This is a genomic window from Pollutimonas rozaliensis (assembly GCF_048751585.1).
Lineage (GTDB): Bacteria > Pseudomonadota > Gammaproteobacteria > Burkholderiales > Burkholderiaceae_B.
On record NZ_JAZHOB010000010.1, the window covers coordinates 112468 to 168736 of the forward strand.

The 56269-nt window shown below is 59.9% G+C and carries 56 protein-coding genes (2 of these 56 running past the window's edge); 45 read left to right on the forward strand and 11 right to left on the reverse strand.

All coding sequences use genetic code 11. The annotated features are described in order from the left end of the window. Positions 1–706: the end of an EAL domain-containing protein gene (locus V0R37_RS18745; protein WP_420375989.1), read on the forward strand. It extends 878 nt beyond the left edge of the window; the window shows 706 of its 1584 coding nt (coding positions 879–1584); the start codon falls outside the window, past its left edge; the stop codon is at positions 704–706. Between the two features lie 65 nt (positions 707–771). On the opposite strand, the gene V0R37_RS18750 is transcribed toward V0R37_RS18745, so the two are convergent. The 4 genes from V0R37_RS18750 to ompA form a co-directional block, all read right to left on the reverse strand. Beyond that, positions 772–1302: a hypothetical protein gene (locus V0R37_RS18750; RefSeq protein ID WP_420375990.1), complete on the reverse strand. Its 531-nt coding sequence runs from the start codon at positions 1300–1302 to the stop codon at positions 772–774. Between the two features lie 139 nt (positions 1303–1441). Then, positions 1442–2107, reverse strand: coding sequence for a phosphoglycolate phosphatase (gene gph / locus V0R37_RS18755; RefSeq protein WP_420375991.1), 666 nt, complete (start codon positions 2105–2107; stop codon positions 1442–1444). A gap of 5 nt (positions 2108–2112) precedes the next feature. Next, the gene (ubiG, locus tag V0R37_RS18760; RefSeq protein WP_420375992.1) at positions 2113–2847 is read right to left on the reverse strand and encodes a bifunctional 2-polyprenyl-6-hydroxyphenol methylase/3-demethylubiquinol 3-O-methyltransferase UbiG; all 735 of its coding nucleotides are present in this window, start codon (positions 2845–2847) and stop codon (positions 2113–2115) included. Positions 2848–2928: 81 nt separating this feature from the next. Beyond that, positions 2929–3513 (reverse strand): outer membrane protein OmpA, encoded by a 585-nt coding sequence (ompA, locus tag V0R37_RS18765; RefSeq protein WP_420375993.1) that lies wholly within the window; start codon positions 3511–3513, stop codon positions 2929–2931. 414 nt (positions 3514–3927) lie between these two features. On the opposite strand from ompA, the gene gyrA reads away from it, so the two are divergent. The 15 genes from gyrA (at position 3928) to cysM (ending at position 20408) form a co-directional block, all read left to right on the forward strand. Then, positions 3928–6633 (forward strand): DNA gyrase subunit A, encoded by a 2706-nt coding sequence (gyrA, locus tag V0R37_RS18770; RefSeq protein ID WP_420375994.1) that lies wholly within the window; start codon positions 3928–3930, stop codon positions 6631–6633. After that, on the forward strand, positions 6627–7760 hold the full coding sequence (gene serC / locus V0R37_RS18775; RefSeq protein ID WP_420376125.1) for a 3-phosphoserine/phosphohydroxythreonine transaminase: 1134 nt from the start codon (positions 6627–6629) through the stop codon (positions 7758–7760). The genes gyrA and serC overlap by 7 nt, the downstream gene beginning before the upstream one ends. After that, positions 7753–8838, forward strand: a complete 1086-nt coding sequence (pheA, locus tag V0R37_RS18780) for a prephenate dehydratase (protein WP_420375995.1) — start codon at positions 7753–7755, stop codon at positions 8836–8838. Before serC ends, pheA begins: the two co-directional genes overlap by 8 nt. A 12-nt stretch (positions 8839–8850) precedes the next feature. Further along, positions 8851–9984, forward strand: coding sequence for a histidinol-phosphate transaminase (gene hisC, locus V0R37_RS18785; protein ID WP_420375996.1), 1134 nt, complete (start codon positions 8851–8853; stop codon positions 9982–9984). Beyond that, positions 9981–10889, forward strand: coding sequence for a prephenate dehydrogenase (locus tag V0R37_RS18790; protein ID WP_420375997.1), 909 nt, complete (start codon positions 9981–9983; stop codon positions 10887–10889). The genes hisC and V0R37_RS18790 overlap by 4 nt, the downstream gene beginning before the upstream one ends. Then, positions 10886–12208 (forward strand): 3-phosphoshikimate 1-carboxyvinyltransferase, encoded by a 1323-nt coding sequence (gene aroA / locus V0R37_RS18795; protein ID WP_420375998.1) that lies wholly within the window; start codon positions 10886–10888, stop codon positions 12206–12208. The genes V0R37_RS18790 and aroA overlap by 4 nt, the downstream gene beginning before the upstream one ends. Next, the gene (gene cmk, locus V0R37_RS18800; RefSeq protein ID WP_420375999.1) at positions 12205–12903 is read left to right on the forward strand and encodes a (d)CMP kinase; all 699 of its coding nucleotides are present in this window, start codon (positions 12205–12207) and stop codon (positions 12901–12903) included. The genes aroA and cmk overlap by 4 nt, the downstream gene beginning before the upstream one ends. A 101-nt stretch (positions 12904–13004) precedes the next feature. Further along, on the forward strand, positions 13005–14720 hold the full coding sequence (gene rpsA / locus V0R37_RS18805) for a 30S ribosomal protein S1 (protein WP_420376000.1): 1716 nt from the start codon (positions 13005–13007) through the stop codon (positions 14718–14720). Positions 14721–14725: 5 nt separating this feature from the next. Next, positions 14726–15091: an integration host factor subunit beta gene (locus tag V0R37_RS18810; RefSeq protein WP_420376001.1), complete on the forward strand. Its 366-nt coding sequence runs from the start codon at positions 14726–14728 to the stop codon at positions 15089–15091. A 146-nt stretch (positions 15092–15237) separates the two neighbouring features. Next, positions 15238–15561 carry a lipopolysaccharide assembly protein LapA domain-containing protein gene (locus V0R37_RS18815; protein ID WP_420376002.1) on the forward strand — a complete coding sequence of 108 codons (324 nt, stop codon included), beginning with the start codon at positions 15238–15240 and terminating at the stop codon, positions 15559–15561. Positions 15562–15582: 21 nt separating this feature from the next. Continuing rightward, positions 15583–16857 carry a lipopolysaccharide assembly protein LapB gene (gene lapB / locus V0R37_RS18820; RefSeq protein ID WP_420376003.1) on the forward strand — a complete coding sequence of 425 codons (1275 nt, stop codon included), beginning with the start codon at positions 15583–15585 and terminating at the stop codon, positions 16855–16857. Beyond that, positions 16854–17783 (forward strand): D-glycero-beta-D-manno-heptose-7-phosphate kinase, encoded by a 930-nt coding sequence (gene rfaE1, locus V0R37_RS18825; protein WP_420376004.1) that lies wholly within the window; start codon positions 16854–16856, stop codon positions 17781–17783. Before lapB ends, rfaE1 begins: the two co-directional genes overlap by 4 nt. Further along, positions 17780–18775 (forward strand): ADP-glyceromanno-heptose 6-epimerase, encoded by a 996-nt coding sequence (gene rfaD, locus V0R37_RS18830; RefSeq protein ID WP_420376005.1) that lies wholly within the window; start codon positions 17780–17782, stop codon positions 18773–18775. The genes rfaE1 and rfaD overlap by 4 nt, the downstream gene beginning before the upstream one ends. Positions 18776–18945: 170 nt before the next feature. Next, entirely contained in the window at positions 18946–19449 is a 504-nt protein-coding gene (locus V0R37_RS18835) for a ComEA family DNA-binding protein (RefSeq protein WP_420376006.1), read from the forward strand. Between the two features lie 53 nt (positions 19450–19502). After that, the gene (gene cysM, locus V0R37_RS18840; RefSeq protein ID WP_420376007.1) at positions 19503–20408 is read left to right on the forward strand and encodes a cysteine synthase CysM; all 906 of its coding nucleotides are present in this window, start codon (positions 19503–19505) and stop codon (positions 20406–20408) included. 38 nt (positions 20409–20446) lie between these two features. Here the strand turns inward: cysM and mltB are convergent, their stop codons facing one another. Beyond that, positions 20447–21685 carry a lytic murein transglycosylase B gene (mltB, locus tag V0R37_RS18845; protein WP_420376008.1) on the reverse strand — a complete coding sequence of 413 codons (1239 nt, stop codon included), beginning with the start codon at positions 21683–21685 and terminating at the stop codon, positions 20447–20449. A gap of 10 nt (positions 21686–21695) precedes the next feature. On the opposite strand from mltB, the gene V0R37_RS18850 reads away from it, so the two are divergent. Genes V0R37_RS18850 through V0R37_RS18860 form a run of 3 tightly spaced genes read left to right on the forward strand, consistent with a single transcriptional unit; the run spans position 21696 to position 24349 of the window. Further along, a complete protein-coding gene (locus tag V0R37_RS18850) occupies positions 21696–22619 on the forward strand; it encodes a histone deacetylase family protein (protein WP_420376009.1) in 924 nt (307 codons plus the stop codon). Positions 22620–22669: 50 nt separating this feature from the next. Beyond that, positions 22670–23419, forward strand: coding sequence for an electron transfer flavoprotein subunit beta/FixA family protein (locus V0R37_RS18855; protein WP_420376010.1), 750 nt, complete (start codon positions 22670–22672; stop codon positions 23417–23419). Next, complete coding sequence (locus V0R37_RS18860; RefSeq protein ID WP_420376011.1) at positions 23420–24349, forward strand: electron transfer flavoprotein subunit alpha/FixB family protein; 930 nt, start codon at positions 23420–23422, stop codon at positions 24347–24349. It abuts the gene before it with no gap. 79 nt (positions 24350–24428) lie between these two features. On the opposite strand, the gene V0R37_RS18865 is transcribed toward V0R37_RS18860, so the two are convergent. Then, complete coding sequence (locus tag V0R37_RS18865; protein ID WP_420376012.1) at positions 24429–25352, reverse strand: LysR substrate-binding domain-containing protein; 924 nt, start codon at positions 25350–25352, stop codon at positions 24429–24431. A 131-nt stretch (positions 25353–25483) separates the two neighbouring features. On the opposite strand from V0R37_RS18865, the gene V0R37_RS18870 reads away from it, so the two are divergent. The 12 genes from V0R37_RS18870 (at position 25484) to V0R37_RS18925 (ending at position 37872) form a co-directional block, all read left to right on the forward strand. After that, complete coding sequence (locus V0R37_RS18870) at positions 25484–26683, forward strand: CaiB/BaiF CoA transferase family protein (RefSeq protein WP_420376013.1); 1200 nt, start codon at positions 25484–25486, stop codon at positions 26681–26683. 44 nt (positions 26684–26727) lie between these two features. Then, complete coding sequence (locus tag V0R37_RS18875; protein ID WP_420376014.1) at positions 26728–27513, forward strand: enoyl-CoA hydratase/isomerase family protein; 786 nt, start codon at positions 26728–26730, stop codon at positions 27511–27513. Between the two features lie 49 nt (positions 27514–27562). Next, complete coding sequence (locus V0R37_RS18880) at positions 27563–28531, forward strand: tripartite tricarboxylate transporter substrate-binding protein (RefSeq protein ID WP_420376015.1); 969 nt, start codon at positions 27563–27565, stop codon at positions 28529–28531. Between the two features lie 99 nt (positions 28532–28630). Further along, positions 28631–30127, forward strand: coding sequence for an aldehyde dehydrogenase family protein (locus V0R37_RS18885; RefSeq protein WP_420376016.1), 1497 nt, complete (start codon positions 28631–28633; stop codon positions 30125–30127). A gap of 22 nt (positions 30128–30149) precedes the next feature. Further along, a complete protein-coding gene (locus V0R37_RS18890) occupies positions 30150–31355 on the forward strand; it encodes an ABC transporter substrate-binding protein (protein WP_420376017.1) in 1206 nt (401 codons plus the stop codon). A gap of 83 nt (positions 31356–31438) precedes the next feature. Then, positions 31439–32347 carry a 3-hydroxyisobutyrate dehydrogenase gene (gene mmsB / locus V0R37_RS18895; RefSeq protein ID WP_420376018.1) on the forward strand — a complete coding sequence of 303 codons (909 nt, stop codon included), beginning with the start codon at positions 31439–31441 and terminating at the stop codon, positions 32345–32347. 1 nt (position 32348) lies between these two features. Continuing rightward, positions 32349–33329 carry a quinone oxidoreductase family protein gene (locus V0R37_RS18900; protein WP_420376019.1) on the forward strand — a complete coding sequence of 327 codons (981 nt, stop codon included), beginning with the start codon at positions 32349–32351 and terminating at the stop codon, positions 33327–33329. A 122-nt stretch (positions 33330–33451) separates the two neighbouring features. After that, positions 33452–35275: an acyl-CoA dehydrogenase gene (locus V0R37_RS18905; protein ID WP_420376020.1), complete on the forward strand. Its 1824-nt coding sequence runs from the start codon at positions 33452–33454 to the stop codon at positions 35273–35275. 93 nt (positions 35276–35368) lie between these two features. Then, on the forward strand, positions 35369–36010 hold the full coding sequence (locus V0R37_RS18910) for a peroxiredoxin (RefSeq protein WP_420376021.1): 642 nt from the start codon (positions 35369–35371) through the stop codon (positions 36008–36010). 316 nt (positions 36011–36326) lie between these two features. Then, the gene (locus V0R37_RS18915; RefSeq protein WP_420376022.1) at positions 36327–36503 is read left to right on the forward strand and encodes a hypothetical protein; all 177 of its coding nucleotides are present in this window, start codon (positions 36327–36329) and stop codon (positions 36501–36503) included. A 178-nt stretch (positions 36504–36681) separates the two neighbouring features. Then, positions 36682–37071, forward strand: coding sequence for a 50S ribosomal protein L19 (rplS, locus tag V0R37_RS18920; RefSeq protein WP_420376023.1), 390 nt, complete (start codon positions 36682–36684; stop codon positions 37069–37071). A 63-nt stretch (positions 37072–37134) separates the two neighbouring features. Continuing rightward, positions 37135–37872 (forward strand): CoA pyrophosphatase, encoded by a 738-nt coding sequence (locus V0R37_RS18925; RefSeq protein WP_420376024.1) that lies wholly within the window; start codon positions 37135–37137, stop codon positions 37870–37872. A gap of 273 nt (positions 37873–38145) precedes the next feature. Here the strand turns inward: V0R37_RS18925 and V0R37_RS18930 are convergent, their stop codons facing one another. From V0R37_RS18930 to V0R37_RS18945, 4 genes are all read right to left on the reverse strand, one after another. Further along, complete coding sequence (locus tag V0R37_RS18930; RefSeq protein WP_420376025.1) at positions 38146–39318, reverse strand: type I restriction endonuclease; 1173 nt, start codon at positions 39316–39318, stop codon at positions 38146–38148. A 596-nt stretch (positions 39319–39914) separates the two neighbouring features. Beyond that, complete coding sequence (locus V0R37_RS18935; protein WP_420376026.1) at positions 39915–40145, reverse strand: hypothetical protein; 231 nt, start codon at positions 40143–40145, stop codon at positions 39915–39917. Between the two features lie 375 nt (positions 40146–40520). Further along, positions 40521–41426 (reverse strand): ribosome small subunit-dependent GTPase A, encoded by a 906-nt coding sequence (gene rsgA / locus V0R37_RS18940; protein WP_420376027.1) that lies wholly within the window; start codon positions 41424–41426, stop codon positions 40521–40523. Further along, positions 41419–42663 (reverse strand): M48 family metallopeptidase, encoded by a 1245-nt coding sequence (locus tag V0R37_RS18945; RefSeq protein WP_420376028.1) that lies wholly within the window; start codon positions 42661–42663, stop codon positions 41419–41421. Before V0R37_RS18945 ends, rsgA begins: the two co-directional genes overlap by 8 nt. Before the next feature lie 46 nt (positions 42664–42709). Between V0R37_RS18945 and orn the strand changes: the two genes are divergently transcribed. Continuing rightward, the gene (orn, locus tag V0R37_RS18950) at positions 42710–43255 is read left to right on the forward strand and encodes an oligoribonuclease (protein ID WP_420376029.1); all 546 of its coding nucleotides are present in this window, start codon (positions 42710–42712) and stop codon (positions 43253–43255) included. A gap of 51 nt (positions 43256–43306) precedes the next feature. Here orn and paaX read toward each other — a convergent pair whose 3' ends face one another. Then, on the reverse strand, positions 43307–44260 hold the full coding sequence (gene paaX / locus V0R37_RS18955) for a phenylacetic acid degradation operon negative regulatory protein PaaX (RefSeq protein WP_420376030.1): 954 nt from the start codon (positions 44258–44260) through the stop codon (positions 43307–43309). 146 nt (positions 44261–44406) lie between these two features. Between paaX and paaA the strand changes: the two genes are divergently transcribed. From paaA to pgsA, 13 genes are all read left to right on the forward strand, one after another. Then, positions 44407–45399 carry a 1,2-phenylacetyl-CoA epoxidase subunit PaaA gene (paaA, locus tag V0R37_RS18960; RefSeq protein ID WP_420376031.1) on the forward strand — a complete coding sequence of 331 codons (993 nt, stop codon included), beginning with the start codon at positions 44407–44409 and terminating at the stop codon, positions 45397–45399. Positions 45400–45482: 83 nt separating this feature from the next. Then, positions 45483–45770: a 1,2-phenylacetyl-CoA epoxidase subunit PaaB gene (gene paaB, locus V0R37_RS18965; protein WP_420376032.1), complete on the forward strand. Its 288-nt coding sequence runs from the start codon at positions 45483–45485 to the stop codon at positions 45768–45770. An 8-nt stretch (positions 45771–45778) separates the two neighbouring features. Continuing rightward, on the forward strand, positions 45779–46543 hold the full coding sequence (paaC, locus tag V0R37_RS18970) for a 1,2-phenylacetyl-CoA epoxidase subunit PaaC (protein WP_420376033.1): 765 nt from the start codon (positions 45779–45781) through the stop codon (positions 46541–46543). After that, positions 46540–47049, forward strand: a complete 510-nt coding sequence (paaD, locus tag V0R37_RS18975; RefSeq protein ID WP_420376034.1) for a 1,2-phenylacetyl-CoA epoxidase subunit PaaD — start codon at positions 46540–46542, stop codon at positions 47047–47049. Before paaC ends, paaD begins: the two co-directional genes overlap by 4 nt. A 7-nt stretch (positions 47050–47056) precedes the next feature. Continuing rightward, the gene (gene paaE / locus V0R37_RS18980; protein ID WP_420376035.1) at positions 47057–48139 is read left to right on the forward strand and encodes a 1,2-phenylacetyl-CoA epoxidase subunit PaaE; all 1083 of its coding nucleotides are present in this window, start codon (positions 47057–47059) and stop codon (positions 48137–48139) included. Positions 48140–48239: 100 nt separating this feature from the next. Continuing rightward, positions 48240–49904 (forward strand): phenylacetic acid degradation protein PaaN, encoded by a 1665-nt coding sequence (gene paaN / locus V0R37_RS18985; protein ID WP_420376036.1) that lies wholly within the window; start codon positions 48240–48242, stop codon positions 49902–49904. A 15-nt stretch (positions 49905–49919) separates the two neighbouring features. Beyond that, complete coding sequence (paaG, locus tag V0R37_RS18990) at positions 49920–50708, forward strand: 2-(1,2-epoxy-1,2-dihydrophenyl)acetyl-CoA isomerase PaaG (protein WP_420376037.1); 789 nt, start codon at positions 49920–49922, stop codon at positions 50706–50708. After that, positions 50708–51181: a hydroxyphenylacetyl-CoA thioesterase PaaI gene (gene paaI / locus V0R37_RS18995; protein ID WP_420376038.1), complete on the forward strand. Its 474-nt coding sequence runs from the start codon at positions 50708–50710 to the stop codon at positions 51179–51181. The genes paaG and paaI overlap by 1 nt, the downstream gene beginning before the upstream one ends. 85 nt (positions 51182–51266) lie before the next feature. Next, the gene (gene paaK, locus V0R37_RS19000; RefSeq protein WP_420376039.1) at positions 51267–52583 is read left to right on the forward strand and encodes a phenylacetate--CoA ligase PaaK; all 1317 of its coding nucleotides are present in this window, start codon (positions 51267–51269) and stop codon (positions 52581–52583) included. Between the two features lie 97 nt (positions 52584–52680). Next, positions 52681–53115, forward strand: a complete 435-nt coding sequence (gene acpS / locus V0R37_RS19005) for a holo-ACP synthase (protein WP_420376040.1) — start codon at positions 52681–52683, stop codon at positions 53113–53115. Positions 53116–53129: 14 nt separating this feature from the next. After that, the gene (gene nagZ, locus V0R37_RS19010; RefSeq protein WP_420376041.1) at positions 53130–54188 is read left to right on the forward strand and encodes a beta-N-acetylhexosaminidase; all 1059 of its coding nucleotides are present in this window, start codon (positions 53130–53132) and stop codon (positions 54186–54188) included. Further along, complete coding sequence (gene uvrC / locus V0R37_RS19015) at positions 54151–55974, forward strand: excinuclease ABC subunit UvrC (RefSeq protein WP_420376126.1); 1824 nt, start codon at positions 54151–54153, stop codon at positions 55972–55974. Before nagZ ends, uvrC begins: the two co-directional genes overlap by 38 nt. 15 nt (positions 55975–55989) lie before the next feature. Then, on the forward strand, positions 55990–56269 hold the start of the coding sequence (gene pgsA / locus V0R37_RS19020; RefSeq protein ID WP_420376042.1) for a CDP-diacylglycerol--glycerol-3-phosphate 3-phosphatidyltransferase. 302 nt of this gene lie beyond the right edge of the window; only the first 280 of its 582 coding nucleotides appear in the window; its start codon is at positions 55990–55992; its stop codon lies off the right edge, out of view.

Consider the following 56269-nt stretch of genomic DNA (forward strand, 5'->3'; position numbering starts at 1 on the left):
CCTGCTGGTGTATCAACCCATCTTCGATCTGACCACGATGAAGCCTGTCGGCTGCGAAGTGTTGATGCGCATGAAGGAAAAGGGCAAGGTGTGGATGCCCGATCAGGTGATACCCGCCATCCTGGATTCGGGCCTGGCGCGCCGGTTCGATCATATAGTGACCCAAAAGGCGATACGCGAGCTGGCTGGCCGGCTTCCCGCTCAGCGCGATACCTTCAGGCTTGCGTTGAATTATTTTCCCGACAGTATCGACCAAGCCACACTGATTCCTGTGTTGCAACAGGCGCTTCAGGCTGCCGGAAGAAGCGATCTTGAAGTCTGTATCGAAATCACGGAACATAGTCTGTCCAGCAATCTGATCGCGGAAGTCGGGGCGCTTAAGGCGCAAGGCTTCCGGATCGCCATTGACGATTTTGGCACAGGTTATTCCAACCTCAAGTCGGTCACCAAGCTATCGCCCGATGTGCTGAAAATCGACAGATCCTTTGTTTTCGAACTTGAGGATGCCACGGTGCGCTCGAATCTTATTTCCGAGATCGTCAATATTGCACGCGCGGTCGACGCCCGAGCTGTTGCGGAGGGAATAGAAAATATGGAGCAGGCGCAACTGCTGGCGGCGCTGGGTGTGCAGTACGGACAGGGTTATGCGCTGGCACGCCCCATGGAACTGGAGCCCTTTCTGGCATTCATGGCTAAACACGGTTAGTCGGCGGCCATGCATTCCGACGCGCCCATGGCCACCCAGCCGCTTCTGGTTGCGGTTGGCCGGCGTCAGACGCTGCGCACTATTTCAGAGCCAAGTCCCTTAAGGGCGGCCATGACCGCATCGCACTGGCGCGGACTGCGCGGGTGCACCACCAGCGACCATCGGCCTGCCTGGGTGGCTTCCCCAACCCGCTGGATCACGATCTGGTGATCGGGTCTAGCCGTTACCAGTCCTCCCAGCAACATGCCGCCTATGATCGCGAGAAACAGGATGGCGCCCGCGCTGGCCCGGGGCGAAGAAACAATGGCGGGTAATTCGATGATGTACAGCAAAGCCCAGATCGCCGCGCCCGCGACAGCGCCGGCCGCTCCCAGGATCAGGTGCGCGCGCACGGCTGTCCGGGCGATCCCGCGCGATTCGGGTTCCAGCTTTCTTGAATACTCTTTTTCATAAGGTTTGACCAGCCGCAATTGCGCGGTATGCAGGCCCGCCGAAGAGTGCAGCGTGGCGGCTGCGGATGCCGCCTCTTTTTCGGTTTCGAATATGGCGGCGATCTTGGTCGTTGCCTGTTCGCCGAATAATGCTTGCCAAGTCATATAGCCACCCCCGTCGATGACATGCGCCCCGACACATGTCAGCAATAGCCGTGCCTGATGGCTAAGGATTGCCGCATTGACGCGTATTTTTTACGAATACGCGCACCGGCGGAATGGAGGAGCCAAGTAATGGTAGCGGTCAGCGGCCGGCCCAGGCCTGGACGGCGGGCCAGATGTCTTCAGGCGATTGAGCTATGGCGTCGGCCTGCCACGCGTGCACGGCGGTTTCCAGGCCGCAATATCCATAGGCGGCCACCAAGGTGGCCATGCCGGCGGCCTTGCCGGCGATGATGTCGCGCTGGTCGTCCCCGACGTAGATGCATTGCGCAGGGTCGAACCCCGTTTGCTTGGCCGCATGCAGCAGCGGTGCCGGATGCGGTTTGGCGTGGCTGGTGGTGTCGCCGCCCACTGTGACGGCGCAGTCGGTGTACAGGCCCAGATGCACGACCAGCGGGACGGCCAGATATTCCATTTTGTTGGTGACGATGCCCCAGGCATAGTCATGGTCCTTGAGTGTGGACAATAATTGCTTGATGCCCGGAAACAAGGTGGTGTGGGTCGTCATGTCCTGTTCATAGTCTTCCAGGAACTGCTGGCGACAGGACTCGTATTCGGGATGGCCGGGGTCCATATCGAGGCCGGCTTTCAGCAAGCCGCGCGCGCCATGCGATGCATAAGGCCGCAGGGCTTCGTAGGGCAGGGGAGGCAGGCCCTTGCGGGTCCTTTGCTTGTTGGCGGCGGCGGCCAGATCGGGAGCGGTATCGGCAAGCGTGCCGTCGAAGTCGAATAAAACCAGTTTGCGCATGGGGATCAATTCTCGCGGCGGCTTGCCATCAGGTAGTTGACCGACGTGTTGCCGCTGAGTTTATACAGGTCGGTAATGGGGTTGTATTCCATGCCGGCCATTTGCACAATCGAAAGATCAGCCTGGCGCGCCGCTGCCGCGAGTTCGCTGGGTTTGATGAAGTTTTCGTAGCTGTGTGTGCCTTTGGGCAGCATGCGCAAGAGGTATTCGGCGCCGACAATGGCAAAGAGGAATGATTTCGGGTTTCGGTTGAGGGTGGAAAAAAATACCCAACCGCCTGGCTTGACCAGGGTGGCGCATGCCCGGACGATGGATGCGGGGTCTGGCACATGTTCCAGCATTTCCATGCAGGTGACTACATCGTAATGAGCAGGCTGCCGGTCGGCCAGTTGTTCAGCGCTGATCGTTTGATAGTCCACCGGCACGCCCGATTCCAGTCCATGCAGTTTGGCGACTTTCAGGGATTTTTCGGCAAGGTCGATGCCGGTAACCTGGGCTCCGGCCTGAGCCATGCTTTCGGCCAGTATGCCGCCGCCGCAGCCGACATCCAGCACCGTCTTGCCCGAAAGCGGGCCTGCCTGATCCTGGATCCAGCCCAGGCGCAGGGGGTTGATGGCATGCAAAGGCTTGAATTCGCTTTCGGGGTCCCACCAGCGCGAGGCCAGGGCACTGAATTTGTCCAGCTCAGCTTGATCGACGTTGTGCTTGCTGCTGGATGAAGAAGAGGCTGTCGTATTCATGAGCTGTCCGGAAATGATAAGGGCCCCGCAATGCGGAGCCCTTATTGTAGCGTTTAACGCTGCAGGTATTACAGTGCTGTATTACTTGCGGACGCCAACGATTTCGATCTCTACGCGGCGGTTTTGAGCACGGCCTTCGCGAGTCTTGTTCGAAGCGACGGGGCTGGATTCGCCCTTGCCTTCGACGTAGATGCGATCGGCGGGAATGCCCTTGTTGACCAGGTAGGTCTTGACCGAATTGGCGCGGCGCTGCGACAGGCCCTGGTTGTACTGTTCGGTACCGATGGAGTCGGTATGGCCAGTTGCAATCAGGGTTTCCAGGTTGATGGTGTTGGCTTGCGCTGCAACTTGATCCAGGACTTGGCGGCCTTCCGGTTTAATGGTGGCTTTGTCGAAGTCGAAGAAGGTGTCAGCATTCAGGACAACTTTGGTTGCTGTAGGAGCGACCACGGGAGCTTGAGCCTGGGCAACTGGAACGCCGTCGCAGCCGGGGATGCCGGTAGCGGGGGTCCAGAAGTTGTCACGCCAGCACAGTTCGTTGGTGCCGTTTTTCCAAACGTCGCCAAACGGATTGCGCCAATTATCGACAGTTTGCGCAGATACAGCGCCAGACGCCGTTGCGGCGGCAATGGCGAGTGCTAGTGCGATTTTGGAGGGTTTATTCATGTTTCTCCTCGTTGAGCTTAATGCTGGTAAGTGACCGCAGCGAATCCCCGCCGCATATCAGAAAACGGAGCCAGTATAGCAACACCATGAGTGATCAAAGAGTTGCACTGGATTCATGCGTGTTAGGGCGAATCTTACGGCATTTCTGGGCGGTTCGTTAAGCTTGAACGATACATATCGGCCAGATATCCGGATTTCTACCTTAACTCCTCGATAAACGTTGGTTTTTAACAACGGACGCATGCCCTTAAAGTGGTTTATCAAGTGAAGGGGGGAAAGGTCTTGTTTAAGCCGGCCTCCCACATGCATGCCTGCCTTGCCGCATGCCTGGGAGTGCTTATGTAGGGAAGTGCTAGAATTTCCCATTCGCCCGACATCGGCCCGACTTCACGTTTTTTACGCTTAAGACACTCTATGGATTCCTTTGCCAAGGAGACCCTTCCAATTTCGTTGGAAGAGGAAATGCGCCGCAGTTATCTCGATTACGCCATGAGCGTGATCGTGGGGCGCGCCTTACCGGACGTTCGAGACGGTCTGAAACCCGTGCATCGGCGCGTGCTCTTTGCCATGCACGAGCTTAATAATGACTGGAACCGCGCTTACAAGAAGTCGGCGCGTATTGTGGGCGATGTGATCGGTAAATATCACCCGCATGGCGACTCGGCGGTCTATGACACCATCGTGCGCATGGCCCAGGACTTCTCGCTGCGTTACATGCTGGTGGACGGGCAGGGCAACTTCGGCTCGGTCGATGGCGACAGTGCGGCGGCCATGCGTTATACCGAAATCCGCCTGGCGAAGATCGCGCACGAGATGCTGGCCGATATCGACCAGGAAACCGTGGATTTCGGGCCCAACTACGATGGCAGCGAAAGCGAGCCCCTGTTGCTGCCCTCGCGCCTGCCCAATTTGCTGGTCAACGGCAGCTCGGGCATTGCGGTGGGCATGGCGACCAATATCCCGCCTCACAACCTGTCCGAGGTCATCGAGGGCTGCCTGTACTGCCTGCGCAACCCGGACTGCACCATCGACGAACTGATCGAACTGATTCCGGCGCCCGACTTCCCGACGGGTGGCATCATCTATGGCCTGTCCGGCGTGCGCGAGGGCTATCGCACGGGCAGGGGGCGCGTCATCATGCGCGCCAAAACCCACTTCGAGGACATGGAAAAGGGCAATCGGCAGGCCATCATCATTGATGCCATTCCCTATCAGGTTAACAAGAAGACCTTGCAGGAGAAGATCGCCGAGCTGGTCAACGAAAAGAAAATAGAAGGCATTTCCGACATCCGCGACGAGTCCGATAAAGACGGCATGCGCCTGGTCATCGAACTGAAGCGCGGCGAAGTCCCGGAAGTCGTCCTGAACAATCTATACAAGAATACGCAGCTTCAAGATACCTTCGGCATGAATATGGTGTCCCTGGTCGATGGCCAGCCCCGTTTGCTGAATCTGAAGCAGATGGTGGAGTACTTCCTGCTGCATCGCCGCGAGGTGGTGACGCGTCGCACGGTGTTCCAGTTGCGCAAGGCGCGCGAACGCGGCCATGTGCTGGAAGGCCTGGCCGTGGCTTTGGCCAATATCGATGATTTCATCGCCATCATCAAGGCGGCGCCGACGCCGCCGGTGGCGCGCCAGGAACTGATGGCGCGCTCCTGGGATTCGTCGCTGGTGCGCGAAATGCTGGCGCGCGCCGACGAGGGCGACACTCCGGGAGGGCGCGCCGCCTATCGTCCGGAGACCCTGCCCGAAGGTTTCGGCCTGCAGGGCGACGGGCTTTACCGTCTTAGCGATACCCAGGCCCAGGAAATCCTGAACATGCGCCTGCAGCGCCTGACCGGCCTGGAGCAGGACAAGATCGTCGGCGAATACAAAGACATCATGGCGACCATCGCCGACTTGCTGGACATCCTGGCGCGGCCCGAGCGCGTCACGACGATCATCAGCGACGAGCTCATTGCCATCAAGACGGAATTCTCCACCAATACCAAGGACACGCGCCGCTCGGACATCGAGCGCAACGCCACCGAACTCGATACCGAAGACTTGATCACCCCCATGGACATGGTGGTGACCTTGTCGCAGACGGGTTATATAAAGAGCCAGCCGCTGTCCGAGTACCGTTCCCAGAAGCGCGGCGGCCGGGGCAAGCAGGCCACGGCCATGAAGGAAAACGACTGGATAGACCAGTTGTTCATTGCCAATACGCACGATTACCTGCTGTGCTTCTCCGACCGGGGCCGGGTGTACTGGCTGAAGGTCTGGGAAGTGCCGCAGGGCTCACGCAATTCGCGCGGCCGCCCCATTGTGAATATGTTCCCTCTGCTCGATGGCGAGAAAATCACCGTGGTGCTGGCTGTCAAGGAATTCAGCGACGATCACTATGTATTCATGGCCACATCGCGCGGCACGGTCAAGAAAACCCCCTTGTCCGACTTCTCGAATCCGCGCAAGGCCGGGATCATTGCCGTCGCCCTTGACGAGGGCGACTACCTGATTGGCGCCGATCTGACCGACGGCAAGCACGATGTCATGCTGTTTTCCGATGCAGGCAAGGCGGTGCGTTTCGACGAGAACGACGTGCGTCCGATGGGCCGGACGGCTCGCGGCGTGCGCGGCATGATGCTGGAAGACGGCCAGGCCGTCATCGCCATGCTGGTGGCGGGCGACGAGTCGCAAAGCGTGCTGACGGCCACCGAAAACGGCTTCGGCAAGCGCACGTCTATCGTCGAGTACACCCGTCACGGACGCGGCACCAAGGGGATGATCGCCATTCAGACCTCTGCGCGCAACGGCAAGGTCGTGGGCGCGGTGCTGGTCATGCCTTCGGACGAAATCATGCTGATCACCACCGGCGGTGTGCTGGTGCGCACCCGGGTATCGGAAATCCGTGAAATGGGCCGCGCTACGCAAGGCGTCACCCTTATCAGCGTGGACGACGACAGCATGCTGTCGGGCGTTCGCCGAGTGGTCGAAAGCGACGCGGATGACGACGTCATCGTTGAGATCGACGAGGACGGCGATACGGTTCAGGACGTCGATGCCGACGCGGCGCCGGATGGCGGCTCGGGCAATGACGACGCCGCCAACCCCGATTCCGATGGCGAGGACCAATCGTGATGCGTCCATGGAATTTTTCGGCAGGCCCATCGGCCCTGCCGCTGGAAGTGCTGGAGCAGGCCGCGGCGGAAATGACGGACTGGCACGGCTGCGGCATGTCGGTCATGGAAATGAGCCATCGCGGCAAGCAGTTCACGCAGATACGCGACGAAGCCGTAGCCGACCTGCGCGAATTGCTGAGCGTCCCCGACGATTTTGACATCCTGTTCATGCAGGGCGGGGCGACGGCGGAAAATGCCATCGTGCCCTTGAACCTGATCGGCCGCAATGGATCGGGCAAGGCCGACTACATCCTTACCGGCATCTGGTCCAACAAGTCCCACAAGGAAGCCCAGCGCTACGGCGACATCGCCGTAGCGGCAAGCAGCGGCACCGAAGTCACGCTGGACGGCGTGCGGCAGGATCCCTGGACCTGGTTCCCCAAGGTGCAGGACTGGAAGCTGCGGCGCGATGCCGCGTACCTGCATCTGTGCAGCAACGAGACCATAGGCGGCGTCGAGTTCGCCGACTGGCCGGACATGGCCTCGCTGGGCGCTCCCGACGTGCCGCTGGTGGTCGATGCCTCGTCGCATTTCCTTTCGCGTCCCGTCGATTTTTCCAAGGCCTCCATGGTGTACGCGGGAGCCCAGAAAAACGCCGGGCCCGCGGGCCTGACCGTGGTCATCATCCGCAAGGACCTGGTGGGCCATGCCTTGCCGGTGTGTCCGTCGGCCTTCGATTACGCGAACGTGGCTGCCGCCGGCTCCATGTTCAACACGCCGCCGACCTATGCCATATATATTGCGGGCCTGGTATTCAAGTGGCTCAAGCGCCAGGGCGGCGTGGCTGCCATCGAAGCCGCCAACATCGCCAAGGCGCGGACCTTGTATTCCTACCTGGATAGCTCCGGATTCTACGTGAGTCGCGTTCATGCGGCGTCCAGGTCGCGCATGAATGTGCCGTTTTTCCTGTGTGACGAATCCTTGAATGCCGTCTTCCTGTCCGAAGCAGAGGCGGCCGGACTGATGCAGCTGAAAGGGCACAAGAGCGTGGGCGGCATGCGCGCTTCCATTTACAACGCCGTGCCGCTGGAAGCGGTGCAAACATTGATTTCTTACTTGCAGGACTTCGAGCGCCGACATGGATAATTCATTGCAAGCCCGCCTGCTGCCTTTGCGCCAGCGCATCGATGCGCTGGACGAACAGATCCTGGATTTGCTGAACCAGCGTGCCAGCACCGCCCAGGAAGTCGGCAAGGTCAAGCAGGAGTTCGACTTGGACGGCCCGGTGCTCAAGCCCGAGCGCGAAGCCATGGTCATCCGGCGCCTGCAGGGTCTGAATAAAGGGCCCTTTACGGAGCAGGCCATCGATGCGGTCTGGACGCAGATCATCTCCACCTGCCGAGGCCTTGAAAGTGTGCTGACGGTGGCTTACCTGGGGCCTCAGGGCTCGTTTTCCGAGCAAGCCGCGCTGGAACATTTCGGCCATTCGGTCACGCGCTTGCGTTGCGACTCGTTTGACGAGGTGTTTCGCGCGGTCGAAGCGGGGCAGGCGAACGTAGGCATGGTTCCCGTCGAGAATTCCACTGAAGGCGCGGTCAACCGCACGCTGGATCTATTGCTGAATTCGCCCCTGAAGGTTCTGGGCGAACGCTCGATAAAAATCCATCACAACCTGATGACCAAGTCGGGCACGCTGGATGGTGTCACGCGCGTCATGGCGCATCCGCAGGCATTGGCGCAATGCCAGGCCTGGCTGACCCAGCACTACCCCCGTCTTGCCCGCGACGCGGCATCGAGCAATGGCGAAGCGGCGCGCATCGCGTCCCAGGATCCGACGGTGGCCGCCATTGCCGGGGCAACGGCGGCGCAAGCCTGGGACCTGCAAATCGTGGCCTCGGGCATCCAGGACGATCCCCAGAACCGGACGCGCTTCCTGGCGGTCGGGGCCATCGAGACCCTGCCGACCGACAGCGACAAGACCAGCATCATTCTGGCCGTGCCCAATCGCGCCGGCGCCGTCTACGACATGCTGGCGCCGCTGGCGGCCAACGGAGTGTCCATGACACGCCTGGAGTCCCGTCCGGCGCGCACGGGCCAGTGGGAATATTATTTCTATGTCGACCTGCTGGGTCATCGCAATGAGCCGGCGGTCGCGCAGGCCTTGGCGGATCTGAAGAAGCAGGTCGCTTTTTTCAAGGTATTGGGGTCCTATCCCAGGCAGTAGGAACAGGCTAGCATGAACCGAGATGACTCAAAGAACGCCGCCGCGGCGGCCCCCGATTATGTGCTGGCCATCGCTCCCTACCAGGCGGGCAAGCCTATCGACGAGCTGGCGCGCGAATTCAAGCTGGATCCGGCCGGTATCGTCAAGCTGGCCTCCAATGAAAACCCATTGGGACTGCCCGAATCGGCGCGGCGCGCCATTACGGACATCGTAAACGGCCTTGGCCGCTATCCCGATCCCAATGGTTTCGATCTGAAGGCCGCCTTGTCGGCGCGCTATGGCGTGCCGGCCGATTGGATCACCTTGGGCAATGGCTCGAACGACTTGCTGGAGCTGGCCTCGCTGGCCCTGCTGGCGCCGGGTGCGGCGGCGGTTTACGCCCAGCATGCGTTTGCCGTATACCGCCTGGCCACGCAGGCGCGGGGCGCAAGGCATATTGTGGTGCCCGCGCGCGATTACGGCCACGACCTGGATCGCATGTACGACGCGATCGACGCGGACACCCGGCTGGTTTTCATTGCCAACCCCAACAACCCGACGGGAACTTTCCTGCCTGCCGGTCAGATCGAGGCGTTTTTGGCGCGGGTGCATGACGGCTGGGGCGGCAGAGTTACGGTGTTGCTGGACGAGGCGTACAACGAATATCTGGATCCGGAACTGCGCTTCGACAGCGCGCGCTGGGTCGAGCAGTATTCCAACCTTATCGTCTCGCGCACATTTTCCAAGGCCTACGGGCTGGCCGGCTTGCGGGTCGGCTTTGCGATGGCGCAGCCCAGGTTGACCGATGTGCTCAATCGCGTGCGGCAGCCATTCAACGTCAACAGCCTCGCGCAAGTGGCGGCTATCGCGGCTTTGGGCGACGCGGCGTTCCTGCAGCAGTCCTACGAGCTGAACAAGGCGGGCAAGCAAACCCTGGTCGACGGATTCACACGCCTGGGCCTGGAGTTTGTTCCAAGCTATGGCAATTTCGTGCTGGTGCGCGTGGGCGACGCAGCGCGCGTCAACCTGGAATTGCTCAAGAAGGGCGTGATCGTCCGTCCCGTGGCGGGCGATGGCTTGCCCGAATGGTTGCGTGTTTCCATAGGCCTGGCCGAAGAAAACGCCCGCTTCCTGGATGCGTTGACGGCCACCCTCGGGTCGCCATGAGCGGCCCCCGCGCCGCCTCGGAGCCAGGGCAGCCGTGGATACCGGTGCTGGCCGTCGTGGGTGTCGGGCTGATAGGCGGTTCGTTTGCCAGCGCCTTGCGCCGGGCTGGCGCCGTCGGCCGGGTATTGGGTGTTGGACGCCAGGCCGCCTCGTTAGCGCAAGCATGCAAACTGGGTCTGATCGACGAAGCCGCCACGCTGGAGCAGGCGGCGGCCCAGGCCGACCTGATTTTCCTGGCGATGCCGGTGGGCGCCACGGGATCGATATTGGCCGAGCTGCGGCCTTTGCTGCGTCCTGAAGCCCTGGTCACCGATGCGGGCAGCACCAAGGCCGATGTGGTCGCCGCCGCGCGTTCGGCTCTGGGCGATCGCATCGGGCAATTCGTGCCGGGCCATCCCATAGCCGGCGCCGAAACAACCGGCCCCGAAGCGGCCGATCCCTTGCTGTACAGGGGGCGCACCGTCGTCCTTACCCCACTGGCCGAAAATGCCTTGGCCGCCAAGGCGTATGTCACCCGGGCGTGGGAGCGTTGCGGCGCCAGGGTGCTGAGCATGGAGCCGGACGTGCACGATACCGCGCTGGCTTCGGTCAGCCATGTTCCGCATTTCCTGTCCTCGGTGTTCATGTGGCAGGTGGCGACGGCGCAGGACTCGGATTTGCGCCTGGCCTTGGCCGGTACCGGGTTTCGCGACTTCACGCGCATTGCGGCGGGATCGGCCGAAGTATGGCGGGATATCTTCCTGAGCAACCGGCCCGCTGTACTGGCCGAGCTGCGCGAAGTAAAGGCCGCCTTGCTGCAAGCCGAACAGGCGCTGGAAGAGGCCGACGGCGACAAGCTTCAGGATTTTCTAGAACGCGCGGCGCTGGCGCGCCGTTTTTGGGGTAGCAGGAGCGGTTTGTCATGACAACGAGTCCCAGTTTATGTTTGCAGCCGGTACGTGCCGCATCGGGCCAACTGAAATTGCCAGGATCCAAAAGCATTTCCAACCGGGTGCTGTTGTTGGCGGCGCTGGCCGATGGCCTGACGCAGCTTGATGGGTTGCTGGACTCCGACGATACCCGCGTCATGCTGGCCGCCTTGGGCCAGCTTGGCGTGCGGGTTGAACAGGAAGGGACGGATAGGGCGCGGATCCGGGGCAATTGCCCTTTCACCGCACAGAGCGCGGAACTGTTCCTGGGTAATGCGGGAACCGCCTTCCGTCCCTTGACCGCGGCCTTGGCGATGATGGGCGGCGATTACCGGTTGTCGGGCGTGCCCCGCATGCACGAGCGGCCCATAGGCGATCTGGTTGACGCCCTGGTTGCCCTGGGCGCCGATGTCAGCTATCTGGGCAATCCCGGATACCCTCCGCTGGCCATAGGCCAGGGGGATATCCGAACGGATAAGCCTGTTCGGGTCAAAGGGTCGGTATCCAGCCAGTTTTTGACGGCTTTATTGATGGCCGCGCCCATCCATGCCTCGCGGGCAGCGGCCGACGTGACGATCGAGGTCGACGGCGAACTGATTTCCAAGCCCTATATATCGATCACCCTGAATCTGATGGCCAAGTTCGGCGTACAGGTCCAGCGCGAAGATTGGCGACGCTTTGTCATTCCCGCCGGCTCGCGTTACACATCGCCCGGCAATATTGCCATCGAGGGCGACGCTTCGACTGCATCGTATTTCATGGCGCTGGGCGCAATCGGCGGCGGCCCGGTCCATATACTGGGCGCCGGGTCGGACAGCATGCAGGGCGATATGGCTTTTGCCGATGTGGTCCAGGAGATGGGGGCCACGGTTGTGCGCCATCCCGACTCCATCGAGGTCAGCGGCCCCCGAGTGGCCCAGGGTGAAAAGCTCAAGGCTTTCGACCGGGACTTCAACCTGATTCCCGACGCCGCCATGACCGCCGCCGCCATGGCGATGTATGCGGATGGCCCTTGCACGCTGCGCAACATCGGCAGTTGGCGGGTCAAGGAAACCGATCGCATCCATGCCATGCACACCGAATTGCAGAAGCTGGGCGCGCAGGTCGAGTCCGGCCCCGACTGGCTAAGGGTCACCCCCATCGCTTCATCGGGCTGGAAGTCGGCATCGATAGAAACCTATGACGATCATCGCATGGCCATGTGTTTTTCGCTGGCGGCCTTCGGCCCGGTGCCGGTAACCATATTGGACCCCGACTGCGTCAGCAAGACGTTCCCCGATTATTTTTCCGTATTTCGTGAACTGGTGCGAGCATGACTTCAGCGTCGTCAAGGATTCCCGTGATCACCATCGATGGACCCACGGCCTCCGGCAAGGGAACCATCGCCCACCGGGTCGCCCAGGCCCTGGGCTGGGCGGTCCTTGATAGCGGCGCGCTGTATCGCCTGACGGCGCTGGCTGCCCAGCAGCAGGGGGTGGACGTCGGCAATGAAGCCGCGGTCGCCCAGGTCGCCCTGGACTTGGACGTCTCATTCCAGGGCGAGCAGGTGCTGCTGGACGGCCAGGATGTGGGGGTCCTGATCCGCCAGGAAAACATCGGCAACCTGGCATCGAAGGTCGCCGCTTACGGGCCGGTCCGGCAGGCCTTGCTGGAGCGCCAGAGGGCGTTTCGCATGGCGCCAGGCCTAGTTGCCGACGGCCGCGACATGGGGACGGTGGTGTTCCCGGATGCCCCCCTGAAGATATTTTTGGTGGCCGATGTCCGGGCGAGGGCGGAAAGGCGCTGTAAGCAGTTGAAGGAAAAGGGGATTTCTGCTAATCTATCGGGCCTGTTGGAAGATATGCGTGCGCGCGATGAGCGCGACCGCAGCAGGGCGAACGCACCGCTAGTCGCGGCGCCGGGCGCAAAAACGGTCGATTCATCAAGTTTAAGCATCGATGAAACGGTCGGGATAGTACTCGACTACTGGTCGAGCCTGGGGTTCCAGGCGGCTGCAAGGCAGGCTGATTGAAGCACTGCCGCAAGTGCCTGGGATTATTTTTTACTCCACTGGGGCTGCTTACAGTCTTGGTGTGTTTTTAACAGCCATTTCCGGCTTTTGGATTTAACTTAATGTCCACCATTTCCACATCTGTCGCCACCGGCGGCGAAAGCTTTGCCGACCTGTTTGCCGAAAGTATCAAGAACCAGGACATGAAGTCCGGTGAGGTAATTTCCGCCGAAGTCGTGCGCATCGATCACAATTTCGTCGTGGTCAATGCCGGTCTCAAGTCCGAGGCCTTGATTCCCCTTGAAGAATTCCTGAACGATCAGGGCGAGCTCGAAGTCGAAGCGGGTGATTTCGTATCGGTCGCCATCGATTCGCTCGAAAACGGCTATGGCGACACCATCCTGTCGCGCGACCGCGCCAAGCGCCTGTCGGCCTGGCTGCAGCTGGAACAAGCCCTGGAGTCGGGCGAAATGGTTACCGGCACGATCACCGGCAAGGTCAAGGGCGGTCTTACCGTCATGACCAATGGCATCCGCGCCTTCCTGCCCGGCTCGCTGGTCGACCTGCGTCCGGTCAAGGACACCACGCCCTACGAGGGCAAGACCATGGAATTCAAGGTCATCAAGCTTGATCGCAAGCGCAACAACGTTGTGCTGTCGCGTCGCTCGGTGCTTGAAGCCAGCATGGGCGAAGAACGCCAGAAGCTGCTTGAAACCCTCAGCGAAGGCGCCGTGGTCAAGGGCGTCGTCAAGAACATCACCGATTACGGCGCGTTCGTCGACCTGGGCGGTATCGACGGCCTGCTGCACATCACCGACATGGCATGGCGCCGTGTCCGTCATCCTTCGGAAGTCCTGCAAGTCGGCCAGGAAGTCGAAGCCAAGGTCCTCAAGTTCGACCAGGAAAAGAGCCGCGTCTCGCTGGGCGTCAAGCAGTTGGGCGAAGACCCATGGGTCGGCCTTGCCCGCCGCTACCCGCAAGGTACACGCCTGTTCGGCAAGGTCACCAACCTGACCGACTACGGCGCGTTCGTTGAAGTCGAAGCCGGCATCGAAGGCCTGGTGCATGTGTCCGAAATGGATTGGACCAACAAGAACGTCGATCCTCGCAAGGTAGTCACCCTGGGCGAAGAAGTCGAAGTCATGGTTCTGGAAATCGACGAAGACCGCCGCCGCATTTCGCTGGGCATGAAACAGTGCCGCGCGAATCCGTGGGAAGAGTTCTCCATCAACTTCAAGCGTGGCGACAAGGTCCGCGGTGCGATCAAGTCCATCACTGACTTCGGCGTGTTCGTCGGTCTGCCTGGCGGCATCGACGGCCTGGTTCACCTGTCCGACCTTTCCTGGACCGAAACCGGCGAAGAAGCCGTGCGCAACTTCAAGAAGGGCGACGAAATCGACGCCGTGGTCTTGGGCATCGACACCGACAAGGAACGCATCTCGCTGGGCATCAAGCAGCTGGAAGGCGATCCTTTCAACAACTTCGTGGCCACCTACGACAAGGGTGCCGTCGTTCCCGGCGTCATCAAGTCGGTCGAAGCCAAGGGTGCGGTCGTGACCCTGTCGGTCGATGTCGAAGGCTACCTGCGCGCATCCGAAATCTCGGCCGGCCGTGTCGAAGACGCCACGACTGCCCTGAATGTCGGCGACAACGTCGAAACCATGATCGTCAATATCGACCGCAAGACGCGTTCGATCCAATTGTCGATCAAGGCGCGCGACAATGCCGAAACCGCCGACACCATCCAGCGCATGTCCGACGCCAGTGCGTCGTCCGGCACCACTAACCTGGGCGCCTTGCTCAAGGCCAAGCTCGACCAGCAGCGCGACGACGGTTAATTGGCGTGACGAAGTCGGAACTGATAGCGATTCTTGCTAGCCGCTACCCGCAGCTGGCAGCGCGCGATACGGATTACGCCGTTAAAACGGTACTCGATGCCATGACCCAGGCCCTGGCCGGTGGTCAGCGCATCGAGATCCGCGGATTCGGAAGTTTTTCCTTGTCCGAGCGTTCGCCGCGCATAGGGCGTAATCCCAAATCGGGCGAGAAAGTCATGGTGCCCGGCAAGCAGGTGCCGCATTTCAAGCCCGGTAAGGAATTGCGCGAGCGGGTCGATTCGGCCTGCGACGCACAGACCCAGGCCGACGATGACGGCGGTGAACCCATCTTCACATTGGGGCAGCTCGATACGCGCATCATGCATGGTTAAGCCTGATTCGCCTCGTTATTGCCATCGGCGCAATCGCTGAAACAGGGCCCTCCAACGCGAGGGCCCTTTTCTATTTGGCGCATAAGGGGGATTCAGGCCCGATTCCCCTTACAATTATCGGATTCCCGATTTATTGGAGTATTCCCATGCGTTACCTGGTTTGGATATTAAGGCTGGTGGTGTTCGTTGTTGTCCTGATGTTCGCCCTTAAGAACACCGGCCCGGTGGACGTAAGCTTTTTTGCCGATCACGTAGTAACAGGCGTGCCCCTGATCGTGGTCATGCTGGCCGTGTTTGTTTTGGGCGTCATCTTCGGCTTGCTGATTGCCGCGCCGTCCATCATGCGCAGGCGCCGCGAAGCGGCCAGGCTAAGGCGCGAGCTGGTTCGGCTGGAAGAAAAGAGCCGGCAGCCCGCCGTGCCCGCCGCAGCGGTCGCTCCGGAAACCATCGCGCCTTTGGCTCCCCTGTAATTCGCAACAAGGTTGAACTCAGTGGATTTTGAACCCTGGTGGTTGATATTCCTGCCTTTACTATTCGCACTCGGATGGATCGCCGCGCGAGTGGATTTCAGGCAGATGCTTTCCGAAACCCGGTCTTTGCCGAACTCCTATTTCAAGGGGCTGAATTTCCTGCTCAATGAAGAGCCCGACAGGGCCATCGATGCGTTCATCGAGGTTGCCAAACTGGACCCCGAAACGTCCGAGCTGCATTTTGCGCTGGGCAGTCTGTTCCGCCGCCGGGGCGAAATGGAACGTGCCATCAGGGTGCATCAAAGCCTGCTTTCACGCGCCGATCTTCCGCAGGCCGATCGCGAAAGCGCCCAACATGAACTGGCCCAGGATTTCCTGAAGGCCGGCATGCTGGATCGCGCCGAGCAGGCCTTTGAGCAAGTCCTCGATACACGTTTCGCTGTGCCCGCGGTACGCGCCCTGATACGCATATACGAATCCGAACACGACTGGCCGCGCGCCATTGAGGCGGTCAAGCGCTTGCGCGCCCTGATCGACGAGCCGGTGCCCCAGTTGGTGCATTACCAATGCGAGCGCGCCGTATCGGCCATGGCGGGCAAATCGCCCGACCTGACGGCGGCCAGCCAGGCACTGGATGCGGCCGACCATGCCGCGACGGCATTGCGGGGCCAGGCCCACGGCCAGGCGTCCGAAGCGCGCATCGCCATGCTGCGGGCGCAATTGTCACGCCTGGACAACAAGCCGGAGCGCGAGCGCGCCTATCTGGCATCGGTGCTGACCATTGCTCCCGAATATGCCAGCCTTATCGCCGGCGACCTGCTGGAATGCTACCGCCGGGTGGGGCAGCAGGCCGAAGGGTTGGAGGTGCTTCGGGCGCATTATCTGCGTTATCCTTCGCTGGACATGTTCAATGTGGTTTTCCGCGAACTTCGCGCCCAGCAGGGATACAAGCCCGCCTGGGCGTTCGCCCGCGAGGCGCTGCGGGCGCATCCTTCGCTGTTGGGCCTGGACAGGCTGCTGGAGGCCGAGCTGGCCACCCACGAAGACCAAAGCCCTCCAAGCGGCGCGGTGGTCGACGGCAAGGGCCAGGCAGTGCAGGTCTCCACGGTAGCCGCCGATATCGCCTCGGGCGCCGACCTGAGCCTGTTGCGCTCCCTGATCCACAAGCATACCCAGAGGCTGGACCGCTATGCATGCCGCGTGTGCGGCTTCGAGGCACGCCACTTCTACTGGCAGTGCCCCGGCTGCAATTCCTGGGAAACCTATGAACCCCGCCGTCTGGAGGAGATGAAATGATGCCGTTTCCGGCAGAGGCGGTAAGCCGCGTAAAAGTGTTGGTGGCGGGCGACATCATGCTCGATCGCTACTGGTTCGGGGAAGTCGATCGCATTTCCCCCGAGGCGCCGGTTCCCGTGGTGCGCGTTGCGCGCCGCGAAGACCGGCTGGGCGGCGCAGCCAACGTCGCGCGCAATATAGTGGCTTTGGGCGCGCAAGCGAGCCTGTTGGGCATAGTCGGCAGCGATGAGGCCGGCGGCAGGGTGGCGGCGCTGGCGCGCGAGGCGGGCATCAATTCCTGCCTGGTCACCGACGACACCTCGCCCACCACCCTGAAAATGCGTGTGCTGGGTCGCCAGCAGCAGTTGCTGCGCGTGGATTTTGAAGAAGGACCGGGCACCCAATGCCTGGACAGGCTGGATGCCTTGGCCAGGCAATTGATTGCGCAGCACGATATGCTGGTGCTCTCCGATTACGCAAAAGGCGCCCTGGACAGGGTCGAGGTCCTGATCGCCGCGGCGCGCGAGGCCGGTGTCCCGGTGCTGGTCGACCCGAAGGGGCATCTGTATCAGCGCTATCGCGGCGCCACCGTCATTACGCCCAACCGTTCTGAAATGCAGGATGCCGTGGGGCGCTGGAAGGACGAAGACGACCTGGAGCGGCGCGCACAGAAATTGCGGACCGATCTGGATCTGGAGGCATTGCTGGTCACACGGTCGGAGCAAGGCATGACCTTGTTCTCCGAAGAGGGCCGTGAGCACACGGATGCGCACGCCCATGAAGTATTCGATGTGTCGGGCGCGGGCGATACCGTGCTGGCCGCGCTGGCCGTTACACGCGCGGCGGGATTGTCCTGGTTCGATGCGGTGTTGTGGGCCAATCGTGCTGGCGGCGTCGTTGTGGGAAAGCTTGGAACATCGGTCGTAAACGCGGGAGAATTATCATGATAGTTGTAACCGGAGGCGCCGGTTTCATCGGCAGCAATATCGTGCGCGGGCTGAACCTGCGCGGCCATACCGATATTCTCGTGGTCGACGACTTGACCGAAGGGGATAAGTTCCTGAATCTGGTCGACGGGAAAATTGCCGACTACCTGCACAAGGATGATTTCAGGCAGCGCATTGCCAAGGGGCAAATCCAGAATATCGAAGCCATATTCCATCAGGGCGCATGTTCCGATACCACCGAGCGTAACGGGCACTATATGCTGGACAACAATTACCGCGTCACGCTGGAGCTGTTCCAGCATTGCCAGGCAAGCAAGATTCCCCTGATCTATGCCTCCTCGGCGGCCGTCTACGGCGCGGGGCCGGTGTATGTCGAAGATCCCTTGTATGAATCGCCGTTGAACGTGTACGGCTATTCCAAATACTTGTTCGATCAGGTATTGCGCCGCCATTTGGACGCGCTTTCCGCGCCCGTCGTGGGCTTGCGCTACTTCAATGTCTATGGGCCCAACGAGCAGCACAAGGGGCGCATGGCATCGGTCGCCTTCCACAACATGAACCAGTTCCAGGCCGAGGGCCATGTAAGACTGTTCGGCGGATGGGACGGCTATGTCGATGGCGGGCAATTGCGCGACTTCGTCTATGTCGACGACGTCGTGGACGTCAACCTGTTCTTCCTCGATCATCCGCAAATATCGGGCATATTCAATTGCGGAACGGGGCGGGCGCAGCCTTTCAACGATGTGGCGCGCACCGTCGTCAATACCTTGCGCGCCAGCCACGATCAGCCCGAACTGTCCTTGCAGGATCTGGTGGGCAAGAAAGCGATCCAGTACATCGCTTTCCCGGACGACCTCAAGGGGCGCTACCAAAGCCATACGCAGGCGGACTTGACCCAATTGCGCGCCGCCGGCTACGACAAACCGTTCCGCGATGTCCAGACGGGAGTGGCGCAATACGCAAGGACGTTGCTGGAGCAGGGCCGGATCTAGCGTGCAGGGGCGGGGCAATGGCGTGGCAGGGTAGGTTTACGCATGGATCATTGACTGTGCAGCCGCTATCCGTCCAAGAGTGATATTGGGATCATTGCAGTCAGGAAGCGGGCCGGTTCCGTCCAGGCGGACTTGCAAGCTTCCTTTCACTTCACTATCGGAGGCTGCTCATGAATCCTTTCACTGAATCCACCGTGGCCCGTCCGTGGGCCGAAAAGGCCTGCGCAAAGTTCGGGCCGGTACTGGTCGCGCGGACTGCAAGACGCCGCCCTTCGCTGGCCGGCCTGGCGCTTGGCGTCCTCGCCGGCACCGTCTCCATGCATGGATTGGCATTCGCGATCGACGTCAATGCCGCCACGCAGGAACAATTGCGCGAATTGCGCGGCATCGGGCCCAAGACAGCACAAGTCATCATTGAAGAACGCGCACGAGGAGGCCGCTACGAATCGCTGGACGACCTTTCCGATCGGGTCAAGGGCATAGGGCCGAAAAAAGCGGCCGCGCTGCAAGCGTCGGGGCTTACCGTAGGTTCGGGTTCGGCTTCCGGCCCGGGTTCGACCATGTCCTCATCGCCTTCCGGCCGAACCATGGCCGCTACGCCAGGCAAGGCCGGCGATCGGGCGGCAAGCCCGGCTTCGACCGCTCCACCCAGCCAGCGGGCGCGTACCAAATAGCCGTTGCGACGTTGTCATGCCGCGGTCAGGCGCTTGGGTGTATTATTTCCAGCATGAAAAAATACCTCACTATCGAAGATACCATCGGCGCAACGCCTCTTGTACGGCTGCAGCGCATTCCGGGCGAGTTCGGCGAGCGGCGCGGCAACGTGATCCTGGCCAAGCTTGAAGGCAACAACCCTGCGGGCTCGGTCAAGGATCGCGCGGCCAGCTCGATGATCCGCCGCGCCGAACAGCGCGGCGACATCAAGCCGGGCGATACCCTCATCGAGGCCACCAGCGGCAATACCGGCATTGCCTTGGCCATGACGGCCGCGGTGCGCGGCTACAAGATGATACTTATCATGCCCGATAACTTGTCGGTGGAGCGGCGCGCGTCCATGACGGCCTATGGCGCCGAACTCATTCTTACACCGGCCAAGGACGGCGGCATGGAGTACGCGCGCGACCTGGCGACACGCATGCAGGCCGAGGGCAAAGGCAAGGTGCTGGATCAATTCGCCAATGCCGACAATCCCCTGGCGCACGTCGAAACCACCGGCCCCGAACTTTGGCAGCAGACCGACGGCCAGATCACGCATTTCGTCAGCGCCATGGGGACCACCGGCACCATCATGGGCGTAGGCAGCTACCTGCGGTCCAAAAACAAGGACATACAGATTGTCGGGGCCCAGCCGGCGGAAGGCTCGCAGATTCCAGGCATACGAAAATGGCCCGAAGCCTATCAGCCCGCCATTTATCATCCGGAACAGGTGGATCAGTTTGAACTGATTTCTCAGACCGAAGCCGAAGACATGGCGCGCCGTTTGGCCGCCGACGAAGGCATCTTCGGCGGCATATCGTCGGCCGGAGCCCTGGTCGCCGCCATGCGGGTGGCCGCCCGCGTCGAAAACGCCACCATCGTATTCATCGTATGCGATCGCGGCGACCGTTACTTGTCGACGGGCGTTTTCAACTAAAAGGGGGCCGCGGGGCTTTCCCTTGGGTGGACGGGACCTCAGTCCGGTCCGCCGTATCCCATGCGGTCGGACAGGGCTTTGGCCAGGTCCGCGACCGAGGTGGCGTAGAAATAGCTTCGGTTGTAGTGCGTGATGGCAAAGAAGTTGGGCGTGCCGATACGGTATTCGGCAAGTTGGCGCGGCTCGTCCAGCAAATCCACAATGCCCATCTTTTGCCCACGCCAGTCGGCCGCCATGGCTACTTGATGATTCTTGGTGCGTGCGGATGGGTTCTGCGCCTGCGTACCTGGCGAAGGGCGCAGCGCCGCTCCCTGGGCCTGCAATTGAGTCCAATCGTAGGTGGGATACAGGCCTCCGACGACCATGGCCTGCGGATTGCGCGGCAAGGTTGCAGGGGCGAATACAGGCAAGCCCGGAACCCATCCGTGCAGTCGCAGAAAGCGCGCCACCGAGACAATGGCGTCGTCGACGCTGTAAAGCAGATCGATGCGGCCGTCGCGATTGCCGTCGGCCGCATAGCGCATCAGGCTTCCGGGCATGAATTGCGGCAGGCCCATGGCTCCGGCGAACGAACCCATGGCCTCTTTGGCGTCAAGCTTCTTTTCGTAGTCCAGCTGGATGAGGTCGGCCAGTTGATCGCGGAATAGCTGGCTGCGCTCGGGCCGGCTGTCGTCGGGATAGCTGAAGCCAAGGGTGGCCAGGGCATCCAGCACCCGGAAGTTGCCGGTGTGCCGGCCGTAAATGGTTTCAACGCCTATGATGGCCACGATGATGGACGGCGGCACGCCATACTCGCGTGCCGTCCGGTCCAGGGTGGATCTGTTCTGTTCCCAGAATTTCTGGCCGGCATTGATGCGCACGGGCTCCACGAAACGATTCCGGTACGTGACCCAGCTGCGGCGTATGCGCGTCTTGGCCGGCGCCATCAGCCTGGCCGCCGTGGCGTTGTACTGGGCGTCCTTGAGCAAGGCCTCCACGTGCGCAAGCGGTATGTGGCGAACGCGAGTGATCTCGCTGGCATAGGCTTGCATGGAGGGTATGAGCTGGCCGTCAGCTTGGCGATAGACCGTCCGGCCGACAACAGAGGAGCCTGCCTTGATGGAATCCGTGCTGCCAGAAGCCGGAATCGCTTGCGTCGCGGTTGGGGCGGAAATGTGTGTGGGAGCCGCCGGCGAGCCCTGTGGCGCTTGCGCCAGGGCGGCGGTTTTATTGGCGGCGCAACCCGCCAGGAATACGGCGATGGATCCGACTTGCAATATACGGACTGGTTTGAACATAATCATCCTTATGGCGACTCTCTATATTACTCATCCCGCATGCCGCTTGCATGAAATGGGAAACTGGCATCCTGAAAGCCCCGACAGGCTGGATGCCATCAACGACCAACTGCTGGCGAGCGGGATGATGGACTATGTCCACGAGATTCAGGCCACACCGGCCACCGAAGCCGATGTCCTGCGCGTGCACACGCCTGAATATCTGGCCTACCTGCGCCAGCATGCGCCCGCCAGCGGCTATTTCCCCATAGACCCCGACACGGTAATGAATCCGCATACGCTGGAGGCCGCATGGGCGGCCGCGGGCGCCGGCATTGCGGCTGTCGATGCGGTCATGGGCGGCGGGGATCGCACCGCCTTCTGCGCCGTCCGGCCACCCGGGCACCATGCCCGGCCCGGCCAGGCTATGGGGTTCTGCTTGTTCAACAATATCGCGGTCGCCGCGGCCTATGCCCTGGAAAAATACGCCCTGAATCGGGTGGCCATCGTCGACTTCGATGTCCATCACGGCAATGGCACCGAGGAAATGTTCGCCGGAGACCCACGGATCCTGATGTGCAGCTTTTACCAGCACCCCTTGTTTCCGGGGACGCGCCAGGATCCGCCCGCCGATAACATGATGAACATTCCGGTCGATGCCTATACGAAAGGAGACGCCCTGCGCATGCTGGTGGACGACGCCTGGATGCCGCGTTTGCAGGCGTTTCGGCCCGAGCTTATTTTCATATCCGCCGGTTTTGACGGCCATCGCGAAGACGACATGGGCCAGCTTGGACTGGTCGAATCGGACTATGCGTGGATCACCGGCCGTATCGTGGAACTTGCCAATGAGACCGCCCAGGGCAGGGTGATCAGCCTGCTGGAGGGCGGGTACAGCCTGTCGGCGCTTGGGCGCAGCGTGGTGGCGCATATCCGGGCCTTGGCAACGTTGTAGAATAAGCCGTTTATATATCTGTTTTTTTTAGAACCTCTGGAGAGAGCTCGATGAAGGTGCTGGTACCCGTCAAGCGTGTCGTTGATTACAACGTCAAAGTGCGCGTAAAGTCCGATCAAAGCGGCGTGGATATCGCCAATGTGAAAATGTCCATGAATCCCTTCGATGAGATCGCGGTCGAAGAAGCCACGCGCTTGAAGGAAAAGGGCGTGGCAACGGAGATCATCGCGGTTTCCTGCGGTGTTGCGCAATGCCAGGAAACCTTGCGTACCGCCATGGCCATCGGCGCCGACCGCGCCGCCTTGGTGCAGACCGACGCCGAGCTGCAGCCCCTGGCCGTGGCCAAGCTGCTCAAGGCCCTGGTCGACAAGGAACAGCCCCAATTGGTCATCCTGGGCAAGCAGGCCATTGACGACGATGCCAACCAGACCGGCCAGATGCTGGCCGCCTTGCTGGACTGGCCGCAAGCCACCTTTGCCAGCAAGGTCGACGTAGAGGGCGACAAGGTCACGGTCACGCGCGAAGTCGATGGCGGGCTGGAAACGCTTTCGCTGAAGCTGCCGGCCATCGTCACGACCGATTTGCGCCTGAACGAGCCGCGTTATGTGACGCTGCCCAACATCATGAAGGCCAAGAAGAAAACGCTGGATGTCATCACGCCGGAAGACCTGGGCGTGGATGTTGCCCCGCGCCTGAAGACGCTGAAGGTTTCCGAGCCGCCGGCGCGTTCCGCGGGCATTACCGTGCCCGATGTGGCAACGCTGGTCGACAAACTGAAGAATGAAGCGAAGGTGGTTTAAATGACGATACTGGTAATTGCTGAACACGATAACGCGCAACTGAAGGGCGCTACGCTGAACGCAGTCGCCGCGGCCTCCAAGTTGGGCGGTGACATTCATGTGCTGGTGGCGGGAAACGGCGCCAAGGACGTGGCCGACCAGGCCGCGCAGGTGGCCGGTGTGGCCAAGGTGCTGCTGGCCGACGGACCGGCGCTGGCCGAGGGCCTGGCCGAGAACGTCGCCGCGCAAGTATTGGCGGTGGCAGGCGGCTATAGCCATATTCTTTTCCCTGCGACGGCGGCGGGCAAGAACGTGGCCCCCCGTGTTGCGGCCAAGCTGGATGTCGCGCAGATTTCCGACATTCTTTCGGTCGAGTCCGCCGACACCTTCACGCGCCCCATTTATGCGGGCAATGCGATTGCCACGGTGCAATCGTCCGATGCAGTCAAAGTCATCACCGTGCGCACCACGGCGTTCGACGGCGTGTCCGCCCAGGGCGGCAGCGCGGCGGTGGAGTCCTTGAGCGCCGCGGCCGATTCGGGGCTGTCCTCCTTTGTGGGCCGCGAGGTCGCGAAAAGCGACCGTCCGGAACTGGCTGGCGCATCGGTGGTGGTATCGGGCGGGCGCGGCCTGGGCAGCGCCGAGAATTTCAAGATTCTGGATGCGCTGGCCGACAAGCTGGGTGCGGCGCTTGGCGCTTCGCGCGCCGCGGTGGATGCGGGGTACGCGCCCAACGATTGGCAGGTCGGCCAGACCGGCAAGATCGTGGCGCCCCAGTTGTATGTGGCGGTGGGTATTTCAGGCGCCATCCAGCATCTGGCGGGCATGAAAGACTCCAAGGTCATCGTCGCCATCAATAAGGATGCCGAAGCGCCTATTTTCGGCGTGGCCGATTACGGCCTGGTGGCCGATCTGTTCCAGGCTGTTCCGGAACTGGTTCAGGCTTTGTAACCTGGTGCGATAGCCGATAATCGGCGCGTTGAACCCAAAGGGCCTGCGGCTTGTTAGCCGCAGGCCCTTTTTGTATGTATCAGTACAGTACCCTGCAGCCAGGCCAATATTTGTCGCGAATGAGTTGCTTGATCAGTGCCTTGGTCAGCGAGATTACTTTCTGGACGGCTGGATTCTCCGGCGCCCCAACGCTGGAGCACAAGGAAATTTCGCGCGACAGATCGAAATCCAAGGAATGAGGACGGATGATGCCGCTGACGGTTTCCGGCTGTGCTGCGGAGTAGGGGAGTATGGTGGCGGCCAGCCCTTCACGAACGGCCGGGATCAGAATGGCGGACGTACTGGCTTCGGCGAACAGGTTGTAGGTCAGGCGCGCCGACAGAAAGGCGTGGTCCACCCGCGCCCTTAGCTGGTTGGGCAGGCTGGGCAGTATCAGAGGAATGGCCACGATCCGGTCGATGGGGACGTTTTTCTGGGGGAGCTTCACGCTTGAGTGGGTCAGCAGATATAGGTCTTCGATCAGAAGAGGTGTGATCTCTATGCCTTTAATGGATTGCTGATCGGGAGACAGGGAAAAATCCACTCGGCCCTGGAGCACAAGCTTGGTCAGATCGGCACTGGGGATATCGACGATTTCAAGCACTATCCCAGGAAATTCCTGCTTGACCAGCTTCATGAGCGGCAGGGCGATCATGCGGGCGGTGCTTGAAGCCAATCCGATCGAAACGGTACCTGCGATGCGGGTGTCATTCTTGGCCAGCAGGCTGCGCGTCGTATCGATCTGCCTGAGTATGGTCTGCGCGTGGCGATAGAGCAGGGCGCCTTCGGATGTCGGCTGCACTCCCCTGGCGCCTCGATTCAGCAAGCGCACCCCGAGCTCGTCCTCCAGCAAGGCGATTTGCTGGCTTAGCGCCGGTTGAGCGACATGCAGGCTTTCCGCGGCTCTGGTCATGTTCTGCATCTCGAACACTCGTACGAAGTACTGCAATTGCTTCAGGTTCATGGTTTCTGGAGTGCTTGTGAGAAGGGTGGCTGTAAGGAATAAGATTAACTTATTGGTTCATCGTAAAAAAGTATTTTCCTTGTTGTTTTTCCATGCCTAGAATGAAATGAAATAGGAAGGAGATAACCAGCATGAGCCTACCCTTAGCCGGGCTGAAGATTTTGGATCTGACCCGCGCCCTGTCGGGGCCTTTCAGCACAATGATACTGGCCGATCTCGGGGCCGAAGTAATCAAGGTCGAGCCGACGCCCGACGGCGATATGGTGCGCCAATGGGGACCTTTCGATAGCGATATAAGTGTTTATTATCTTAGCGCCAACCGAAATAAAAAAGGGATAGCGATCGATTTTCGCAGCTCCGAAGGTCTGGGGCTGATAAAGAAAATGGCCCTCAAGTCCGATATCGTCGTGGAGAATTTCAAGGTCGGCACCATGGAGAGCATGGGCTTGGGCTACGAAGAACTGGCCAGCGAAAAACCCGGCATCATCATGGCGTCGATCTCAGGCTTCGGCCGCAAGGGTCCCGCCAAGTCATGGGCGGGCTTCGATCAGATCGCTCAAGGTTATTCGGGCTTCATGAGCCTGACTGGCACGACGGAATCGGGTCCGACCAGGGTGGGCACGGCGATAGGGGATCTAACCGCCGGGATGTGGGTGGTCATCGGAATTCTGGCGGCTGTGGTGGAGCGCAAGGAAACGGGCCGAGGACAGCATGTGGAAACCTCTTTGCTTGCCAGCTTGATGGGGCTGCTCAGCGTGCAGGGACAGCGTTATCTCAGCGTGGGCGAGGTGCCCGCGCCCTGCGGGAATGTGCATCCGGTTATCGCTCCTTATGGCACTTTCGATACGGCCGATGGCCCCCTGAATCTGGCCCCGGCGACTCAAGCAATGTGGACCAAGCTTTGCTCCATTCTGGAGCTTGATGAGCTGACGGTTGACCCTCGTTTCATTACGAACGCACAGCGTATGCAGAACAGGCATGCCCTTAAGGAATTGCTCGAGTCCAGCCTGAAACGCAAGACGAGAATGGAATGGACGCCATTGATGATCGAGCATGGTATTCCAGCGGGACCCATCAACAATCTTGAGGACGTGTTCAACGATCCGCAAGTGTTGGCCTGCGGCATAGTCCAGAGTGCGGATCACTCCACGGTAGGCGAACTGAAGCAAGTCGGGCTGCCCGTCAATCTTTCGAATATGGACGAGGGCTCGGTTCGCACCGCGCCACCGCTGCTGGGACAGCATACGGCTAGCGTTTTCTCCGATTACGGTTTTGATGCCGGCGAGGTCCGCCGCCTACTTGAAAAGAAAGTGATTCATCAAGCTGATTGATGTTTACCGCATTCGATCACTGAGCACGGGCAGAAATGGACAACATGACTTCTTACAAGCAATGGGTAAATGATCCCGCCGTACCGGCGTTGGTCATGGACGGAGCGGTGGCAACCATCCGGTTCCGCAAGCCGGCTCTGGCCAATCGCTTGAGCCCGATGGATTTGCAGGTGCTTCGCGGCCACATCGATGTCGTGAATCAGAGCGAAGGCATCCTGGTCCTGCGCTTCGTTGGGGAAGGCAAGTATTTTTGCAGCGGCTACGACATTTCCTCTCTAGCCGCCGCCGATGCGCCCAGCTCTCTATTTTTTGGTGAAACCATAGACATCATCGAAAACGCCCGTCCTGTCACCATCGCAGCGATACAGGGCGGGGCATACGGAGGCGGCACGGATTTGTCTTTGGCGTGCGACTTCAGGGTTGGTTCGCGCGCCGCGAATATGTTCATGCCCGCAGCCAAACTGGGATTGCATTTCTATCCAGGAGGCATGTCCCGCTATATATCCCGGCTGGGGCTCAATCAGGCGAAACGGCTTTTCCTGACAGCCGAAAAGATAGAGGCGGAGGAAATGCTGCGTATTGGATTCCTGACTGACCTGGTCGACGAGGAGGTCTTGACGGAGCGTGTGGATGAGCTTACCGGCGTGCTGGCGGCGATGGCGCCTATAGCCTTGCTGGGAATCAAAAAGCATTTGAATCGGATTGCCCGTGCGCAGGCCGATATCGACGAGATCGAGGAAGAAGTGCGTCGATCGGAGGCGTCACGCGATATTGCGGAAGGGGCCTTGGCATGGAAGGAAAAGCGGCCGCCCGTATTTACCGGGTCCTGAGCGTCCTACCGCTCAGGAGACAGAAAAATAACTAATGCAGGAGATAAGCATGAAAAAATTTTCGCGAATAATGATTATGGGCCTGGCAATGTGTGCCGCGACGGCAGCGTCCGCGGCGACGGCATATCCGACCAAGCCCATTACGCTGGTTCTGGGATTCCCGCCCGGCGGAGGGGCGGATAGTGTCGGCAGGGTATATGCCAATGCATTGAGCAAGATACTGCAGCAGCCTGTCGTCGTCGAGAACAGGCCGGGTGCCGGCTCGACGATCGCCGCCGGCATGGTGGCCAAGGCCAGGCCGGACGGATACACCTTGTACCTGGGCAATGCCAGCGTGATGGGAAGCGACACCGCACTTTACGATGTGAACTACACCGCTGCTGATTTCATGCCTGTGGCCAGGCTCACCACTTCTCCCATGATACTGATTGCCAGCAAGAAATCGGGCATAAGCAGCGTGGAGGATCTGCTGGCAAGGGCCAGGAAGGCACCCGGCACCATCAATGTGGCATCGTCCGGAAACGGCGTAATCACTCACCTTGGAGCAGTGGAGTTCATGCAGCTGGGTAAGATCAAGCTGATGCATATTCCGTACAAGGGTGGCGCGGCGGCCACGCAATCGGTGGCTGCCGGAGACACCGACATTTCGTTCGCCACGGCGCCCTCCGCGCGTACCGCCATCGATACGGGCAAGGCGATAGGCCTGGGCATTACGTCGGCGAAACCGTCGGCGCTCATTTCCCAATACCAGCCAGTTTCAGAGCTTGGCCTGCCCGGCTACAGCATTACAAACTGGTGGGGAATCTTTACGCCCAAGGGCACGCCCGCGGAGATTGTAAATACCTTGTTCAAGGCAAGCAATCAAGTGCTCGAGAGTCCCGATGTGAAGCAAAGCTTTGCGACGGTGTACGAAGAGGTGGCTCCATCCGAATCGGTCGAGGAATTCACCCGTTTCGCCAGGCAAGAGGGAGAGCAGGGATTGCGGTTGGCCAAATTGAGCCGAGAAACGGCAAACTGAGCTTTTTTGTAATCTTGCTTCGAGCGCTTGCTCCGTGGAATCGGACATTTGGCGTCGCAATATTGGACCAGTACAACAAACTTAGGGTAGGAGACAATTTTGGCTGATACATTGCATACAGGCAAGGCCGCGGCGGGTTTGGCGCGTCGCTTGTCGGGTAATCATTTTATTGGCGGCCGGCTTGTTGCCGCCGCGTCGGGCGAAACATTCCCGGTCGTGAACCCGGCGACCGGCCTGGAGATCGGGCGGGCGGCCAACGGCACCGGCGCTGATGTGAACGCGGCGGTTGACGCGGCGGTGAAGGCCCAGAAAGAGTGGGCCAGGATGCCTGCTCGCGCACGAGGCAAACTGCTGAATGAGTGCGCCGCTCGTTTGCAGGAGCAGGCCGAGGAAATCGCTCAGTTGCTGGCCCTGGAAACCGGCAAGGCAATCCGGACGGAAAGCCGGCCCGAGGCCATGGTGGTCGCGGATTGCTTTACGTTTTACGGCGGGTTGGCCGGAGAGCTCAAGGGGGAAACGATTCCGTTTTCGCCCACGATGATGACCTTGACCCAGCGCGAACCCATTGGTGTCGTAGGCGCCATTCTTCCCTGGAACGCGCCGTTGATGCTGATGGCGTTCAAGATTGCGCCGGCCCTTGCGGCTGGCAACGCCGTGGTCGTCAAATCTGCGGAAGAGGCGCCATTAGCGGCTTTGCGCATCATCGAGATAATGAACCAGGTATTGCCGCCGGGCGTCGCCAATATTCTGTCGGGCTTTGGCCCCGAGTGCGGAGCCCCATTGGTCGAACATCCAAAGGTGGGCAAGATCACCTTTACCGGTTCTGTCGAGACCGGAAGGCATATTGCGCGCGCGGCGGCGGAAAAGCTCATCCCGGTTACGCTGGAGCTAGGCGGAAAAAGCCCGATGATCGTCATGGATGATGCCGATCTGGATAAAGCCGTGGCGGGCGCTGTGGCCGGAATGCGCTTTACGCGCCAGGGACAGAGTTGCACCGCCGCGTCGCGCATGTTCGTGCATGAGTCCATTGTGGACGCGTTCGTGGATAAAGTGGCCGAAAAGGTCAACGCCATGAAAATGGGCGATCCGCTCGATGAGGCAACGGATATCGGCACCATTATTTCCCCGGGGCAGTTCGAGCGGGTGCATTCATACATAAAGATGGGCGAACAGGCGCCCGGCGTACGGATCCACCGCCTGTCGTCGGTGCCCGACGATCCGCAATTCAAGAAGGGTCTTTTTGTTCAGCCTGTGATTTTTACGGGTATCGCAAATGACCATCGTGTAGCCCGCGAGGAAATCTTCGGCCCCGTGACCTGCGTAATTCCATTCACGGACTATGAGGATGTCATCGAGCAAGCCAACGATTCCGATTTTGGGCTTGCCGCAACGATCTGGACCAGAAGCCTGAAGGTCGCCATGGATGCCACACAGCGTCTACAGGCGGGCTTGGTTCAAGTGAATCAGAACATCGTGGCCCAGCCCGGGCTGTCATACGGTGGCATAAAGCAGTCTGGCCTTGGCAAGGAAGCATCTCTGGAGGCGATGCTGGAGCATTTCACTCACAAGAAAACCATCATAATCAATTTGGATTAGTACCAAATAAGGAGACATGAAAATGAAAAAAACAATGATATCCCTGGGCGTGGCCGCATGCTTGGCGGCATCCAGCGCTTTAGCTGCTGATGATGTAATGCGCATTGGCGTCTTGAATGACCAATCGGGCTTGTATTCCGACTTTGGCGGTGTGACATCGGTGATTGCCGCTCAAATGGCGGTCGATGATTTTGGCGGAAAACTGCTGGGCAAGAAAATCGAGGTGATCTCCGCCGACCACCAGAATAAAACCGATATCGCTACATCCACCGCCCGCAAATGGTTCGATGTCGACAAGGTTGAGGTCATAGCCGACTTGACCAATTCAGCCGTTGCGCTGGCGGTGCAGGGGCTTGCCAAGGAGCGCGGGAAAATTACGTTGGCGTCAGGGCCATTTTCCACCAGGCTGACGAACGAAAGCTGCTCGCCCACAGGCTTCCATTGGGCTTTCGATACGTATGCCTCGTCGGTCGGTACCGCGCGCGGCGTTCTGCAGGATGGCGGAAAGAACTGGTACATCCTTGCGGCGGACTATGCCTTTGGCGCGCAGATGGCCGCGGACTTGACCAAAACCGTTACCAGCAACGGCGGAACTGTGCAGGGTCAGGTCAATCACCCGGTCAATACACCGGATTTCGCTTCCTTCCTGTTGCAGGCACAGTCCTCAAAGGCCCAGATTGTCGGTTTGGCCAATGGCGGAACCGACACGGTGAATTCCATCAAGCAAGCGGCCGATTTCGGCTTGGTGGAGCAGGGGCAGCGCCTGGTGGCTTTGGCGCTTGTGATCAGCGACGTACATGCATTGGGGCTGGATAAAGCGAAAGGCCTGGTTGCGACAACGGCCTACTATTGGGATCGCGACGATGAAAGCCGGGAGTTCGCCAGGAAGTTCGAAGAGCGGGCCAAGCGCAAGCCGGGCATGGTTCAAGCGGGCGTTTATTCATCGGTTCTTCATTATCTGAAAGCGGCTCAGGCCGCCGGCACGCTCGATGGGAAAGTGGTTGCCGGAAAAATGCGGGAACTGCCGGTCAATGACTTCTTTGCAAAGAACGGCAAGGTACGCGCGGACGGCCGTATGGAACACGATATGTATCTGATCCAGGTCAAGACGCCCTCGGAGTCCAAGGGACCTTGGGATTACTACAAGGTTCTTCGCACGCTTTCCGCTGATCAGGTCACGATCCCGCTTGCTGAAAGCAAGTGCGAATTAGTCAAGCAGAAAAGCTGAAATCGAAACTGAAACCAGAATGGCCGGGGGCGGCACTGCCTGCTCCCGAGCCCTGTTTACGCCTTACGCCACAGGAGAACGCCATGTCGGCAATTGCATTTATTGGTCTGGGCAACATGGGATTGCCCATGTGCAAAAATTTATTGAAAGCGGGTCACGAGGTAACGGGATTCGATTTGTTGGAAGCATATCGCGACCGGTTGGCTGCTGCTGGCGGGAAAGCGGCAGCTTCCATCGCCGAGGCTGTAAGGCAAGCCGAGATTGTCATTTCGATGGTGCCGACGGGGCAGCATGTGCGCACCGTCTACGAAGGGACCGGTGGGGTTCTGGAGAACGCTCGTCCCGGCACCCTTCTGATCGATAGTTCAACCATCGACGTCGAGAGCTCGCGGGCCGTCAACCAAGCCGCATCCGCCGCGGGTTTCGTCATGGTCGACGCTCCGGTTTCGGGGGCGGTCCCTGCCGCCGAGGCCGGTACGCTCGTCTTCATGGTCGGCGGCACGGAGGCCGCTTTCCAACAGGCGGTTCCAATACTGAAGTGCATGGGAACATCTCAGGTTCACGTGGGCGAGGCGGGCTGCGGCCAAGCCATGAAAATCTGCAACAACATGATGGCTGGCATGAGCATGGTCGCGCTAAGCGAAACCTTGACTCTGGCTGAGCGTCTTGGCCTTCAGTACCAGACAGCGTATGACGTGATGACGAAAGCCTCGGGTAATTGTTGGGCCTTGCAGGTTTATTGCCCTGTTCCCGGTCCTGCGCCGGCTTCGCCGGCCAATCGGGAATACGCGCCCGGCTTTGCCATGGCCATGATGCTGAAAGATATGCGCTTATCGCAAAGCACCGCTCAGGATGTGTCGACGGTTACGCCGATCGCGGCTCAGGCGGCTGCCCTGTACCAGGCTGCGGTCGATGAGGGTTATGGCGGCAAGGACTTCAGCTTTATCTTTAATGTGGTCTCCGGCCGCGCTGATTTGCGCAAGGGCGACTGACATGGTCAAAGTTGTCCAGACCACCGGGCCAGGAGGCATCGAGGTTCTTACCGTTGCGTCGGTGAAGTTGGATCCGCCGGCCGCTGGCGAGGTGTTGCTGCGGCAAACGGCCGTAGGCGTCAATCTTATCGATCTGTACCATCGGACGGCGACCGAAGGGCAGTACGCGATTGCGCATCCCGCGATACTGGGTGTAGAGGCGGCCGGGGTAATCGAGCAGGTCGGGCCGGGCGTCGTCGATTTCAGCGTGGGAGACCGTGTGGCGTACTGCATGGTTAGGGGCGCATACGCCCAGAAGCGCCTCATACCTGCGTCACGGCTGGTCAAGCTGCCTGATTTTATTTCCGATGAACAGGCCGCCGCCTGCATGGTGAAAGGCATTACAGCGTACTATTTGCTTCACAGAATCCATGCTGTCAGGCATGGAGACACCCTGCTTGTACATGCCGCCGCGGGTGGAGTTGGGCAAATGTTGTGCCGGTGGGCCAAGCATTTGGGCGCGACCGTCATTGGAACGGTCGGATCAACCGATAAATTGCCCATTGCGCAAGCGGCGGGTTGCGATCATGTGGTCCTGCATAATCAGGGCGATTTCGCGGCCCGGGTAAAAGAGCTTACGGCCGGGCGGGGCGTCGATGCCGCATATGATTCGATAGGCAAGGATACTTTTTTCAGGTCACTGGATTGCCTGCGTCCGCTGGGGCTTATGGTCAGTTACGGACAGGCCAGCGGTGCCGTCCCTCCCTTTGACATAGGCGTGCTGGCTCAGAAGGGTTCTGTTTTTCTTGCCAAGCCGACATTGGCCACATTTGTTCAGGATGCCGCCGAATTAAGGCTGCTGGCCGACGGAGTCTTCGAAGCGATAAGAAAGGGCGCCATACGCGTCGATATACAGCGTCGCGCGAATTTGGACGATGTGGCCGCGGTGCATGCCGATCTTGAATCGCGCAAGCCTTTGGGCCCCATAGTGATTGTTCCTTGATGCCTGAAGTGGGCAAGGCGATGCGTCCGCAAGTTATGGCAAAATGGCTTGGATACGACACTGCCATCAATCAAGAATTCCAAATCGGACGGCCTGTTAATTAGTTGACTCACGGAGACAATATGACTTATCGCGCCCCTACCCAGGATATACGCTTCATTATCAAAGAACTGGCCGATCTGGATGGCGTTCTTGCCTTGCCTGGGTTTGAAGAGGTTTCCGAGGATCTGGTCGACGCGGTGCTAGAGGAAAATGCCCGTTTCGTAGAGCAGGCCATCGCGCCGCTCAACCGCCAGGGCGATACCTCTCCGGCGAAATGGTCGGACGGCAGCGTGGCGACGTCGCCCGGCTTCAAGCAGGCTTTCAGCGAGTTTGCCCAAGGCGGCTGGCAGGGTCTGCAACATGAGCAGGAGTGGGGCGGGCAGGGGCTGCCTAAACTTGTCGGCGCTCCGGCCAGCGAAAACATCAACGCGGCCAATCTGGCGTTTTCCTTGTGCCCTTTGCTGAGCGACGGCGTTATCGAGGCCTTGACGACGGTGGGCAGCAAACAGCAGCAGTCTGTTTTCATACCGCCCATGCTCGAAGGCCGCTGGACAGGCACCATGAACCTGACCGAGCCGCAGGCGGGCTCGGACCTTGCCCTGATCACAACCCGGGCGGTCCCGCAGGACGATGGCAGCTACCGGCTTTCCGGCCAGAAAATATTCATCACCTACGGCGAACACGATATGGCGGAAAATATCGTGCATCTGGTGCTGGCGCGTACCCCGGATGCGCCCAAGGGCGTGAAGGGAATCTCGCTATTCATTGTCCCGAAATACCTGGTCGGCGATGATGGCTCGCTGGGTAAGCGCAATGACGTCTGGTGTGCCTCGCTGGAGCACAAGCTGGGCATACATGGCAGCCCGACCGCCGTGCTCCTGTATGGATCGGGCAAGGGCGAAGTGGGCGAGGGCGCTGTCGGCTATCTGGTCGGCGAGGAGAACCGCGGGCTGGAATATATGTTCATCATGATGAATGCGGCGCGTTACGCGGTGGGCATTCAGGGGGTGGCCTTGTCCGAGCGGGCGCTGCAGCACGCCACGGCCTATGCGCAAGACCGCCTGCAAGGGCAGGCCCTGGAAGGGTCGGACGGGCCGGTGGCCATTGCCAATCATCCCGATGTGCAACGCATGCTGCTGACCATGAAGGCCTTGACCGAAGGGTCGCGCGCCCTGGCCTATGTGGCGGCGTCTGCTTGCGACAAGTCGCGCCGGCATGCCGATCCGGCCGAGCGTGCCAGGAACAAGGCGCTGTACGAATATTATGTCCCGGTGGTCAAGGGCTTTTCCACCGAGACCTCGGTGGAGGTCGCATCTTTGGGTGTGCAGGTGCACGGGGGCATGGGTTTCATCGAGGAAACGGGTGCCGCGCAGTATTATCGCGATGCCCGCATCTTGCCGATTTACGAAGGTACCACGGCGATACAGGCCAACGATTTTATAGGGCGGAAGCTGCTGCGCGACGGCGGGGCCGTGGCCAAGGCATTGGCGCAAGAAATGCGCGCGACGGTGCAACTGCTTGAGCAGGCGGCCGCCAAGGGCGGCGCCGATGCCGACGGCCTGGCCATGATGGCCCAACGATTGAGCCGGGCGGTTGACGCCTATGAGCAGGCCGGCGGCTTCATGCTGACCAATGCGCGCGACGCGCTGCGGGCGGTATTCCTGGGCAGTGTTCCTTATCTGATGCTGGCGGGCGTGGTGCATGCGGGCTGGCAAATGGCCAGGGCCGCGCTGGCCTGCCTGGAGCACGAGGCTGCGGGGAGCGCAACGGACTTCCATAGGCGGAAGTTTGCGACGGCGGTGTTCTATGCGGCTTCCATCCTGCCGCGGGCTGAATCCCTGTCGGCCACCATCCTGGAGGGAAGTGTTGTAAACCGGTATGCTTCTACGGCAATCGGAACATAAGGTTATACGAATATCTTATTTCCTTAAGCTTGCTTATGCTGCCAAAATATAAGGCATACCTTTTCTGTGTGTTGTTTTACTAAGAGAGCTGCCATGACGACTTTGCGCCTGGGCGATACCGCCCCTGATTTCGAGCAGGATTCTTCCATAGGAAAAATCCGTTTCTACGACTACCTGGGCGATAGCTGGGGGGTGCTTTTTTCGCACCCGGCCGACTTCACGCCCGTCTGCACCACCGAGCTGGGATATACCGCGATTGTGTCCGGGGAGTTCGCCAAGCGTAATGCCAAGGTCATCGCTGTTTCGGTCGACGATGCGGAATCGCACCGCAAGTGGATAGAAGACATCAACGATACCCAGAAGACCAAGGTGGAATATCCCATACTGGCTGACGAGGATCGCAAGGTTTCCAACCTGTACGACATGATCCATCCGAATGCCAGCACGACGGCCACCGTGCGTTCGGTCTTCATCATTGATCCGGCCCGGAAAATCCGCCTGACTCTTACCTACCCGGCCAGCACGGGCCGTAATTTCAATGAGATCCTGCGTGTGCTCGATTCCCTGCAGCTTACCGACAGCCACAGCGTGGCGACGCCGGTCAACTGGGAAGACGGCGACGATGTGATCATCGTTCCTTCGATCAAGGACGAAGCCGTCCTGAAGGAAAAATTCCCCAAGGGCTACACCGCCGTGCGTCCTTACCTGCGCATTACGCCTCAGCCCAACAAGTAACAAAGCAATATCCTTTCGTCCCGGCCTGGACGCCGGGGTGTCTGGATTTCAGACCCGCCCAAGCAAGCTGTTTCCTATGGAAAGGCTCGCTTCGGCGGGTTTTTTGCTGCTTTTCAAGACCGCAGCGCATTTAAGAAACGTGGTATTTCCACCTAGGAGTGAAATAAACGCTTGCAAAAAGAACTGTTGTTTTATACAGTGTGTTTTATGGATTAGCTGTGTTTTTAACCAGTATTGGTGTGCAGGCCTTTCGGCGGGCAGTCTGCGGCAGGTAATCATACAAACGCCAACCGCCGCTTTCTATGCGAGAAAAACAATGCAAGCTCAGCACTCTAAGAAACTTCCGTCCAAATGGCCTTTTCCCGCCCGTCGCGGCCAGGACAAATCCGGCGGCTTGACCCGCGGCGCCATGGTTGCCGATATTTGCATGGTGGCAGCCTGGGGCGCCACCATTCCCGGCCTTATGTGGCTGGGGGTGGCGGGGGGCTTTTAAAAGTCCAGGTTTCCCCGTATAATGGCAGGCTTTGCTAACTCATCCTCTGACGGGTAGGCGCAGTAGTGCTTATAAGTACCCATTAGCTTTAAGGTGTTTTGATAAAACTTTAAGCGGTACTTAAAAGCGATGCTTAATTAAAAACGCCCGCATCAAGATGAAACCTGGAGTGTTCACTGTGAACCTGATCGAAGCTATTGAACAAGAAGAAATCGCGCGCCTTACCGGCGGCGAAGCCAAACCCGTATTTGGCCCTGGCGATACCGTTATCGTCAATGTAAACGTTGTCGAAGGTACGCGTAAGCGCGTGCAGGCCTACGAAGGCGTTGTCATCGGCAAGCGCAATCGCGGCCTGAATTCGTCCTTTATCGTTCGCAAGATTTCGTCGGGCGAAGCGGTCGAGCGTACGTTCCAGCTGTATTCCCCGCAAATTGCCAGCATCGAAGTAAAGCGCCGTGGCGATGTACGCCGTGCTAAACTTTATTATCTGCGCAGCCGTTCGGGTAAAGCCGCTCGCATCAAAGAGAAACTGGTTCGCAAGTCGGCCAAGAAGGGCACTGCCGAATAAGCAGGGCTATCCCGATGCAAACCAACAAAGGCACCCGGCGGGTGCCTTTGTTTTATGAATTTTATGTCCGAAAGCTTATTACCTCCGCAAGCCAGGCGTATCGTCGTTCCCAGCTTTGATCCGCAGACGCAGCCTGTCGTGCCGAGCGAGGTTTTGCCGCCTTTGGCTGACGCCAGTATTTCGCTGGACTTCATTTGCAAGGCATTTTCAAGCCAGATCAACTGGCAGGTTGAGCCCGTCTTTTCCACATCCTTTCATACCGACGACGAACTGGTTCAAAAGGATATCGTCCAGGCGGCTGTGTTTTTCCCTTTGGTGCAGCGTCCTTCCGGCCTGCATGTATTGTTCACCCGGCGCGCTTCGCACTTATACGATCACGCGGGGCAGATCAGTTTTCCAGGCGGACGCATCGAGCCGCGCGACCTTAGCGCCGCGGCCGCCGCCTTGCGCGAGACCCAGGAAGAAATCGGCGTGGCGCCGGAATTCATCGAGATCATCGGAACCCAGCCCAGTTTTCTTACTTCCACGCGCTTTACCATGAAGCCGGTAATCGGCGTCATCCGCCCCGGTTTCACGATCACGCCCGACGAGACCGAAGTGGCCGAGGTTTTCGAAGTTCCCCTATCGGTATTGATGGATGCGCGCCAGCACCGCCTGCATCGGGCCAACCTGCCTGACGGCGGGCATCGGTTTTATTTTTCGATGACCTGGCAGTCCTATTTCATCTGGGGCGCGACGGCGGCTTTGATACGCAATTTTTACCACTACTTGGCTGCGGCCCAGGCTGAATTGTTGCCGTAGCCATTAGGTATTGACGGAATACATAATGGTTTCTGAAAGCGTTTATCATGCGGGTTTTCAGGCCTTCTTGCCTAAGAACCTGGTGTCTGTCTAATACTGTTTGTCCAGAACTGAATGCCTATCCAGCTTTCTTGTGCGGGCCGATAACGATCTTCGGGGTTTATCGCACAGATAGATTTCGGTGGTCGGGCGGTCGGTGTGGCCGAGTAGAGCGGTGGGATTTTTGCCCTGGCGATCGGTCTCTGTACCGGACATTGCGCGCAAATCAGTCCATCAGGTGCTTGTGGATTCGACGGCAGCCGCTTCGCGCCCCTTGCGTCTAAAGTTGTCATCATTCTTGCAATAGATAAGAGAGTCTCTGACTATGCCAGCAAGACGATACAGATCTTCTGGTTTGTCGAGCAGGATATGGTCATTAGTTCCGACCTGAAGGCCGGCGCGTGCAATTTCGATCTTGTCCGCGCCAGTGAGGGGCACAATAAATTGCATGGCTGGATGTTTTTTGTCACCCCAGAATCGGAATATCCAGCGGTTTGATTTACCGCCATGCACTACAGAGAAATAAGACTCTGTGTCGCGCGCCTGCAAGTCCTCGTCAGGTAGTATGTCGACGCAAATATTGAAAAGACGCCGCTCATCTGGGGTAGTGACGATTTTTTCGTTCTCCGAATCCACGATATCTGCGTCTTCATCTGGAACAATTTCAATTGGTGCTGCTGTCGGCACTGCCTCGGGTACCGACGAGAGACTGGTGGCTACCATGGCACTGACTGATTGGGCCACTGCTTGTTTGACGATGGGTTGAATGCTATCGAGGAACTTGCTGGTCATTGACCGTTTAATACCAGCCCGCCCCGCTATGTAGCGCACGAAGTCTGTGTCGCAGTCTTTAAGTGAAGTAGTGATGGCATCTTTGAAAGCTGTGAGGTAGACGTTTTCTTCAGCAAGGGCACGCAACGTACTCGGCTCTAGCCGGTCATAATGAAATCGACCAAGCTGCTCAGCAACATCGTCAGTTGCAACTTCAAGGTCTATGAGCAGGAAGGGCTCAGGATCCATGATGTTGCGATTATCCAGATCAGTAAAAAATCGCCATTCTCGACCATTGGTAATGGCGGCTACTGCGACTTCAGGCGTAGCGTTGTAGTACCTGGACAGTTGAGGGCAATGATTAGTCAGGTGTTCCGAATAAGCTTTAGCCTCGATGAATAAAACCGGGATGCCGTTACTAAACAATGCGTAATCGACGCGCTCAGAAGCTTTAACGCCTGGGAAATCTGCACCATATTCAGCTTTGACCTTGGTCGGATCGTAGGGGCTGAACCCCAATATATCGAGTAGAGGAAGAATGAGGGCTTGTTTGGTAGTTTCCTCTGTCGTGCAGTGATTACCCACGTTTTTGACGTGCTCGATATGATGCTTGATACGCCTTTTGAACTCATCCATGCCTACCTCGAAAAAGCTTTGAATTGAAAATTTTTATTTAGTTACTAGTGAGCAAAATTTTTTGCTATTCCTTCTCGCGTTCAGCTTCGTAGCCCCGCAGGATCACCTCGAAGGCACTATCTGACGCTCATAGTTCGCCCCTCTCGATTATTTGGAGGTTCCGATTCTACGACGTGTGGGGATGCTGGCCGGCGGGAGGCTAGGATGGCTAACCCGTGCAACCCCTGGCGTCCAACTTCTGATGGCGATGGAACGCCCGTAGGCCCGCCCGACACCATATCAATGCGGTGGCCCATTCGCACAGTCCGTCGCTGGCACTGACTCTTCGTAAAAGCACAGAGTGCCATGTTCGAGCGGCAATGCTGCAAGTTCGAAGTGGCCGACCCCGACACGGCGGACAAGCGCCAAGCCTGACCGGAGTGGGAAAAGAAACGATTCTTGAAGGAAATAGGTGTATGACGAAACATGATGGCACCCAGTTGTTCGATAACCGGCCGATACGAGCTGCACCGCGTGCTGTGAGCTTTCGAGTGCCTGGCAAATCGGTCGGTAAGGGTAGGCCGCGCCGCCAAGCGCGGGATTTCTCATTGCAGCGCTCAATCTTTCTTAATACGTTTTTTGGATACGTTGGCCTCCAGCACCTCGGCCAATTTCTCCCATGTGCATTTATGAGCATTTGCAGAATGCCCTCGTGGCAACCACTCAATACCTCCCCGGCTGATTTTTAAAGTACCGATTTTGCCATCTTTGTTGTTCGATACGATGATTTCTGAATCGGTATTCAGAATCTCAATGGGCTTGGTGACCTTTAGCTTAACCTCTGCCATACATCCTCCTAGTTATTGATTCCCTAGTGTAGGATTTAGTAGTAATTTTGAAATGGGTGGTTACCCGATTGTTGCCGCTGCTGTGTTTCCTCGCTGCAGATCCCACTTTTTGATGATGGCGGGGCCGTATCTTCTTTTATAGGCCTGTAATTATTAATCGGCGCATCCATTGAAGGCTGAGACGGCTGAGGCATAGGTAGTGTTTATGGTTTTTAAGGTAAGCGAGTTAGTCGCGTAGCTCAGCGGTTATCCTCAGTCCAATGTAAGACCCAGAGAAAAGCCGCTCAGATGAGAATTGAAGCCAATCTGACACTCTGAAAGCCCACGCAGGCCATGACGATCAGCACCCTTACAGAGCGGCAGGTTCATACATGTCTAGTACCGCCCCTGCGCTTCATTCTCGGCCAGTATTCGCTTGTACAGTTCGTGCCGCTCGGGGGCGATTTCCCCGCGTTCCAGGGCTGCCAGCACGCCGCAGCCCGGTTCATGGCGATGTGTGCAGTTATAGAATCGGCAGTGCTGTATGCCTTCCCGAAACTCTGGAAAGCCATGCTCTATGTCGCTGGTCGTCAGGTGGTAAAGGCCGAAGGCCTGGAAACCGGGCGAGTCGATGATATCGCCCGAGCCGTCGGGCAGGTGATACAGGCGCGTGCTGGTGGTGGTGTGTTTGCCCGTGCCCAGCGCTTGGGAATGTTCTTGGGTGTGTGCGCGGGCTTCCGGCACCAGCGCATTGAGCAGCGTCGACTTGCCCATGCCGCTTTGGCCCAGCAGCAGGCTGCAGCGGCCCTCCAATCGCGGCAGCAGGGTATCGCGCATTGCCTGCGGCGCCAAGGCGCTTAATTCGATGATCTGCACACCGGTCTTGGCCAGTTTTGCCAGGCGCTCGCGGGCCTGGGACACGCCGGCCGGCAGATCGATCTTATTCAGGATGACGATGGGAGCGATGTCCGCGCTTTGCGCCGCCACCAGGGCGCGGCCCAATAGATCGTCGGAAAAGGACGGCTCGGGCGCCACGACGATAAGCAACTGGTCCACATTGGCGGCAAACTGCTTGGTGCGCATGTCGTCCGAGCGGTAGAGCAGATTGCGCCGCTCCAGGATGCGGTCGATGGATCCTTCGTCGTTGCCCTGCGGGCTGACGATGACATGATCCCCCACTGCGGCGCCCGTCTTTTTTCCCCGGGGAAAGCATTTGCGGATATGGCCGTCGGTCATCTCAACGGTGTAGTGGCGGCCATGGGCGGCTACGATGCGGCCTTGCAGGGCGGGGGTATCAACCATGCTTCAGGTTTTGTATGCGTATCACGGCGGGCGGGTGGCTATCGTAGAACGCCGAATGCACCGGGTCGGGGGTCAGTGTGGCGGCGTTGTCGTCATAGAGCTTGACCAACGCCGAGACCAGCCAATCCGGAGGGCACTGGCGGGCCGCATAGCGGTCGGCCTGGAATTCGTCGCGGCGCGACATCCAGCTGGCCAGCGGCGTCAGCCAGAACGTGAATACTGGGACGGCCAGGAATATTAGAATGAGCGCCAGCGCATCGTTGGGGCGGCCCAATTGCGGCACGACGCCCAGGCCGGTGTAGAACCATACCTGGGTCGACAGCCAGCCCAGCAGAAGAAAGAAGGCCAGCGCCACGGCGAAGCTGACGAACATGCGCTTGATGATGTGCTTGTGCTTGAAATGTCCCAGCTCGTGCGCCAGGACGGCTTCGATCTCGTCGATGTTCAGCCGGGCCAGCAAGGTATCGAAGAACACGATGCGGCGCGCCTTGCCGAAGCCGGTGAAATAGGCGTTGCCGTGCGCCGAGCGCTTCGAGCCGTCCATGACGAACAGGCCGCGCAGCGAAAAGCCGCAGCGCTTGGCCAACTGATGTATGCGTTCCGCCATTTCGGGATTGTCCAGCGGCGTGAACTTGTTGAACAGCGGGGCGATGACGGTGGGAAACAGCCACAGGATAAGGAAATTGAACAGCACCCATGTGCCCCAGGCCCACCATATCCAGTTGGGTCCGGCGTTACCCATGATCCACAAAACGCTGGCCGCCAACGGCGTCCCCAGGATCAGGGTTACGATAAGTGTTTTAAGGGTATCAAGCACAAAAAGGCGCGGTGTTATCCGGTTGAAGCCGAAGCGCGCTTCCAGCCTGAATTTGCGCCAGGCCGAGAAAGGCAGCCCGACCACGCCCATCAGGGCCAGCACGGCGCCGATCAGCGCCAACTGGCGCAGCATTTCGTTTTCGATCAGTTGGCCCAGGTTGGTGTCAAGAAACTGCAGGCCGCCCAGCAAGGTCAGGGCGACCAGGATCCCGGCCTCGACGATGTGCTCCACCATGGAAAACTGCATCTTGGCGACGGTGTAGTCGGCGGCGCGCTGGTGGCTGTGCAATCCGATGCGATCAGAGAACTCGGCTGGAACGCTGGCCCGGTGCTTTTGCACATGGCGTACCTGGCGCGAGGCAAGCCACAGCCGGGCCAGGATATCGGTCAGCAGGAAGGCGGCAAACAGCAAGGTGAACATAAGAGGCGGACCGTGTGCGAAAATCTATGTTTTAAGGAAGGATTATATGGCGGCGAATGACCAGCGTTTAGTATGGCTCGATATGGAAATGACGGGACTCGATCCGGAAAAAGAACGCATTATCGAAGTGGCGGTGGTCGTTACCGAAGCCGATCTTACTTTTGTGGCGGAAGGCCCGGTATTGGTTATACACCAAAGCGATGCCCTGCTTGACGCCATGGATAAATGGAATCAATCCACGCACGGCAAAAGCGGCCTGATCGACAAGGTCAAGGCTTCCACGCTGACGGAAGCGCAGGCCGAGGACCAATTGCTGGCTTTCCTGTCGCAGCATGTGCCGGCGGGCAAATCGCCCATGTGCGGCAACACCATCGGGCAGGATCGCCGCTTCATGGTCAAGTACATGCCCAAGCTGGAGGAGTTCTTCCATTACCGCAACCTTGATGTCAGCACGCTTAAAGAACTGTCCCTGCGCTGGAAGCCCGAGGTCTACAAGAGCTTTGTGAAAAAAAGCCGGCACGAAGCCCTGGCGGACATCTATGAGTCCATCGAAGAACTGAAGCATTACCGCGAACACTTCATAAAGCTGTAGGCCTTGCCGCGCCCGATGCACACATAAAGCGGTAAAGAACCCGTTTGCCGCTCATGCCGCCTGCGATTCGGCCTGTTTTTCACGTCCTCCGAACCGTTCGAGCGCATAGGGCTTCAAGGCCTGGTAGCGTACGGGGTCCTGGCCCAGCAGCTGTTCCAGGTGCTCTTCGGCCAGGTCGAAGACCGTCCAGTACAGTTTGCCGCAAAGCGCGCGGGCGGCATGGCCGGGCCAGTCCGGCGGCAGCAACTGCCCCGGCAATTGCGGATCGTGCAAGACGATGCGCCGCCATTCGTGCAAGGTCAGGGCGCGTATCGCAAAGGCCTGGGACGGCCGCATGTGCCGGTTGGCGGCTTGCCGGATGGGGCCGAAGGTTTCGGAAAATTTCCTATACTGCCGAGCAACCCCTTCCATATCCCAGCACTGCGATACCAGGGCGCTGATCACCAGGCCGTTCCCTTCATTCATTTCATGGGCGCCCAGCACCAGGGCATGGCCAGCCAGCTTCAGCTTGTTCAGCACTTTTTGCGCGGCGGCGGTCTGGTTGCGAGGCAGGGCGAAAACGCCGGGCGCAATGGCGCCGAAACCGGCCCAGATCAATTCGCGCCGCACTTCGCCGCGCTTGTCCAGACTGCCGTTGCCGAAGCGCGGCAGTATCACCAGGGTCCAGTCGCCTTCCCATTCGGCGGGGGAGCCGTCGTAGATGCGTCCCGATGCTTGACGGGTCAGCTCCAGGCCTTGTTCGCTCAGGCGATACAGGCTGCGACGCCCATGCCGTTCCGATTGCAGCCAATCCTGGGCGACCAGTCTGAATACGCTGGTGCGCAAGAGCCGTTCATTGATGCCCAAAGGGGTGACGAGTTCGATCAGATCGCTTAGCCAGATGCTGCCGCCGTGAGGCTCGATGGCGTCTCCCAGGAGCGTGACGCACAGGGACTTGGCCCGGGGCGGATCATGTTCGAGCAGGGAGTGAACCAGTCGTTGCAGCGTGGAATGCGTATCGGGCATGGGGTCGAATTTTTTACGGACAGGCCATCTTATACGAAACGGGGATTAACCCTATTTGATACTAAAATTTGATTGACATCAATATTTTTGTATTAAATAATGAAACATCGCTGAATGAGCATGAATGAGACAGACAGGAGATCGCCATGTATGCCCAGCTAGTTGAAACCGGAGTCGAAAGCGTTCGTTCCGTGAGCCAGTTGGCGGGAGCCGAGCGGGTTTTTCAGGAACGTATCGATGAAGGCATCCGGATCGAAGCCAAGGATTGGATGCCCGAAGCCTATCGCAAGACCCTGGTGCGCCAGATTTCCCAGCATGCGCATTCCGAGATTGTCGGCATGCTGCCCGAGGGCAACTGGATCACTCGCGCGCCCTCGCTCAAACGCAAGGCCATCTTGCTGGCCAAGGTGCAGGACGAGGCGGGCCATGGCCTGTATCTGTACAGCGCGGCCGAGACCCTGGGCGTTTCGCGCGACGATCTGGTCGACGACCTGCATTCGGGCAAGGCCAAGTATTCCAGCATCTTCAATTACCCCACCCTGACTTGGGCCGACATCGGCATGATAGGCTGGCTGGTCGACGGCTCGGCCATCATCAACCAGATCCCCCTGTGCCGATGTTCGTATGGGCCTTATGCGCGCGCCATGGTGCGCGTCTGCAAAGAAGAATCCTTCCATCAGCGCCAGGGCTATGACTTGCTCATTCAGATGTGCCTGCACGGCACCCAGGCGCAAAAAGACATGTGCCAGGAGGCGTTCAATCGCTGGTGGTGGCCGGCGCTGATGATGTTCGGCCCCTCCGATGCCGAATCTCCCAATAGCGCCCAGTCCATGCAATGGCGCATCAAGCTTTTTTCCAACGACGAACTGCGCCAGAAAATGGTCGACCAGACCGTGCCCCAGGCTGAATATCTGGGCCTGAAAGTGCCCGATCCCGATTTGAAATGGAACGAGGAGCGGGGACACTACGATTTCGGTGAAATCGACTGGTCCGAGTTCTACGCCGTCATCAAGGGCAACGGCCCTTGCAATCGCGAACGCCTTCAGGCTCGCGTCAAGGCGCATGAGGACGGCGCCTGGGTGCGCGAGGCTTTCAGTGCTTACGCCGACAAGCGCGCCGCGAAGAAGGCGGCGGCTTGACGTTTTGTTTATCGCGGCCGGACGCGTGCCGGCCCGTTTCTGATTGACTGCCGGCGACATGCGCGGTATTTGGGGGTGAAAAAATGAGCGAACAAGGATGGCCTCTGTGGGAGGTATTCATTCGCAGCCAGCATGGCCTGGCCCACAAGCATGTAGGCAGCCTGCATGCGCCGGACGCCGAAATGGCGATCAATAACGCGCGCGACGTCTATACGCGCCGCAACGAAGGCCTGAGCATCTGGGTGGTCAAGGCGGCCGACGTGGTGGCCAGCAGCCCCGGCGATAAAGAGCCGCTGTTCGAGCCGGCCAACAACAAGGTCTATCGCCATCCGACCTTCTTCCCCATGCCTGACGAAGTCAAGCACATGTAGGAGGCGTCATGGATCAAGCTTTGTTTCAGTACCTGCTGCGCATGGGCGACACCACCCTGATTCTTTCGCATCGCGTCTCCGAATGGACCGGCCACGGTCCGGCGCTGGAAGAGGATCTGGCCATGACGAACGTGGCGCTCGACCTGCTGGGCCAGGCGCGCTTGTGGCTGACCCTGGCCGGCGAGGTCGAGGGTCTTGCGCGCGACGAGGATCAGCTTGCCTACTTGCGCGATGCGCCCGAATACCGCAATTACCTGCTGGTCGAGCACGACAACGGCCATTACGGCGATACCATAGTGCGCCAGTTTTTCTTCGATGTATGGCATTACTTCCTGCTCAAGGAACTCTGTGCTTCGTCGGACGAGCGCGTGGCCGCCATTGCCGAAAAATCCATCAAGGAAGTCACCTATCATGTGCGGCGTTCCTCGGACATCATTGTGCGCCTGGGCGACGGCACGGCCGAAAGCCGCGCCAGGATGCAGGCGGCGGTCGACGATGCCTGGCGTTTCGTGGGCGAGCTCTTCACCGACGACGAAACCAGCCAGGATCTGGCGCAGCGCAAAGTCGTACCGGCGCATGCCAGCCTATGGCCCGCCTGGCTGGATCATGTGAAGGCCACGCTGCAAGAGGCGACGCTGGTCATGCCGGATCCCGATCAGGCGAATCACCTGGCTTATCGCGGCGGCATACATGGCCGCCACACCGAAGCCCTGGGATACATATTGGCCGAGATGCAGCATTTGCAACGGGCCTATCCAGGAGCTTCGTGGTGAATACCGCCGTCGCTTCCGTTCCGGCGCAGCAGATCCTGCAATGGCTGGCCAAGGTGCCCGATCCGGAAATCCCCGTGCTGTCGGTGGTGGATCTTGGCCTGGTCCGGGATATCTCCTGGGATGGTCCCACCTGTGTGGTAACGATCACGCCCACGTATTCGGGCTGCCCGGCCATGCAGGAGATTTCCTCCGGGATACGCGACGCCTTGCTGGCGCAAGGCATAGAGCAACTGCGCATCGAAACGCGCCTGTCGCCGGCCTGGACGACCGACTGGATGAGCCAGAAGGGGCGCGAGGCCCTGCAGGGCTACGGCATTGCGCCGCCAGGAGAAAAGGCCATCGATATTTCCGGCATCACCAGGCGCGCGGCGGATGTGGTCGTGCCTTGCCCCTTGTGCGGCTCGGAGCATACGCGCCCCATCAGCCATTTCGGCTCGACAGCCTGCAAAGCGCTGTATCGCTGCATGCACTGCGGCGAGCCGTTCGACTACTTCAAGGCACATTAGTTTTCCTATGAGTCAGTTTTATTCATTGAAAGTGGCCTCGGTGGCCAAGAATACGCGGGATGCGGTGGTCGTGACCTTCGACGTACCGGTCGAACTGCGCGATACCTTCGCATTCCGGCCCGGCCAGTACCTGACCCTGCGGGCGCAGCTCGATGGGGAAGAGCTGCGCCGTTCCTATTCGATATGCGCGTCCCCGGGCGACAAGTTGTTAAGGGTGGCGATCAAGCGCCTGAACGACGGCGCCTTTTCCGGATGGGCCAACGAGCATCTGGTGGCCGGCCAAGAGCTGGAAGTCATGCCGCCGGACGGCCATTTCACCGTGGAATTCGCGCCGCAGCATGCCCGCCGCTATGCCGCGTTTGCGGTGGGCAGCGGAATCACCCCCATACTGTCGCTGGTCAAGAGCGCGCTCGACATTGAGCCGCGCAGCAGCTTCACCCTGTTTTTCGGCAATCGGGCCTCGTCGGCCGTCTTGTTTCGCGAAGAGATCGAAGACCTGAAGAACCGCTATATGGAGCGTTTTTCGCTGGTCTATGTAATGAGCCGCGAACATCAGGACATCGACCTGTTCAACGGCCGCCTGGACGGCCCCAAGGTCGCGCAACTGCTGGACCTATGGATGCCGCCCTCGCAAATCGATTATGCCTTCGTCTGCGGACCGCAAGACATGACGGAGTCGGTGACGCAGGCTTTGCGCGACAAGGGCCTGGAAAAATCGCAGATCAAATTCGAGTTGTTTGGATCACCCAAAGGTCCGCGCGCCTTGCGCACGGGACACGAGGCCCGCAAGGCTCCCGGCCGGGAACTGTGCGAATTGACCGTCGTGCAGGACGGCCTGACCCGCACGCTCACCATAGAGAAGAACAAGGACAGCGTGCTCGATTCCGCGCTGGCCCAAGGGGTGGAACTGCCGTATTCCTGCAAGGGCGGAGTCTGCTCGACCTGCCGCTGCAAGGTCATCGAAGGCGAAGTCGACATGGATGCGAACTTCGCGCTCGAAGACTACGAGGTTGCGCGCGGTTTCGTTCTTAGTTGCCAGAGTTTTCCGGTTACGGATAAGCTGGTGATCGATTTCGACCAGGAAACCTGATTTTCATACGAGGGCGGAGCGCCGCGTGGCGCTTGCCGGCCCAGCAATCAATATTGGCCATCGCACAAAAGGCGCTGGCCGGCCAACAGGAGTGAACACCGTGTCGACCGATTTTTTCAAGGCTCATCAGGATGTCCTGGAACAGGCTGTGGCGGCCGCCGCCACGCGCGGCTACTGGAGCCCATTTTCCGAGTCGCCCAGCCCGCGCGTATACGGCGAGGCGGCCGCGGATGAAGGCCGTGCCGCCTTCGAGGCCTACAAGGACAAGGATTTTCCTTTGGCCTTGCAGGGGGCGCAAGGCAGTGTGGCGGGCGAAGTCTCGCCTTACGGTTTCGAGCTTGGGATCCGCTATCCGCGGCTATCCGTTCCCGCCTTGATCGAGCAATCGAAGCAAGCGCTGGAATCGTGGCGGGAAGCCGGTCCGCAGGCCTGGGTAGGCGTATCGTTGGAGATCCTGAAGCGCTTGAATCAGCGCAGCTTCGAGATCGCCCATGCGGTCCAGCACACTACGGGACAGGGTTTCATGATGGCGTTCCAGGCGGGCGGCCCGCATGCGCAGGATCGCGGCCTTGAAGCTGTGGCCTATGCCTGGCAGGAGATGGCGCGCATTCCTGGACTGGTTTCCTGGGAAAAGCCGCAAGGCAAGCACGACCCCATCAGGATGCAAAAGCGATTCACCATCGTGCCGCGCGGCATAAGCCTGCTGATCGGCTGCTCCACCTTTCCGACCTGGAACGGTTATCCGGGAATTTTTGCCAGCCTGGCAACGGGCAATACCCTGATCGTCAAGCCGCATCCCAGCGTGATCCTGCCGCTGGCCATCACCGTGAAGATCGCCCGCGAAGTCCTGGCCGAGGCCGGTTTCGACCCCAATGTGGTGTTGCTGGCGGCGCACCCGGCAGGCGACGAGACGGCCCAGCAACTGGCGCTGGATCCCGCGGTCAAGCTGATCGATTTCACCGGCAGCAGCGCCAACGGCAACTGGCTGGAGCAGAATGCGCGGCAGGCGCAGGTGTACACGGAAAAGGCCGGCGTGAATCAGGTCGTCATCGATTCGACCGACGATTTCAAGAGCGTGGCGCGCAACCTGGCGTTTTCGTTTGCGTTGTATTCCGGACAGATGTGCACGGCGCCGCAGAACATCTACGTCCCGCGCGACGGCATCAAGACGGCCGACGGCCACTTGAGTTTCGATGATGTGGCCACAGGCCTGGCACAAGCCGTCGAGAAGCTGGTGTCCGATCCGGCCCGCGCGGTGGAAATCACCGGTGCCATACAGAACGCCGGCGTTGTCCGCCGCATAGACGAAGCGCGGGCGCTGGGCCTGCCGGTGCTGTGCGACAGCCGTGCCCTGGAGCACCCGCAGTTCCAGGGTGCCCGCGTGCTGACGCCCTTGCTGCTGAAGGCGGATGCCGCCGACGCGGCCATCATGCGCGAATGGTTCGGCCCCATAGTTTTTGTGGTTGCTACCGATTCCACCGACAGCAGCATCCGGCTGGCTCAAGATACGGTGGTCGAGCATGGCGCCCTGACCCTGGCCGCCTACACCACCGACGATGCCGTGGCAAAGAAAGTGGAAAAGGCCGCCGAACGGGCCGGAGTGTCGCTGTCGCTGAACCTGACCGGCGGTGTCTTCGTGAACCAGACGGCGGCATTCAGCGATTTCCATGGCACCGGCGCCAATCCGGCCGCCAACGCGGCCTTGTCCGACAGCGCCTATGTGGCCAATCGTTTCCGCGTCGTGCAAACACGCTGGCATGCATAAAAAACTGGAGACTTCATGAGCTACGAGAATATTGTCTTTGACCTGGACGGCGGCATCGCCCGCATCACCTTCAATCGCCCCGACAAGCTGAACAGCTTTACCGCGGCGATGCATGGCGAATTCGCAGACGCCCTGACGAAGGTCGAGGGCGGCCAGGCGCGCGTCCTGGTGCTGACGGGAAATGGGCGCGGCTTCTGCGCGGGCCAGGATTTGTCCGAGCGCGAAATGAGCGCCGGCTCGGCGCCGATCGACCTGGGCTCCACCATCGAAAAGTATTACGCGCCGCTGGTGCGGCGCCTGCGCGCGCTGCCTTTGCCCGTGGTCGTGGGAGTCAATGGCGTGGCGGCCGGCGCCGGCGCCAATCTGGCGCTGGCCGGCGATATCGTCATTGCCAAGCAGTCGGCCAGCTTCATCCAGCCGTTCTGCCGCCTTGGGCTCTTGCCCGATACGGGCGGCACCTACATTCTGCCGCGCTTGGTGGGGCAGGCCCGCGCAATGGGATTGTCCATGCTGGGCGATAAGCTCAGTGCCGAGAAAGCCGAGCAGTGGGGCCTGATCTGGCAATGCGTGCCGGACGATGCTTTCGATGCGCGCCTGGATGAGCTGGCCCGGCATTTCGCCGATGCGCCCACCAAGGGCCTGGCCTATACCAAGCGGGCGCTGAACCAGAGCCTGGCCAACAGCCTGGACGATCAACTGGACCTGGAGCGCGACCTGATGCGCGAACTGGGCGCCAGTCACGATTACGCCGAAGGCGTGGCCGCCTTCCTGGGCAAGCGCCAGCCGGCATTCAAGGGGAAGTAATGAGCTCCCTGGCATCCAAGCCCATGCAAGATTCCCCATCCATTCCCGAGGATCCGCAGGCGCTGGCCGAACTGACGGCCAAGACCATGTACGACGGCGATGCGGCGTCGCAAGCCTTGGGAGCGCGTGTCGTTTCGGTCGGACCGGGGCAGGCGAGCATGTCGATGACGGTGCGGGCCGACATGCTCAACGGGCACAAGACCTGCCACGGCGGCTTCATTTTCGCCCTGGCGGACAGTACCTTCGCCTTCGCGTGCAATTCGCGCAATGCGGCAACGGTGGCGTCGGGCTGCACGATCGATTATCTGGCTCCGGGTTTCGAGGGCGATGTGCTGACCGCTCATGCGACGGAATATTCGCTGGCCGGGCGCACGGGCGTATACGACGTGCAGGTCACCAACCAGGACGGCAAGCGCATCGCCATTTTCCGCGGACGTTCGTACCGCATAAAAGGCCAGGTGGTCGGCGAATAGCCATTAAAAAACAGCGGAATGTCCGGTTTTTCAGACCCGGGCTCCCGTATTCATTTGAAACGCAGGTATAGGGTAGGAGTGGAAAATGTCTGAGTCGAAATCGTCGAATGCCGGGCGCGATGCCATTGAGCATGTCAGCCGGGATGAATTGCAGAACCTGCAGCTCGAACGCCTGAAATGGTCGCTCAAGCACGCATACGACAACGTGCCCCATTACCGGGCGTCGTTCGACAAGGCGGGGGTCCATCCTGACGACCTGAAGCAGTTGTCCGATATTTCGCGCTTTCCATTCACGACCAAGCAAGACCTGCGCGACAACTATCCGTTCAAGATGTTCGCGGTTCCGCGCGAACAGGTTTCCCGCATCCACGCCTCCAGCGGCACCACCGGCAAGCCTACCGTCGTGGGGTATACCGCCAAGGATATCGATAACTGGGCCAATCTTGTGGCCCGCTCGATCTGGGCGGCCGGCGGCCGTCCCGGCGACATTGCCCATGTGGCCTACGGCTATGGCCTGTTCACTGGCGGGCTGGGCGCGCACTATGGGGCGGAGAAGCTGGGTTGCTCGGTGGTCCCGATGTCGGGCGGCCAAACCGAGAAACAGGTGCAACTGATCCAGGATTTCAAGCCGGGCATCATTCTGGTCACGCCTTCGTATTTCTGCAACATCATCGAGGAAATGGAGCGCCAGGGCATGGATCCGCGCGATAGCTCCCTGCGCATAGGCATATTCGGCGCGGAGCCCTGGACGGGCCAGATGCGCAAGGACATCGAACAACGGGCAGGCATCGATGCGCTGGACATCTACGGCCTGTCCGAGGTCATGGGCCCGGGCGTGGCCATGGAGTGCGTCGAATCCAAGGATGGCCCGGTGGTGTGGGAGGACCACTTCTATCCCGAGATTATCAATCCGGATACGGGCGAAGCCGTGGCCGATGGGGAAGAGGGCGAACTGGTGTTCACCTCGCTGACGAAGGAAGCCATGCCGGTGATACGCTACCGCACCCGCGATTTGACCCGGCTGTTGCCGCCGACGTCGCGCAGCATGCGCCGTATCGGCAAGATCACGGGCCGCAGCGACGACATGCTTATTGTCCGCGGCGTCAATCTGTTCCCGACGCAGGTCGAGGAAGTCGTGCTGAAGATGCCCGAGCTGGCGGCGCAATATCAGTTGGTGCTGACGCGCAGCGGCAATCTGGACGAGCTCGAGATCCTGACGGAAGTGCGTCCCGAGTTCGACCATCTGAGCGTTGCCGAACGCGACCAACTGGCCGGCAAGCTCAAGCATGCGGTCAAGACCTATATTGGCGTATCGGCGCGCGTCACCGTGCAGACGGCGGGGCTGGTCGAACGCACGCTTACGGGCAAGGCCAGGCGGGTCATCGACAAGCGGCCCAAATAGGGCGCTGTTTGCGGGCAGGCATTGCGCCGTCCCCTTGCCGCAGCCAATTCCCCAAGAAGGTATCATTCTAGGTTCGCAAACGTTAACGGACGTATGGATGATTACGCATGCTGTCGGGGCCGCCGTGGCCGGAATCGGGGTCGACTTGTTGCGCCTGGAGCGCATCGAGCGCGTATTCGCCCGTCACGGCGAGCGCTTCGCGCGCCGAATCCTGGGCCCGCGGGAAATGGAAAAATTCAATATCCGCTATCGGCGCGATCCGCAGCGCGGCCTGCGTTTCCTGGCCTCGCGCTTTGCCGCCAAAGAGGCATTCTCCAAGGCCATAGGCCTGGGCATGCACAGCCCCATGACCTGGCCGCGGATGCAAACCCTTAACGAAGCCAGCGGCAAGCCATGCGTGCACCTGTCCGAGCCTCTGGCAAGCTGGTACGGCCGCCGTTTCGGCGCGGCGCATGTTTCAATTACGGATGAGAGCGATATGGTCGCGGCCTTTGTCGTGGTCGAAGCCCGCAAGCCCGAAATCAAGGAATGAATGGAAGACGCATTATGGTAGCCAAAAATACGCGCGCGACTCTGCCCCCCGGCCCGGTCATGGTGGATGTTGAAGGAACCGTGCTGACGGCGCACGAGCGCGCCCGTCTGCGCGATCCGCTGGTGGGCGGGGTGATTCTCTTCGCCCGCAACTTCGATCATCGCGAACAGTTGGCCGCCTTGTGCCAGGCCATCCATGACGAGCGCGACGAGCCCCTGTTGATCGCGGTCGACCACGAGGGTGGAAGGGTGCAGCGCTTCCGGACCGATGGCTTTACGTCCATTCCGGCCATGAGCGTGTTCGGCGAGCTTTGGTCCGAGGACTCGCTGGCCGCCATGCGCCTGGCATCGGAAGCGGGTTATGTGCTGGGGGCGGAATTGCGCGCCTGCGGCGTGGATCTGAGCTTTACACCTGTCCTGGATCTGGACTACGGGGTCAGCAAAGTCATCGGCAATCGCGCCTTCCACCGGGATCCCCGGGTCGTGGCCATGCTGGCGCGCGCACTGATACAAGGGCTGATGCTGGCGGGCATGGCCGCTTGCGGCAAGCATTTTCCAGGCCATGGGGCGGTCGAGGCCGATTCGCATCACGAGATTCCCGTGGATCAACGCGATTTCGAGCAAATCATGCAAGAGGACGCGGCGCCCTACGGCTGGCTGGGCGACATGGTCTTGCCTTCGGTGATGCCGGCCCATGTCATCTATCCCAAGGTCGATCCGCATCCCGCCGGCTTTTCCGCGCACTGGATACAGCAGGTGCTGCGCCAGGACCTGGGCTACGACGGCGTGGTGTTTTCAGATGACCTGACCATGGAAGGCGCGACGGTGGCCGGCGACATCCTGGCCCGTGCCCAGGCCGCGCTGGGGGCGGGATGCGACATGGTGCTGGTATGCAACCGTCCCGACCTGGCCGACGATTTGCTGGCTCGCCTGAAAGTGGAGCACAGCGCCGCGGCTATCCAGCGCATACGCCGCCTGATGCCCCGGACGCCCGCGGCCGGGTGGGATGCCTTGCAGGCCGATGAACGCTATCAATATGCCCGACGACTTCAATCTCAAATCGTTTCTGGCTGATCTGCCGCATCTGCCCGGCGTGTATCGCCATATCGATGCACAGGGCGAGGTGCTGTACGTAGGCAAAGCGCGCGATCTGAAAAAGCGCGTGAATTCGTATTTCCAGAAGACGCACAGCAGTCCGCGCATCAGCCATATGGTGGCGCGGGTCGTGCGGCTTGAGGTCACTGTCACGCGCTCCGAAGCCGAGGCATTGCTGCTTGAAAACAACCTGATCAAGCGCCTGAAGCCGCGCTACAACATCCTGTTCAGGGATGACAAGTCGTATCCCTACCTGATGTTCAGCGGCCACGATATACCGCGCATCGCCTACTACCGCGGCAGCACCAGCGGCAAGGGCAGGTATTTCGGGCCCTATCCCAATGCCTGGGCCGTGCGCGAAACCATACAGATTTTGCAGCGCGTGTTCCGCCTGCGCACCTGCGAGGACAGTGTCTTTGCCAATCGCTCCAGGCCTTGCCTGCTGCATCAGATAGGGCGCTGCTCGGCACCCTGCGTGGACCTGATATCGGCCGAAGCCTATCGCGCCGATGTGGAGCGCGCCGTGCAGTTCCTGGACGGCCGCGCCAGCAAGGTGTTGCGCGATATCGAGAAGCGCATGCACGAGGCGTCCGAGGAGCTTGAGTTCGAGCGCGCGGCGCTGCTGCGCGACCAGATGGGCGCGCTGGCCAAGGTATTGCAGCAGCAATCGATGGAGAAAGTCGGCAACGACGATGTGGATGTGATCGCCGTCGCTTCGGCCGGCGGGCGCATCTGCGTCAACCTGGCCATGGTGCGCGGCGGCAGGCATTTGGGGGACAAGCCGTTTTTTCCGGCGCATACCCACGATGACAGCCCGGGCGAGGTGCTGGCGGCTTTCGTCGCCCAGCACTATATGGACAGCGGCATGCCTCCGGTGCTGGTCTGTTCGCATGCACTGCCCGATCCGGACCTTATCGGCTTGCTGGCCGAGCAGACCGGCGTCAAGGCCAGGGTTCTGGTCAAGCCGCAAGGCATGCGCAAGACCTGGCTGGAGCAGGCGGTGAAGAATGCCGAGCTGGCGCTGGCGCGCCTATTGACCGAGTCCAGCGCCCGCGCGGCGCGCAGCCTGGCTTTGGCGACGGTCCTGGAGCTGGATACCGATGAGGCCGCCCTGGATGCCTTGCACATCGAATGCTTCGACATCAGCCATACGGCCGGCGAGGCGACGCAGGCGTCTTGCGTGGTGTATCAGCACCATGCGATGCAGCCGTCGCTGTATCGCCGATACAACATTGCCGGCATCACGCCCGGAGACGATTACGCCGCCATGCGCCAGGTGCTGACGCGCCGTTTCAGCCGGGTGGCCGACGGACAGGCCGAGATGCCCACCGTGGTGCTGATCGACGGGGGTAAGGGGCAGGTCGAGATCGCCCGGCAGGTTTTCGTGGAATTGGGTCTGGATACGCAGACCATCGTGGGAGTGGCCAAAGGGGAGGGGCGCAAGGTGGGCCTAGAGACGCTGGTCTTCGTCGATGGCCGCGCCCCCGTGGCTTTGGGAATAGAGTCGGCGGCCCTGATGCTGGTCGCGCAGATTCGCGACGAGGCCCACCGGTTCGCGATTACAGGCATGCGGGCGCAGCGGGCCAAGGCAAGGAATGTGTCGCGCCTGGAGGAGATCGAAGGCATAGGCGCGCGGCGCCGCCAGAAGCTGCTGGCGCGTTTTGGCGGCTTTTCCGGCGTGGTCGATGCAAGCGTCGACGACCTGAGATCCGTGGAAGGGATTTCCGACGAGTTGGCCGAACGTATCTATCAGGCGCTCCGATAAGGTAGTATTCATCTTATGCCCATGAATCTACCTATTGCACTCACCTGGCTGCGCATCGCCATGATTCCCCTGATCGTGGCGCTGTTCTACATTCCGGCCGACTGGATTTCGGTGCCGCTGCGCGACACCGTGGCCGCGTTGGCGTTCATCGTTGCCGCCCTGACGGACTGGTTCGACGGCTGGCTGGCCAGGCGCTGGAACCAGACCTCGTCCTTCGGCGCCTTCCTGGACCCGGTGGCCGACAAGCTGATGGTGTGCGCGGCTCTGCTGATATTGCTGGATTTGAACCGGGTGG

Coding starts and splice junctions, on each gene's coding strand:
- V0R37_RS18850 (WP_420376009.1), top strand. CDS start 21,696: ATGGCGACTCTCTATATTACTCATCCCGCATGCCGCTTGCATGAAATG.
- gyrA (WP_420375994.1), top strand. CDS start 3,928: ATGGATTCCTTTGCCAAGGAGACCCTTCCAATTTCGTTGGAAGAGGAA.
- V0R37_RS18835 (WP_420376006.1), top strand. CDS start 18,946: ATGAATCCTTTCACTGAATCCACCGTGGCCCGTCCGTGGGCCGAAAAG.
- aroA (WP_420375998.1), top strand. CDS start 10,886: ATGACAACGAGTCCCAGTTTATGTTTGCAGCCGGTACGTGCCGCATCG.
- V0R37_RS18905 (WP_420376020.1), top strand. CDS start 33,452: ATGACTTATCGCGCCCCTACCCAGGATATACGCTTCATTATCAAAGAA.
- rfaD (WP_420376005.1), top strand. CDS start 17,780: ATGATAGTTGTAACCGGAGGCGCCGGTTTCATCGGCAGCAATATCGTG.
- nagZ (WP_420376041.1), top strand. CDS start 53,130: ATGGTAGCCAAAAATACGCGCGCGACTCTGCCCCCCGGCCCGGTCATG.
- paaX (WP_420376030.1), bottom strand. CDS start 44,260: ATGCCCGATACGCATTCCACGCTGCAACGACTGGTTCACTCCCTGCTC.
- V0R37_RS18790 (WP_420375997.1), top strand. CDS start 9,981: ATGAGCGGCCCCCGCGCCGCCTCGGAGCCAGGGCAGCCGTGGATACCG.
- V0R37_RS18910 (WP_420376021.1), top strand. CDS start 35,369: ATGACGACTTTGCGCCTGGGCGATACCGCCCCTGATTTCGAGCAGGAT.
- V0R37_RS18855 (WP_420376010.1), top strand. CDS start 22,670: ATGAAGGTGCTGGTACCCGTCAAGCGTGTCGTTGATTACAACGTCAAA.
- V0R37_RS18900 (WP_420376019.1), top strand. CDS start 32,349: ATGGTCAAAGTTGTCCAGACCACCGGGCCAGGAGGCATCGAGGTTCTT.
- paaB (WP_420376032.1), top strand. CDS start 45,483: ATGAGCGAACAAGGATGGCCTCTGTGGGAGGTATTCATTCGCAGCCAG.
- paaI (WP_420376038.1), top strand. CDS start 50,708: ATGAGCTCCCTGGCATCCAAGCCCATGCAAGATTCCCCATCCATTCCC.
- cmk (WP_420375999.1), top strand. CDS start 12,205: ATGACTTCAGCGTCGTCAAGGATTCCCGTGATCACCATCGATGGACCC.
- V0R37_RS18880 (WP_420376015.1), top strand. CDS start 27,563: ATGAAAAAATTTTCGCGAATAATGATTATGGGCCTGGCAATGTGTGCC.
- paaG (WP_420376037.1), top strand. CDS start 49,920: ATGAGCTACGAGAATATTGTCTTTGACCTGGACGGCGGCATCGCCCGC.
- V0R37_RS18750 (WP_420375990.1), bottom strand. CDS start 1,302: ATGACTTGGCAAGCATTATTCGGCGAACAGGCAACGACCAAGATCGCC.
- rfaE1 (WP_420376004.1), top strand. CDS start 16,854: ATGATGCCGTTTCCGGCAGAGGCGGTAAGCCGCGTAAAAGTGTTGGTG.
- ompA (WP_420375993.1), bottom strand. CDS start 3,513: ATGAATAAACCCTCCAAAATCGCACTAGCACTCGCCATTGCCGCCGCA.
- uvrC (WP_420376126.1), top strand. CDS start 54,151: ATGCCCGACGACTTCAATCTCAAATCGTTTCTGGCTGATCTGCCGCAT.
- V0R37_RS18815 (WP_420376002.1), top strand. CDS start 15,238: ATGCGTTACCTGGTTTGGATATTAAGGCTGGTGGTGTTCGTTGTTGTC.
- paaK (WP_420376039.1), top strand. CDS start 51,267: ATGTCTGAGTCGAAATCGTCGAATGCCGGGCGCGATGCCATTGAGCAT.
- V0R37_RS18870 (WP_420376013.1), top strand. CDS start 25,484: ATGAGCCTACCCTTAGCCGGGCTGAAGATTTTGGATCTGACCCGCGCC.
- paaC (WP_420376033.1), top strand. CDS start 45,779: ATGGATCAAGCTTTGTTTCAGTACCTGCTGCGCATGGGCGACACCACC.
- V0R37_RS18935 (WP_420376026.1), bottom strand. CDS start 40,145: ATGGCAGAGGTTAAGCTAAAGGTCACCAAGCCCATTGAGATTCTGAAT.
- V0R37_RS18945 (WP_420376028.1), bottom strand. CDS start 42,663: ATGTTCACCTTGCTGTTTGCCGCCTTCCTGCTGACCGATATCCTGGCC.
- cysM (WP_420376007.1), top strand. CDS start 19,503: ATGAAAAAATACCTCACTATCGAAGATACCATCGGCGCAACGCCTCTT.
- hisC (WP_420375996.1), top strand. CDS start 8,851: ATGAACCGAGATGACTCAAAGAACGCCGCCGCGGCGGCCCCCGATTAT.
- paaE (WP_420376035.1), top strand. CDS start 47,057: ATGAGTCAGTTTTATTCATTGAAAGTGGCCTCGGTGGCCAAGAATACG.
- V0R37_RS18915 (WP_420376022.1), top strand. CDS start 36,327: ATGCAAGCTCAGCACTCTAAGAAACTTCCGTCCAAATGGCCTTTTCCC.
- rpsA (WP_420376000.1), top strand. CDS start 13,005: ATGTCCACCATTTCCACATCTGTCGCCACCGGCGGCGAAAGCTTTGCC.
- mmsB (WP_420376018.1), top strand. CDS start 31,439: ATGTCGGCAATTGCATTTATTGGTCTGGGCAACATGGGATTGCCCATG.
- orn (WP_420376029.1), top strand. CDS start 42,710: ATGGCGGCGAATGACCAGCGTTTAGTATGGCTCGATATGGAAATGACG.
- paaA (WP_420376031.1), top strand. CDS start 44,407: ATGTATGCCCAGCTAGTTGAAACCGGAGTCGAAAGCGTTCGTTCCGTG.
- V0R37_RS18925 (WP_420376024.1), top strand. CDS start 37,135: ATGTCCGAAAGCTTATTACCTCCGCAAGCCAGGCGTATCGTCGTTCCC.
- V0R37_RS18890 (WP_420376017.1), top strand. CDS start 30,150: ATGAAAAAAACAATGATATCCCTGGGCGTGGCCGCATGCTTGGCGGCA.
- V0R37_RS18865 (WP_420376012.1), bottom strand. CDS start 25,352: ATGAACCTGAAGCAATTGCAGTACTTCGTACGAGTGTTCGAGATGCAG.
- rsgA (WP_420376027.1), bottom strand. CDS start 41,426: ATGGTTGATACCCCCGCCCTGCAAGGCCGCATCGTAGCCGCCCATGGC.
- V0R37_RS18860 (WP_420376011.1), top strand. CDS start 23,420: ATGACGATACTGGTAATTGCTGAACACGATAACGCGCAACTGAAGGGC.
- pheA (WP_420375995.1), top strand. CDS start 7,753: ATGGATAATTCATTGCAAGCCCGCCTGCTGCCTTTGCGCCAGCGCATC.
- V0R37_RS18930 (WP_420376025.1), bottom strand. CDS start 39,318: ATGGATGAGTTCAAAAGGCGTATCAAGCATCATATCGAGCACGTCAAA.
- gph (WP_420375991.1), bottom strand. CDS start 2,107: ATGCGCAAACTGGTTTTATTCGACTTCGACGGCACGCTTGCCGATACC.
- ubiG (WP_420375992.1), bottom strand. CDS start 2,847: ATGAATACGACAGCCTCTTCTTCATCCAGCAGCAAGCACAACGTCGAT.
- acpS (WP_420376040.1), top strand. CDS start 52,681: ATGATTACGCATGCTGTCGGGGCCGCCGTGGCCGGAATCGGGGTCGAC.
- mltB (WP_420376008.1), bottom strand. CDS start 21,685: ATGTTCAAACCAGTCCGTATATTGCAAGTCGGATCCATCGCCGTATTC.
- V0R37_RS18875 (WP_420376014.1), top strand. CDS start 26,728: ATGACTTCTTACAAGCAATGGGTAAATGATCCCGCCGTACCGGCGTTG.